The 57671-nt window shown below is 70.6% G+C and carries 51 protein-coding genes (1 of these 51 running past the window's edge); 20 read left to right on the forward strand and 31 right to left on the reverse strand.

Annotated elements, in window-relative coordinates; all coding sequences use genetic code 11:
• The first annotated feature begins 130 nt into the window (after positions 1 to 130).
• Positions 131 to 790, forward strand: coding sequence for a response regulator (locus E1286_RS12700; protein ID WP_132611982.1), 660 nt, complete (start codon positions 131 to 133; stop codon positions 788 to 790).
• 249 nt (positions 791 to 1039) lie between these two features.
• On the opposite strand, the gene E1286_RS12705 is transcribed toward E1286_RS12700, so the two are convergent.
• From E1286_RS12705 to E1286_RS12760, 12 genes are all read right to left on the reverse strand, one after another.
• Positions 1040 to 2626: a flavin monoamine oxidase family protein gene (locus E1286_RS12705; protein ID WP_342776202.1), complete on the reverse strand. Its 1587-nt coding sequence runs from the start codon at positions 2624 to 2626 to the stop codon at positions 1040 to 1042.
• Between the two features lie 118 nt (positions 2627 to 2744).
• Positions 2745 to 3404 carry a methylthioribulose 1-phosphate dehydratase gene (gene mtnB, locus E1286_RS12710; protein ID WP_223189866.1) on the reverse strand — a complete coding sequence of 220 codons (660 nt, stop codon included), beginning with the start codon at positions 3402 to 3404 and terminating at the stop codon, positions 2745 to 2747.
• 10 nt (positions 3405 to 3414) lie between these two features.
• The gene (mtnC, locus tag E1286_RS12715; RefSeq protein ID WP_132611984.1) at positions 3415 to 4155 is read right to left on the reverse strand and encodes an acireductone synthase; all 741 of its coding nucleotides are present in this window, start codon (positions 4153 to 4155) and stop codon (positions 3415 to 3417) included.
• Entirely contained in the window at positions 4152 to 4748 is a 597-nt protein-coding gene (locus E1286_RS12720) for a 1,2-dihydroxy-3-keto-5-methylthiopentene dioxygenase (protein WP_132611986.1), read from the reverse strand. The genes mtnC and E1286_RS12720 overlap by 4 nt, the downstream gene beginning before the upstream one ends.
• A gap of 106 nt (positions 4749 to 4854) precedes the next feature.
• The gene (locus E1286_RS12725; RefSeq protein ID WP_132611988.1) at positions 4855 to 5667 is read right to left on the reverse strand and encodes an S-methyl-5'-thioadenosine phosphorylase; all 813 of its coding nucleotides are present in this window, start codon (positions 5665 to 5667) and stop codon (positions 4855 to 4857) included.
• Positions 5664 to 7310: an S-methyl-5-thioribose-1-phosphate isomerase gene (mtnA, locus tag E1286_RS48825; protein ID WP_132611990.1), complete on the reverse strand. Its 1647-nt coding sequence runs from the start codon at positions 7308 to 7310 to the stop codon at positions 5664 to 5666. The genes E1286_RS12725 and mtnA overlap by 4 nt, the downstream gene beginning before the upstream one ends.
• Before the next feature lie 30 nt (positions 7311 to 7340).
• Positions 7341 to 8444: an acyl-CoA dehydrogenase family protein gene (locus E1286_RS12735; RefSeq protein ID WP_132611992.1), complete on the reverse strand. Its 1104-nt coding sequence runs from the start codon at positions 8442 to 8444 to the stop codon at positions 7341 to 7343.
• A gap of 25 nt (positions 8445 to 8469) precedes the next feature.
• Positions 8470 to 9330, reverse strand: a complete 861-nt coding sequence (locus tag E1286_RS12740) for an alpha/beta fold hydrolase (RefSeq protein WP_132611994.1) — start codon at positions 9328 to 9330, stop codon at positions 8470 to 8472.
• Positions 9331 to 9355: 25 nt separating this feature from the next.
• Positions 9356 to 10447: a DUF3419 family protein gene (locus E1286_RS12745; RefSeq protein ID WP_132611996.1), complete on the reverse strand. Its 1092-nt coding sequence runs from the start codon at positions 10445 to 10447 to the stop codon at positions 9356 to 9358.
• Positions 10448 to 10541: 94 nt separating this feature from the next.
• A complete protein-coding gene (locus E1286_RS12750; RefSeq protein ID WP_132611998.1) occupies positions 10542 to 13196 on the reverse strand; it encodes an aminotransferase class III-fold pyridoxal phosphate-dependent enzyme in 2655 nt (884 codons plus the stop codon).
• Positions 13197 to 13226: 30 nt separating this feature from the next.
• Positions 13227 to 14273, reverse strand: coding sequence for a 3-oxoacyl-[acyl-carrier-protein] synthase III C-terminal domain-containing protein (locus E1286_RS12755; protein ID WP_132612000.1), 1047 nt, complete (start codon positions 14271 to 14273; stop codon positions 13227 to 13229).
• Complete coding sequence (locus E1286_RS12760; RefSeq protein WP_165969706.1) at positions 14270 to 16336, reverse strand: AMP-binding protein; 2067 nt, start codon at positions 16334 to 16336, stop codon at positions 14270 to 14272. The genes E1286_RS12755 and E1286_RS12760 overlap by 4 nt, the downstream gene beginning before the upstream one ends.
• Positions 16337 to 17216: 880 nt before the next feature.
• Between E1286_RS12760 and E1286_RS49190 the strand changes: the two genes are divergently transcribed.
• Together E1286_RS49190 and E1286_RS12770 are read left to right on the forward strand one after the other, a co-directional pair.
• Positions 17217 to 18314, forward strand: coding sequence for a flavin reductase (locus tag E1286_RS49190; protein ID WP_223189868.1), 1098 nt, complete (start codon positions 17217 to 17219; stop codon positions 18312 to 18314).
• 227 nt (positions 18315 to 18541) lie between these two features.
• A complete protein-coding gene (locus E1286_RS12770) occupies positions 18542 to 19708 on the forward strand; it encodes an RsbRD N-terminal domain-containing protein (RefSeq protein ID WP_132612004.1) in 1167 nt (388 codons plus the stop codon).
• Positions 19709 to 19837: 129 nt separating this feature from the next.
• Here E1286_RS12770 and E1286_RS12775 read toward each other — a convergent pair whose 3' ends face one another.
• Genes E1286_RS12775 through E1286_RS12805 form a run of 7 tightly spaced genes read right to left on the reverse strand, consistent with a single transcriptional unit; the run spans position 19838 to position 27491 of the window.
• Positions 19838 to 20851 carry an Lrp/AsnC family transcriptional regulator gene (locus tag E1286_RS12775; protein WP_165969707.1) on the reverse strand — a complete coding sequence of 338 codons (1014 nt, stop codon included), beginning with the start codon at positions 20849 to 20851 and terminating at the stop codon, positions 19838 to 19840.
• Between the two features lie 19 nt (positions 20852 to 20870).
• Positions 20871 to 21725 (reverse strand): alpha/beta fold hydrolase, encoded by an 855-nt coding sequence (locus E1286_RS12780; protein WP_132612008.1) that lies wholly within the window; start codon positions 21723 to 21725, stop codon positions 20871 to 20873.
• Positions 21726 to 21736: 11 nt separating this feature from the next.
• Positions 21737 to 22903, reverse strand: a complete 1167-nt coding sequence (locus E1286_RS12785; RefSeq protein ID WP_223189870.1) for a M24 family metallopeptidase — start codon at positions 22901 to 22903, stop codon at positions 21737 to 21739.
• The gene (locus E1286_RS12790) at positions 22900 to 23754 is read right to left on the reverse strand and encodes an ABC transporter permease (RefSeq protein ID WP_132612010.1); all 855 of its coding nucleotides are present in this window, start codon (positions 23752 to 23754) and stop codon (positions 22900 to 22902) included. The genes E1286_RS12785 and E1286_RS12790 overlap by 4 nt, the downstream gene beginning before the upstream one ends.
• Positions 23751 to 24704, reverse strand: a complete 954-nt coding sequence (locus E1286_RS12795) for an ABC transporter permease (RefSeq protein ID WP_132612012.1) — start codon at positions 24702 to 24704, stop codon at positions 23751 to 23753. The genes E1286_RS12790 and E1286_RS12795 overlap by 4 nt, the downstream gene beginning before the upstream one ends.
• A 4-nt stretch (positions 24705 to 24708) precedes the next feature.
• A complete protein-coding gene (locus tag E1286_RS12800) occupies positions 24709 to 26283 on the reverse strand; it encodes an ABC transporter substrate-binding protein (protein ID WP_132612014.1) in 1575 nt (524 codons plus the stop codon).
• Positions 26283 to 27491 carry a dipeptidase gene (locus tag E1286_RS12805; RefSeq protein ID WP_132612016.1) on the reverse strand — a complete coding sequence of 403 codons (1209 nt, stop codon included), beginning with the start codon at positions 27489 to 27491 and terminating at the stop codon, positions 26283 to 26285. The genes E1286_RS12800 and E1286_RS12805 overlap by 1 nt, the downstream gene beginning before the upstream one ends.
• A 129-nt stretch (positions 27492 to 27620) precedes the next feature.
• On the opposite strand from E1286_RS12805, the gene E1286_RS12810 reads away from it, so the two are divergent.
• From E1286_RS12810 to E1286_RS12825, 4 genes are all read left to right on the forward strand, one after another.
• Positions 27621 to 28622, forward strand: coding sequence for an ABC transporter ATP-binding protein (locus E1286_RS12810; RefSeq protein WP_132612018.1), 1002 nt, complete (start codon positions 27621 to 27623; stop codon positions 28620 to 28622).
• Positions 28606 to 29628, forward strand: a complete 1023-nt coding sequence (locus E1286_RS12815) for an ABC transporter ATP-binding protein (protein ID WP_132612020.1) — start codon at positions 28606 to 28608, stop codon at positions 29626 to 29628. The genes E1286_RS12810 and E1286_RS12815 overlap by 17 nt, the downstream gene beginning before the upstream one ends.
• Before the next feature lie 128 nt (positions 29629 to 29756).
• Positions 29757 to 30407 (forward strand): biliverdin-producing heme oxygenase, encoded by a 651-nt coding sequence (locus E1286_RS12820; protein ID WP_132612022.1) that lies wholly within the window; start codon positions 29757 to 29759, stop codon positions 30405 to 30407.
• 79 nt (positions 30408 to 30486) lie between these two features.
• On the forward strand, positions 30487 to 31086 hold the full coding sequence (locus tag E1286_RS12825) for a TetR/AcrR family transcriptional regulator (RefSeq protein WP_132612024.1): 600 nt from the start codon (positions 30487 to 30489) through the stop codon (positions 31084 to 31086).
• On the opposite strand, the gene E1286_RS12830 is transcribed toward E1286_RS12825, so the two are convergent.
• Complete coding sequence (locus tag E1286_RS12830; protein WP_132612026.1) at positions 31076 to 31726, reverse strand: response regulator transcription factor; 651 nt, start codon at positions 31724 to 31726, stop codon at positions 31076 to 31078. The two genes, E1286_RS12825 and E1286_RS12830, sit on opposite strands and share 11 nt — an antisense overlap.
• 69 nt (positions 31727 to 31795) lie before the next feature.
• Here E1286_RS12830 and E1286_RS12835 point away from each other — a divergent pair, with 69 nt between their 5' ends.
• The 3 genes from E1286_RS12835 to E1286_RS12845 all read left to right on the forward strand — a co-directional run bounded on the left by E1286_RS12835 (position 31796) and on the right by E1286_RS12845 (position 35497).
• A complete protein-coding gene (locus E1286_RS12835) occupies positions 31796 to 32650 on the forward strand; it encodes an oxidoreductase (RefSeq protein WP_132612028.1) in 855 nt (284 codons plus the stop codon).
• A gap of 47 nt (positions 32651 to 32697) precedes the next feature.
• Positions 32698 to 34116: an MFS transporter gene (locus tag E1286_RS12840; RefSeq protein WP_132612030.1), complete on the forward strand. Its 1419-nt coding sequence runs from the start codon at positions 32698 to 32700 to the stop codon at positions 34114 to 34116.
• Between the two features lie 262 nt (positions 34117 to 34378).
• Positions 34379 to 35497: an L-dopachrome tautomerase-related protein gene (locus tag E1286_RS12845; RefSeq protein ID WP_132612032.1), complete on the forward strand. Its 1119-nt coding sequence runs from the start codon at positions 34379 to 34381 to the stop codon at positions 35495 to 35497.
• 164 nt (positions 35498 to 35661) lie between these two features.
• Here E1286_RS12845 and E1286_RS12850 read toward each other — a convergent pair whose 3' ends face one another.
• From E1286_RS12850 to E1286_RS12865, 4 genes are read right to left on the reverse strand one after another with little or no spacing between them, the layout of a single operon-like run.
• Entirely contained in the window at positions 35662 to 36891 is a 1230-nt protein-coding gene (locus tag E1286_RS12850; protein ID WP_132612034.1) for a cytochrome P450, read from the reverse strand.
• A 39-nt stretch (positions 36892 to 36930) separates the two neighbouring features.
• On the reverse strand, positions 36931 to 37527 hold the full coding sequence (locus E1286_RS12855) for a hypothetical protein (RefSeq protein WP_132612036.1): 597 nt from the start codon (positions 37525 to 37527) through the stop codon (positions 36931 to 36933).
• Positions 37524 to 37850 carry a hypothetical protein gene (locus E1286_RS12860; protein WP_132612038.1) on the reverse strand — a complete coding sequence of 109 codons (327 nt, stop codon included), beginning with the start codon at positions 37848 to 37850 and terminating at the stop codon, positions 37524 to 37526. Before E1286_RS12860 ends, E1286_RS12855 begins: the two co-directional genes overlap by 4 nt.
• A complete protein-coding gene (locus tag E1286_RS12865; RefSeq protein WP_132612040.1) occupies positions 37843 to 42561 on the reverse strand; it encodes a caspase family protein in 4719 nt (1572 codons plus the stop codon). The genes E1286_RS12860 and E1286_RS12865 overlap by 8 nt, the downstream gene beginning before the upstream one ends.
• 170 nt (positions 42562 to 42731) lie before the next feature.
• Here E1286_RS12865 and E1286_RS12870 point away from each other — a divergent pair, with 170 nt between their 5' ends.
• Positions 42732 to 44114 carry an FG-GAP and VCBS repeat-containing protein gene (locus E1286_RS12870; protein ID WP_132612042.1) on the forward strand — a complete coding sequence of 461 codons (1383 nt, stop codon included), beginning with the start codon at positions 42732 to 42734 and terminating at the stop codon, positions 44112 to 44114.
• An 87-nt stretch (positions 44115 to 44201) separates the two neighbouring features.
• Here the strand turns inward: E1286_RS12870 and E1286_RS12875 are convergent, their stop codons facing one another.
• Positions 44202 to 44459 (reverse strand): hypothetical protein, encoded by a 258-nt coding sequence (locus E1286_RS12875; protein WP_132612044.1) that lies wholly within the window; start codon positions 44457 to 44459, stop codon positions 44202 to 44204.
• Positions 44460 to 44491: 32 nt separating this feature from the next.
• Between E1286_RS12875 and E1286_RS12880 the strand changes: the two genes are divergently transcribed.
• The gene (locus E1286_RS12880; protein WP_132612046.1) at positions 44492 to 44764 is read left to right on the forward strand and encodes a cytochrome P450; all 273 of its coding nucleotides are present in this window, start codon (positions 44492 to 44494) and stop codon (positions 44762 to 44764) included.
• Between the two features lie 15 nt (positions 44765 to 44779).
• Here E1286_RS12880 and E1286_RS12885 read toward each other — a convergent pair whose 3' ends face one another.
• From E1286_RS12885 to E1286_RS12895, 3 genes are all read right to left on the reverse strand, one after another.
• Positions 44780 to 46324, reverse strand: a complete 1545-nt coding sequence (locus E1286_RS12885; protein ID WP_132612048.1) for an alkaline phosphatase D family protein — start codon at positions 46322 to 46324, stop codon at positions 44780 to 44782.
• Positions 46325 to 46468: 144 nt separating this feature from the next.
• Positions 46469 to 47047 carry an HAD family hydrolase gene (locus E1286_RS12890; protein ID WP_132612050.1) on the reverse strand — a complete coding sequence of 193 codons (579 nt, stop codon included), beginning with the start codon at positions 47045 to 47047 and terminating at the stop codon, positions 46469 to 46471.
• On the reverse strand, positions 47044 to 47859 hold the full coding sequence (locus E1286_RS12895; protein WP_132612052.1) for a lipase family protein: 816 nt from the start codon (positions 47857 to 47859) through the stop codon (positions 47044 to 47046). The genes E1286_RS12890 and E1286_RS12895 overlap by 4 nt, the downstream gene beginning before the upstream one ends.
• Positions 47860 to 48015: 156 nt before the next feature.
• Here E1286_RS12895 and arfB point away from each other — a divergent pair, with 156 nt between their 5' ends.
• Positions 48016 to 48423, forward strand: a complete 408-nt coding sequence (arfB, locus tag E1286_RS12900; RefSeq protein WP_132612054.1) for an alternative ribosome rescue aminoacyl-tRNA hydrolase ArfB — start codon at positions 48016 to 48018, stop codon at positions 48421 to 48423.
• Between the two features lie 40 nt (positions 48424 to 48463).
• Here the strand turns inward: arfB and E1286_RS12905 are convergent, their stop codons facing one another.
• The gene (locus tag E1286_RS12905; RefSeq protein ID WP_132612056.1) at positions 48464 to 48904 is read right to left on the reverse strand and encodes an NUDIX domain-containing protein; all 441 of its coding nucleotides are present in this window, start codon (positions 48902 to 48904) and stop codon (positions 48464 to 48466) included.
• Between the two features lie 77 nt (positions 48905 to 48981).
• Here E1286_RS12905 and E1286_RS12910 point away from each other — a divergent pair, with 77 nt between their 5' ends.
• Together E1286_RS12910 and E1286_RS12915 are read left to right on the forward strand one after the other, a co-directional pair.
• On the forward strand, positions 48982 to 49911 hold the full coding sequence (locus E1286_RS12910) for an acyl-ACP desaturase (protein WP_132612058.1): 930 nt from the start codon (positions 48982 to 48984) through the stop codon (positions 49909 to 49911).
• 195 nt (positions 49912 to 50106) lie between these two features.
• Positions 50107 to 50643: an NADPH-dependent FMN reductase gene (locus tag E1286_RS12915; protein WP_165969708.1), complete on the forward strand. Its 537-nt coding sequence runs from the start codon at positions 50107 to 50109 to the stop codon at positions 50641 to 50643.
• Positions 50644 to 50764: 121 nt separating this feature from the next.
• Here E1286_RS12915 and E1286_RS12920 read toward each other — a convergent pair whose 3' ends face one another.
• A complete protein-coding gene (locus E1286_RS12920) occupies positions 50765 to 51388 on the reverse strand; it encodes a hypothetical protein (protein WP_132612062.1) in 624 nt (207 codons plus the stop codon).
• Positions 51389 to 51430: 42 nt separating this feature from the next.
• Positions 51431 to 52210, reverse strand: coding sequence for an HAD-IIA family hydrolase (locus E1286_RS12925; RefSeq protein ID WP_132612064.1), 780 nt, complete (start codon positions 52208 to 52210; stop codon positions 51431 to 51433).
• An 81-nt stretch (positions 52211 to 52291) separates the two neighbouring features.
• Between E1286_RS12925 and E1286_RS12930 the strand changes: the two genes are divergently transcribed.
• The 5 genes from E1286_RS12930 to E1286_RS12950 all read left to right on the forward strand — a co-directional run.
• A complete protein-coding gene (locus E1286_RS12930; RefSeq protein ID WP_132612066.1) occupies positions 52292 to 53479 on the forward strand; it encodes a M20 metallopeptidase family protein in 1188 nt (395 codons plus the stop codon).
• A 1-nt stretch (position 53480) separates the two neighbouring features.
• Positions 53481 to 54446 (forward strand): zinc-dependent alcohol dehydrogenase family protein, encoded by a 966-nt coding sequence (locus E1286_RS12935; RefSeq protein WP_132612068.1) that lies wholly within the window; start codon positions 53481 to 53483, stop codon positions 54444 to 54446.
• A gap of 164 nt (positions 54447 to 54610) precedes the next feature.
• The gene (locus E1286_RS12940; RefSeq protein ID WP_132612070.1) at positions 54611 to 56431 is read left to right on the forward strand and encodes an ABC transporter substrate-binding protein; all 1821 of its coding nucleotides are present in this window, start codon (positions 54611 to 54613) and stop codon (positions 56429 to 56431) included.
• 10 nt (positions 56432 to 56441) lie between these two features.
• Complete coding sequence (locus tag E1286_RS12945) at positions 56442 to 57452, forward strand: ABC transporter permease (protein ID WP_132612072.1); 1011 nt, start codon at positions 56442 to 56444, stop codon at positions 57450 to 57452.
• A 58-nt stretch (positions 57453 to 57510) separates the two neighbouring features.
• Positions 57511 to 57671, forward strand: partial view of an ABC transporter permease gene (locus tag E1286_RS12950; protein WP_132612074.1) — the 5' portion only. Its footprint extends 739 nt past the window's final position; 161 of the gene's 900 nt are visible here — the first part of the coding sequence; it begins with the start codon at positions 57511 to 57513; its stop codon lies off the right edge, out of view.

Below are 57671 nucleotides of genomic sequence, written 5' to 3' on the forward strand. Positions count from 1 at the left end.
GGGGTGGGCAGGGGCTGGTCGGAATGCGGGAGCGAGCGGCGCTGCTCGGCGGCACGCTGGAGGCCGGGCCGCTGCCCGGTGGAGGGTTCGAAGTACGCGCTGCGCTGCCCGCCGGGCAGGGGGAGGTCACGTGATCCGGGTGCTGATCGCCGATGATCAGGGCATGGTCCGCACGGGTTTCACCGTGTTCCTGAGCACGCAGCCCGACATCGAGGTCGTGGGCGAGGCGGGCGACGGGCGCGAGGCGGTGGAGCGGGCCGCGGAGCTGCGTCCCGACGTGGTGCTCATGGACGTGCGGATGCCGGTGATGAACGGGCTCGAGGCCACCCGGGAGCTTTTTTCGCGTGCGACCCCGGTGCCCAAGGTGCTCATCCTGACGACGTTCGACCTCGACGACTACGTCTACGAGGCGCTGCGGGCGGGCGCCAGCGGGTTCCTGCTCAAGGACGCGTCGGCCGCGCAGCTCGCCGAGGCCGTACGCGTGGTCGCGGCCGGCGACGCGCTCATCGCGCCGGCGGTGACCAAACGGCTGATCACGGAGTTCGCCCGGATGGGCGCGACCCGGCCGGTGGCGGGCCGGCGGCCGGCCGAGCTGACCGACCGGGAGAGCGAGGTGCTCACGCTGGTGGCCCAGGCACTGTCCAACCAGGAGATCGCCGGCAAGCTGTTCGTGGCCGAGCAGACGGTCAAGACGCACGTCGGGCGGATTCTGACGAAACTCGGGCTGCGCGACCGCGCCCAGGCCATCGTGTACGCCTACGAGACCGGCCTCGTCCGCCCCGGCACCTGACCACGCGCGCACACCCGTGTGCTCCCCGGCGGTCGTCGGCCGGCGAGCACACGGGTTCGCCGGCCGACGACCGCCGGGGCGCGACCCGTGGCTCGGCTGGGCGGGCGCCGGGCGGATACGGTCCGGGCGGTTCCTCGGCCGCGCCGGTTCGATCTGAACGGCGGTCCGGGCGGTTCCTCTGCCGCGCCGATCTGACCGGCGGTAAGGGCGGAGTCGTCGGGCGTGCGATCGGTCTGCGGTGGGGTCCTCTCAGTTGGCGTTCATGACGCGCTGGTGCAGCCCCATGACGACCTTGCGGGCCGACTCCAGGGCTCCGGACTGCCAGGCGATCATGTGGCTCAGCCAGTCGCCGGCGAAGTACACGTGGCCGGCGGGCTTGTTGAGGAGCTGGTACGCGCCCTGGCGGGATGGCCAGCTCACCCATGCGCCCTCGATGTTCGGCTGGAGGTTCCACGCGACGGACACCGACGTCGCCAGCTCGTCGCGATACTTCGCACCGTGGATCTTGATGCCCTGCTCGATCGCGCGGCGCTCGCGCTCCGGGGACGTGAGCGCCGCGTACGCGTTGGCCTGGGCGTCGAAGTTGTAGTAGCCGACCACCAGTCCGCGGGCCGAGCCGTACCCGTAGGAGGGGTAGAGAATCTGGGTCAGGTCGAGGTCGGTGGCGGTGATGCCGCCGTAGATGTCCTCGTCGAGCTCCCACCAGCGGCGGTTGTACTCCAGCCCGATCTTGCCCGCGTTGACGACGGTCGGGGTGGCGAGGGCGGCCTGGACCTCCGCGCCGAGATTGTGCGCGGTCTTGGCGAGGATGTGCGGAGGCATCGCCGCAACGCACAGATCCGCGCTGATCTTCCGGGTAGTGCCGTAGTGGTCCCGGTACTCCACCTCCACGCCGTCCTGCAGATTGGTGATCTTCGTGACCTTGGAACGCAGCAGGATCCGCTCGGGCCCGATCCTCGCGGCGAAGGCCCGGGGGATCATGTCCATGCCGCCGACCGGGTGGAACATCAGCATCGCCTGCTCGTAGCCATGCTCGAACTCGAACCACTGCCCGACGCCGCTCGCCAGCACCTCCGACAGTGACGGCACCGGCCCGAGCACCGTGCCCGGCTGGTCGCCCGCGCCCGGGTTCACGCTGTAGCCGCGGCGGGGGGTTCCCGTGTACCTGAATCCGCTCGCCTTGTTGCCCACCGCCCCGAAGCTGGACAGAAACGCGATCAGCCGCTCTTTGTCCTGCGCGGTCAGCGCGGCGTCCAGCGCCCCCGCGTCGGTCGCCCGCGACAGCAGCTCCGCGACGTACCCGTACATGTCGGCCTTGGCCGTACGCCAGCGGACAGGGGCCCCCACGTGCTGGTGGTAGATGTACGCCTGGGCGTTGGAGTTGGTGAAGATCTCCAGGTCCACGCCCAGCTCGCGGCAGTAGTCCATGGTGACCATCCACTGCGCCAGCCGGGTCGGGCCCGCGTTGAAGTAGATGCCGTCGCTGAACTTCGCGACCTGGAAGGAGTGGTTGAGCTCAAGCACCCTGTCGCCGCCGCGGATGGTCCAGTTCCGGCCACCGACCCGGTCGAGCGCCTCCAGGATCGTGCAGTCGTAGCCCGCCTTGCCGAGCTCGTACGCCGTGGCGAGGCCGGCGATTCCCGCGCCGAGGATCACCACCCTGTTCGCGGACCGCCCGGTGAGTGAGAAGTCGGTCGGCTGCGGCGGCGCGAAGGCGCCCTTCGCTGACGCCTCGGCGGAGGGCGCGAGCCCAAGTGCGCCCATGGTCGCCAAGAGCGCGCCCGCCCCGCCGGACATGCCGACCGCGGACAGGAAATTGCGTCTGCTGTACGTCAACGCCGACCTCCAGGATTCAGGACTGTCCGGTCCTCGGGGTAACCGGTCTTCCGGGTGATGCCTGCGGGCAGGGCGGCCGCCGCACGGGCGAGGCCCCGCTCCACCCGCGGGGAACGGCTCATGGCTGTCCTTGGCCCGAGGGCCGGTGGCGCGGGGGCCCCGGCGGATGCTCGGCGAGTTCCAGCTCCAGCAGCCATTCCACGACTTCGGTGTGGTGGCGGGCCTGCCGGGGATCGGCGCCCCACGCGTACAGGCCGTGCCCGGCGACGACCACCGCGGGCATGAGGGGATTGCGGGCGGCTTCGAGCCGGTCGCCGAGCACCGCCATGTCCTGGCTGTTCTCGATGACCGGCAAGACGACGTCCTCGTGGTGCGCCGCTCGGCCGACGCCTTTGAGCATCTCCAGGTCGCGGAAGACGATCCCGTCGAGCCTGCGCCGCGCGACGGCGACGGCGGCGATGCTGTGGACGTGGACGACGGCGCCCGCGCCGGTGAGCCGGGCGATCCGGGCGTGCAGAGCGGCCTCGGCCGACGGTCTGCCGCCGTTGACGGCGGCGCCCGAGTCGTCGACCAGCACCGCGTCGGACGAGGTCAGTTCACCCTTGTCCAGGCCGCTGGCGGTGACCGCGAGACGCAGCGGATCACGGCTCGTCACCATGGAGAGGTTGCCGGATGTACCCCGCATCCAGCCGAACGAGGCGAAGCGGGCCGCCTCGGCGGCCAGCACCGCTCCCGCCTCCGTCAGGGCCAGGTCGCTGGAGCTGTCGATGTCGTTCACCAGGTGCCTCTCATGACGTGCTGCTCGCCTCGCTCTGCTCGGCCCGGCCGACCCGGAGGCCGGCGAAGGACTCGACTTCGGGGTGGCCGTCGGCGGCGTGCCGGTGGTAGGGCTCGCCGGGCCGTCGCACCGCCACGGTGAGCCAGCCGGAGGCCCGCGCGGCGTCGAGTTCGGCCGGCCGGTCGGACAGGAACAGGGTCCGGCCTGGCCGCGTGCCGATCGCCTCGGTGATGGCCCGGTACGAACCGGGTGACTGCTTGGGGCCGGCGTTCTCGGTGTCGAACAGCCCGTCGACGAGGGACAGGAGACCGCCCCCGGGGCCGTGGGAGAACCAGTCGCGCTGGGTGGCCACCGACCCGGACGAGTACACGTAAAGCCGCACGCCCGCCTCGTGCCAGTCGCGTAGGGCGGGTGCCACGTCGTCGAAGAAGTGCGGGACCAGATCGCCGCGCGCGAAGCCCTCGGCCCACACGATTCCCTGCAGCGTCTTCAGCGGCGTGGCCTTGCGGTCCTCCTCCAGCCAGTCGTCGAGTGCCCGCTCGACGCGTGCCGCGTCCGCGCCTGGATCGCCGAGCAGCCGGCGTGCCTGGTCCATCGCGCGGCGTACGTCGGGCTCGTGGCCCCGGTCGGCCAGCAGTGCGCCGAACCGGCTACGCGAGTACGGGTAGAGCACCTCGGTGACGTACGCGGAGGCACTGGTGGTGCCCTCGATGTCGAGCACCACCGCGTCGGCGTCGAACGTCAGGTTCACGCGTCCGGCTCCGCGGCGCGGGTCGCGTGGATGGTGTCGAAGTCGGGGAAGCGGGAGGAGATGTCGGAGCCGGTGAAGGTGCCGATCCAGCCGTCCTCCTCGTGGAAGAACCGGATCGCGGTGAAGGACGGTTCGGTGCCCATGTCGAACCAGTGCCTCGTGCCCTTCGGGACCCCCAGCAGGTCCCCCTTCTCGCAGTACACGGCGTGCACCTCGCCGCCCACGTGCAGATAGAAGATCCCGGCTCCGGCGACGAAGAAGCGCACCTCGTCATCGTCGTCGTGGGTGTGCTCGGTGAGGAACTTCTCGCGGGCGGCCCGGGCGCGCTGCGGCCAGTCGGGGTCGTCACTGGGGTGCAGGGCGACGACGTCGACGGTGACGAAGCCCCCTTCCTCGCTCAGCGCGTCGATCTCGTCGCGGTACGCGGCGAGGACGGTGTCGGCGTCGGCGTCGGCCGGGACCTCCTCCCGCACCGGCCACTGCTGGTGCCGCACCCCGAGCGGGGCGAGGGCGGCGGCGATCTCGGCCGGGTCGGACGTGCGGCGGATGACGGTGTGCGGGCCGGAATCCGGCCAGGTGGTCAGAAGCGTCATGGGGACTCCAGCGCGGCAGGGATCAGGAAGGAGGGCAGGGGTGAAGGGCGGGGACGTGGGACGGGTGCCGGAACAGCAGGATCGGGAGTCGCCGGGACGGCGCGCGTCATGGCAGCTCGAACGGCAGGGACAGGCCTTCGAGCGCGGTGGCGCAGGGACACGTGCGATCCTCGGGCAGCAGCCGCGCCGCCCCGACGATCACGTCCCGCAACCGATCGATGTTGGCCCGGAACACCCGGAACACGGTCTCCTGGTCGACGCTCTCCCCCTGCTGCACGCCCGCGTCATGGTCGGTCACCAGCGCCACGGCGGTGTAACAGAGGGCGAGTTCCCGGGCGAGGACCGCCTCGGGATGACCCGTCATGTTGATGAGCGACCATCCGGCCGCCGCGTACCACTGGGACTCGGCCCGGGAGGAGAAGCGCGGGCCCTCGACGACGACCATGGTTCCGCCGTCGTGGGCCTCGGCGCCGAGGGACGAGGCGGACTTGAGCACGGCCGTCCTGCCCTCCTGGCAGTACGGATCCGCGAACGGCACGTGGACGGCTCCCGTGTCGTAGTACGTCTGGATCCGGCCGCTGGTGCGGTCCACGATCTGGTCGGGCACGACGAGGCTGCCCGGTCCCAGCTCCGGGCGGAGCGACCCGACCGCGCAGGGAGCCAGGATCCGCCGTACGCCCAGGGAGCGCAGGGCCCACAGGTTCGCCCGGTAGTTGATCCTGTGGGGTGGAAAGCGGTGGTCGGCGCCGTGCCGGGGCAGGAACGCCACCCGCCTGCCGCCCACGTCGCCCACCGCGAGGGGATGCGAGGGTTCGCCGTACGGCGTGGTGACCTCGATGTGTTCCGCGCCGGTGAGCAGTTCGTAGAACCCGCTGCCGCCGATGACGCCGATCTCGGCCCGGTGCGTCCGCGTGCTCATGCCGTCGCCTTCCTGTCGATGCCGTCCGCATAGCCTGCTCCGCCGTGTCCGGCGGGTACGGCGGGGTCCGCCTCCGGCACGTCGTGCAGGACCAGCAGGGGGTGGCGGGACAACCGCTCGCTCCCGCCGAGCCCGGCCAACGCCACCAGCACGGCCATGCCCGCCGTACGGGCGCCGCAGGCCGCCACCAGAGCCGCCGCGGCCGCCAGCGTCCCTCCGGTGGCCAGCACGTCGTCCACGCACAGCACCCGTTCACCGGGGGCGATCGCGCCCTTCTGCACCTCCAGCTGATCGGTGCCGTACTCCAGGGCGTACTCGACCCGGTGCACGGGACCGGGCAGCTTCCCCGGCTTGCGGACGAGCGTCAGCGGCAGGCCCGTGCGGGCCGACACCGCGGCCCCGAGGAGGAATCCGCGCGCCTCCACGGCGAGGATCCGGTCGACGCCGCCGAAGTGTCCCGCCACCGCATCGGCGAGCTCGGCGAGCAGGCCGGGTTCGGCGTACACCCCGGCGAGATCGCGGAAGACGATCCCGGGCTCCGGATGGTCGGGGAACGCGGACAGCAGCCCGGCGATCCTGGCCGACAGGGAGCGTGCCGTCGTCCCCGCCGCCCCGGCGGCGGGACCCGTCGCGAAGTGGCCGGTCACCGTCCGCTGCTCCGAGACGGTCCCGGTGATGAGCCCGGCGGGCGTGACGTCGAACGCGGGGTTGAGGACGCCCGCGCCGGCGGGCGCCACGGCCACGCCCCCGACGTGAGTTATCTCGGCTGGATCGCGTTCTTCGAGGAGAATGCCCGACCCATCGGGAAGCGACCGGTCCCACGTGGACTCGGGGGCGACGACGACGAAGGGCACGCCGTGGTGGGCGGCCGCCACGGCGAGCCCGTAGGTACCGATCTTGTTCGCCACGTCGCCGTTCGCCGCGATGCGGTCGGCCCCCACCAGGACGCAGTCGACCAGCCCCTGGGCCATGGCGGCCGCCGCGGCGGAGTCGGCGCAGATCCGGTAGGGGACGCCCGCCTCGCCCAGCTCCCAGGCGGTCAAACGGCTGCCCTGGAGCAGCGGACGGGTCTCGTCCACGAGGACTTCGGCGACGTGGCCGCGTCCGGCCAGTTCCAGGATGGCCCCCAGCGCGGTACCCGTCGCGGCGGTGGCCAGCCGCCCCGTGTTGCAGTGGGTGAGCAGGCGCAGCGGGCGCCTGGCCGTGAGCGACAGCACCAGGTCGGCCGCTCGCCGGGCCGCGACGCGGTTGGACGCCGTGTCCTCATGAAGCATCGCCGTCGCCTCGGCCAGCACGGCCTCCGGACCGTCGGCGAGCCGGCCGAGCGCACGGCGGACCCCCCACTCGAGGTTCACGGCGGTCGGGCGCGCCGCCGCGAGGCGGTCGGCGTCGGCCGTCACCGCCGCCGCGGCCTCCTCTCCCGCGGACCCGTGCAGTCGTGCGGACAGAGCCACGCCCAGGGCGCCGGCCAGGCCGATGGCCGGCGCTCCGCGGATGGCCAACGACCGGATGGCGTCGATGAGTTCGTCCACCGTGGTCAGGCGCAGCAGGCGGTACTCTCGCGGCAGCGCCCGTTGGTCGACCGCTACGACGGCGTCGCGGTCCCAGCGCAGCGAGGGCGTTCCGGGCTCGTCTCTGTTCACATCGCCTCCGTGAGGCTGGTCAGGGGGTCGTCACGGGATGATGAGGGGCTCGCCGAGGACGAAGCGGTCCAGGGCGTCGGCCATGGCGCTTCTCGACGGGGGATGGAAGGCCAGCGCCCGGACCGCCGAGAACAGCGTCGCGCTGACCCCGCTGACCATGTACGGCGTCCCGCCGAGCAACTCGGTGGCGAGCGCGGCCACCCGCTCGATGGTCCGCTGGGCCGAGTACCGCACGTACAGCGCACGGGCCACGCCGGCCGGATCGTCCTGCCCGAGCTCGCACGCGCGCGCGACCGCTTCGAGCGAGGCCATGACGGTCTCCAGCTCGCCGACCAGTTCGACCCGTTCGGCGGCGGTGCCGCGGCGCCGCTCGAGCACCGTCTCGACCAGTCCGCTGGCCGCGCCCACGTAGCTCGCCGTGACGAGGAGCTCGAAGGTGTGGAAGGCCGTCGACAGCGCGGCGTTCAGCGACTGCGGGTCGCCCAGGAGGGACATGCACTCGTCCGGCACGTCGACGTCGGTCAGCACCACCTCGTGCGTCTCGGAGCCGACCAGCACGGGCGAGCTGCGGAACGGTCTGACCGAGACCCCTTCGGCGTCAGCCGGAATGATGGCGAGCGCCATCTCCGAGCCGTCCGTGTCGGCGGAGGACAGGGCGACGCTCGCGGTGAGGAAGTCCATCGACTCCGAGAGGCTGCACGGCTTCTTGGCGCCGTTGAGGCGCCACCCCTTCTCGAGGCGCTCCGCCCTCATGGTAGGTGCGAGCACGCTGGCGCCGGGCCTGCCCTCTCCGAAACCGGAGGCGATGTACAGGTGGTCACCGGCGACCGCGCGGAGCAGATCCTCGGTCGCGGCGCACGGCGGCATGGCGAGCACCGTGCAGACGTGCATGTTGACGGCGACGGCCAGCGACGGCGACCGGGCGCCGAGCACGCGCTGGATGTGCAGGGCGTCGACGAGCGACGCGCCCAGGCCGCCGAGCTCGCCCGGGACCACGAGGCCCGGACCGCCGGCCTGCCTGAAGATGCGCAGGCCCGGTGACGTGGCGGACTCCAGCTCGGCCGTTCCCGTCTCCCGGAGCTGCCGGTCGAGGCCGGGCAGCAGGCGTTCGGCCGTCGACAGTTCATCGGTCATGAAGTGCGGGGGCAATGCCTTTCCCTCATCTCGTGTCGGCTTGCGGCCTTCCGTCGCCGGCGGCGACGAATTCGGCGATGCGCGCGGCGAGCCATTCCGGCTCGTCGAGCGAGACGAACGCGCGGGAGTTCTCCGCGATCGCGACGGACGAGTGCGAGAAGCAGGACGCCAGCCGCTGTGCGTGGTGGAACGGGAAGAGCGGGTCACGCCTGGACCAGACGACGAGCACCGGCCGGCGGAACCGGTGCAGCTCCTTCGCGACGGCCTGGGTGACCTCGGGCCTCAGCCCGCGCAGGAGCTTGGCGAAGTCCCGTTGGACGCCGCGGCTGCCCGGCAGTTCCCCGAGGAGTACGTCCAGGAGCGCCGGGTCGGGCGATCGCCGCGACACGAGCAGCATCATCGCCCGACGGACCAGATCCAGCCGGAGCGACAGCGCCACGGCCCGGACCGCGCCCGGCACGTCGGCCAGCAGGCGCATCGGGGCCAGGAGCCGAGGCGGACAGTTGTCGAAGGCGTCCGACGGCAGGAGCACCAGCCGGTCGAACAGGTCCGGTTCGAGGGTGACGGCGATCTGGGCGATGGCTCCGCCGGTGTCGCTGCCGATCAGCACGACGGGGGGTGGAAGCCGCCGTGCGAGCTCCACGACCCGCTGCGCGTGGGCCTGGAGGCCGCAGTCCGCGTCCGGTTCGAGCGGTGTGCGGTGGCCGCCCAGTGGCAGGTCGGGCAGCACCATCCGGAACCGGTCGCGGAGCCCGGCGATGAGCGGGTCCCATACGTGTCCGTTGACCATCAGTCCGTGGACGAACAGTGCGGTCGTCCCCTGCCCGACCTCCCGTACGTCGATCTGTCCGCCGGTCGTCAGGACCCGGGTCTCCTCGTCTGTCATGCGGTGTCGTACTGCCTTTCTCCGCTCAGCCGCGGGAGGTGAAGACCTCGAGGTCGTAGACGAACGCCTTGTCGTCGTGGGTCAGTGACGAGCTCAGCGTGTCGTCCCGGCGCAGCGTCGCGCGCGCGTCGTCCGGCAGGCCGTGCTTGGCCAGGAAGTTCCGGTAGCAGACCCGGCCGCCGGGTCTGACGGTGCGCGCGACATGCTGCATGATCAGGTGGAAGTCCGCCTGGCCGACGCAACTGGTCACGTCGGACAGGGAGAACTTGTCGAACGAGGCGTCCGGAGCCCGCCGCAGGTACGTGGTCAGGTTCTCGGTGACGATCTCCACCTTCGTGTCCGCGGCGCGGATCGCGTCGTAGTTGTCCCGGAGCAGGAAGTGCGGCAGCGTGTCGCGGTCCGGGTACTTCCCGGTGAACATGAAGGCGATCCAGTGGTTGTCCCGGGCGAGGTGGTTCATGAAGGTGTGGTGGACCCGGTCCAGCACGTAGCCGCCCACCGAGTCGACGTCGACCGTGATCTGGTAGCCGGGGTCGTTCAGCACGGTCTTGAGCATGCGTTCCGAGAAGCCGTACCGGATGATCGACCGCCACAGGGGCCCGTCGATCCTCTGGCGGTAGACCGCCCGCTGTTCCTCGATCGTGGAGGCCGCGAACAGGTCCCGCACCGCACGGCCGAAGAAGAGCCGCATCGTCGGCGCGACGACGCGCGTGTAGAACTTCTCGTGCCTCCCCGCGAGCAGAACCCCCTGCCGCACCGCCCTGCCGTGCCGGGCGAAGTACCGGAACGCGTCATGGCTCATCCGGCTCTGCAACTCCTGGAACAGCTTCCACCGGTCCTGGCACGGGTCCACGCCGAGGAACTGGAGCAGCGAGTCGTAGTCGAAGTGCCGGATCGCCGCCAGCTTGAGTTCCAGCAGGTAGTTCTGTCCGGGCGAGGTGTCCACCGACACGACGGAGCGCGGGGCGTTGGCCACGAGGCTCAGGGTGCGGCAGCCGCTGCCCGTGACGCTGAGCACGTCGTCGCCCGGCGAGACGTCCAGAGCCCGCATCTCGGAGTCGGAGTCCTCATCGCAGGTGCTGTACAGAATCCATTTCTCGGCGGCCTGGGAGCTCATGATGTGGTTTCAGTCCCTCTTCTCGGGCGTTCTCGGGTCTGTGCATGGGTCACGGGTCGCTCGGATGGGGTGGTGGGTCCCCCCCAGGGGCCGGTCACGTCACGAAGAACCCGTCGCCCGCCATGTCCGTCAGGCTGAGGTCGAACGCCTTGCCGACGACGGCCAGGTCGTCATCGGTGTGGGCGGCGCTCAGCAGGAAGCTGTGCAGCTCGGGCAGGTAGACCCCGTGCTTGCGCATGTAGTAGGCGAGCGCGATGGTGGCCTTGAAGTTGCTCCCCGCCATCCGCTCCCGGTAGACGCCGGCCGAGCGGTGACTGAAGTTGAGCGAGAAGATCGAACCCCGGGCGTTGATCCGGCAGGCGATTCCCCGTTTACGCGTGCTCTCCTCGAACTCGGCGCGCAGCCACCGGGTTCTCGCCTCCAGGTCCTCGTAGAGGGTCGGATGGTCGCGCAGATGCGTCAGCACGGCGTTGCCCGCCCGGCAGGTCAGGGAGTTCCCGCTGAGCGTGCCGCCGGCGAACGCCTTCTTCTCGTAGTCGAGGAACGGGTCCTCGGAGCTGCGGGCCATGTCCGTCAGCTCGGCGCGGCCCACGACCGCGCCGCAGGGCAGGCCACCACCGATGATCTTGCCCAGGCAGGTGAGGTCCGGCTCTATCCCGGCGATGGTCTGGGCCCCGCCGTAGGCGACGCGGAACCCGGTGACGACCTCGTCGAAGACGAGGGGGATGCCCAGGTCGGCGGTGGTCCTGCGGAGAGCTGACAGGAACTCCTCGTCGATGGCCGCGGTCGAGCTCGGCATCGGCTCCACGATGACGCACGCGAGCCGGTCGGCGTGCTCGCGCAGCCGGTCGAGGCCGCCGATGTCGCCGTACTGGAACACCAGCGTGTTGCGCACCACGCCGGAGTCGGAGCCCAGGGTGCCCGCGATGGGCTCCGGTGCGTGCTTGTCGCCGGTGAACCGGAACCAGGAGCTGACCATGCCCTGATCCGAGAAACCGTGGTAGTGGCCCTCGAACTTCACCACGACGTCACGCCTGCGGTAGGCCCGGCAGAGCCGCACGGCCAGCAGCACCGACTCGGTGCCGGAGTTGCACAGGATGGCCTTCTCGGCCGCCGGGAACGCGTCGACGAGCAGCTCGGCCAGCTCCACCTCTGGCTCGTGCCCGATGCCGTTGACGTTGCCCGCGGTCACCCCCGAGATGATCGCCTCGTTCACGACCGGGTGGGAGTAGCCGAGGATGTGGGGGCCGTACCCGCCGGAGAGGTCCACGTACTCGTTGCCGTCGAGATCGCGGATCCGGCCGCCCGCCGCGTCCTTGACGAAGACGGGATACGTGCTGGGGAAGAAGTAGCGATTGATGTGGGTGGGTGCGACGAGGGAGTTGTTGGCCCGGTCCCGCATCTTCAGCGAGCTGGGGATCTGGGTGCCGAAATGGGCGTCGAACCGCTCGCGCACCTCCTTGCTCATGTAGGGCGAGTAGCGGTCGGTGAATCTGCGGGCGTTGTCCCAGATGTTGATCTCCGGGTCGAGCTGGGTGGCGAACCCCTCACAGGAGAGGAAGACGAGCTCGACCTTGGTGAAGCTGGAGGTGTAGCGGGCGCCGTACCTCTTCAGCAGGTCGCTGACGTCCCGGAAGTAGCCGATCGTCGACCAGCGGTTGGACACGACGTCGAAGTGGTGCTCGAGCACCGCGGCGAGCTCGGCGCGGTAGGCGTCCCACTTCCGGCGCAGGGTCCGGGTGCCGGTGACGAAGTGAGCGGTGAAGCGCTCGACGGCGACGTCCCACTCCTTGCGGGTGCACGCGTAGTAGAAGGAGGACAGCCCCCACTTCTCGTCCTCGGTCAGCTCGACCGTGATGCCGTAGTCGAGCAGCAGCAGCTCGCCGGACTCGGAGAAGAGGATGTTGCCGGGATGCGGGTCACCGTGCGACAGCCCGTGCATGTACAGCATGGTGTAGATCGTGTCCTGGAGCCGCCGGGCGAGCTGCGCCTGCGGCATCTGGACCTCGTGCGCGGCATTCCCCCGGATGCCCTCCATGAACTCCATGGTGAGCATGCGGGGCGTGACGAATTCCGGGATCACCCGGGGCACCCGGACGTAGGGATGCCCCTCGAAGTTGCGGTACACCGCCTTCTGCCGGGACGCCTCGTGCAGCATGTTGGCCTGGGATCGGAACAGCGTCGCGATCTCGCCGAAGCGTCGCACGGCATCCGCGTCGGCGACCGCGGAGGAGGCCCGCTGGGCCAGGCGGACGGCCGCGCCCATGGCACGCAGGTTCTGGTCGATCTGCCGAGGGACGCCGTCCTTCACCAGCTTCACGGCGACCTTCTGACCGTCCAGCAGCCGCGCCGAGTGGACCTGCGCCACCGATCCGCTGGCCACCGGCACGGGATCGAACTCCCGGAACACGCTGTTCATCGGTGCGCCGAGCTCGCGTTCGATGGCGGCGCGGCTCTGGGGGGCGTCCATGTGGGGCGCGTCGTCCTGCAGGGTGCGCAGCGTCTGGACCCACTCCGGGGGCACCAGGTCGGAACGTGTGGCGAGCAGCTGCCCCATCTTCATGTAGACGGGGCCGGCCTGGACGAGGCAGTCGAGCAGCCGTTCGGCCTCCTCCGTCCGCAGGTCCTCGCGGGGGCTCCGGATGCGCGCCGCGGTGTAGCCCACCAGATGGGCCAGCGCGTGGACCACGGGCTTGGCCGGGAAATTCGCCGGGAGATTCCGCGCGAACCTTCTCGGGGAAGCAGACATGTTCTTTCCCATCCTCATCGACGCTCCCGGTCAGTACACGAACGAGAAGGCGCTGAACGACATGCCGGCGCTGCCGACCCATCCGATCGCGCGGTCACCGCGGCGCAGCCGCCCTCCGCCCACCGCGGAGGCGATGGCGGCGGGCACCGACGCCGAGACGATGTTCCCGGTGTCCTGGAAGACGTGGTGGATCCGCTCGCCCAGGCCGACGTGGTCGGCCATGTCCTGCCACCACCGTTTCGACGAGGCGTGGGTGAACACGGCCACCGCCTCGTCCTTGGGGGCGTCGAGCCGCTTGAAAACCTCCAGGACCTCGTCCCGGCCGGCCTCGTGCAGGTCGAATCCGTACGAGGTGAACCGCTGGACGCCGTTCTTGGCGATCTTCTCCGAGGGCGTGACGCAGAAGTCCGCGTAGTCCGCCATGGGGACGTTGCACAGGTCCGCGAGGTCGGGCCGCGAGGCGAACGCGAACGTCCACGGCTCCGCTCCCTCCGCGGTGAGCACCGTGGCGGTGGCGGCCTCGCCGAGGGTGAAGGCGGGGAAGGTCCAGGTGAGGGCCTCGGGATTGCGCAGAGCGAACACGTGCGGGTAGACATGGCCGGTCGGACGCAGGCTGAACTCGGCGTTCACGACCAGAGCGGTGCGGCACGCGCCCGAGCGGAACAGGCCGTCGACGAGTTGCAGCGCGCGGGTCCAGCTCATGCAGGCGTCGAGGATGTCGAAGCACTGCGCACGCCTGAGGCCGAGCGCGACGGCTGCGTGGTAGGCCCCTCCCGGTTCGAGGAACCCCCTGCCCACTCCGGTGTAGATGACGATGTCCACGCTCTCCCGTGCCAGCCCTGCCTCGGCGAGGGCCTGTTCGCCCGCGCGCAACAGCAGATCGGCGGGACGCTCGTGGTCCTCGGACCACCGGCGGCACTCGGACCCCGAGTACGCCAGCCAGAACTCGATCTTCCGGAGGGTGTCCTCGAGGTCGCCTTCGAAGACGGGAGCGCTGTGCTCGCGGACGAGGCCGACGACGTCCTCGTTGGTGACGCGCCGCGAGGGGAGCGCGGCGGATACGGCGGCGATCCTCATCGGTCGCTCCCGGTGGTGGCCGCGGGGCTGGTCAGCCGGCCGGCGACACGGCCCGCCAGTTCGTCGACGGACGCCGAATCCCACAGCCACTCGTGCGGCAGGCGGGTCCCGGCCCACTTCTCGAGACTCTCGTGCAGCTCCATCAGGTGCAGGGAGCTCAGTCCGTGCGCCGCGAGCGACCGCCGCGCGTCGACCTCCGCCGTGCCCTTCAGCACCTTGCGGGTGATCCAGCCCACGATGTGGGCCCGGCCGGCGTGGTGGAGCGCCGCGGCGGCGGACCCGACGTCGGTGTTCTCCGGCTCCGGCGCCGCCGGGGCCGCGCCGGACGGGTCGCCCGCGGACGGGACGGTGTCCCCGCCCGTGCGGTACCGCAGGGAGAGCCGGCCTTGCAGGTACTCGGACCGGCATCGCCGGCGCTGGATCTTTCCGCTGGTGGTCATGGGGATGGCGCCGGTCTCGGCGATGGCGACCGTCACGGCGATCTCGTGCCGGCGTGAGATCGCCTCGCGGATCGCGCGGGCGACGTCCTCGGCGGGGGTCTCGTCGCCGCGGTGGCATTCGGCGACGACGACGACGCCCTCAGGGCCGTCCAGCTCCGTGTCGAACGCCGCGATGCGACCCCGGCGGATGGCTCCGTGGCTCTCCTCGGCGGTCTCTTCCATGTCGTGGGGGTAGTGGTTGACACCGTTGACGATGACGAGGTCCTTGATCCGTCCGCAGACGTACAGCTGGCCCTCGCGGTGGAAGCCGAGGTCGCCGGTCCGCAGGTAGGCGTCGGAGTCCTCGCCCTGGATGCGCGCTCCGAACGTGGCCGCGGTCTCTTCCGGGCGACCCCAGTAGCCGCGGGAGACGCTCGGGCCGGCCACCCAGATCTCCCCGACGTGGCCGTCGGGCAGGCGGCCTCCCGTGTCCGGGTCGACGATCGCGACGGCGGTGCCCGGCTCGGTCGTACCGCAGCCGACCAGGGCGCGTCCGGCGTCGGTGTGCTCCACGGCTGGCCCGCCGGGGGAGACGGCGTCGAAGGCGCCCCACGCCAGCGGCTCGCCGGGCCGCTTGGTCGTGACCTTGAGCGTGGCCTCCGCCAGGCCGTACCCGGGGCACAGCACGTCAGGCCCGAGCCCGTACGGGGCGAAGGTCCGCTGGAAGCGCTGCAGCGTCTCCAGCCGCACCGGCTCCGCCCCGTTGCAGGCCATCACCAGGGTGCCGAGGTCGAGACCGGCGCGTTCGTCTTCGGTGGTGCCGTCGACGCACAGGTCGTAGGCGAAGTTCGGAGCGGCCGTGTGAGTGCCGCGGTGGTGTGCGATCGCCTGCAGCCAGCGAATCGGCCGCTGGACGAACGTGGCGGGCGCCATCTGCACGGACGTGCAGCCGAGGTAGACCGGGAGCAGCACCGCGGAGACCTGGCCGAAGTCGTGGAAGTGCGGGAGCCAGGTCACCAGGCGGCTCTCGCTTCCCACTTGCCAGGTACGGGCGAGTTCCGCGCACTGTTGCAGGGCGTTGGCGTGGTCGATGATCACGCCCTTCGGCGAGGACGTGGACCCCGACGTGTACTGCAGGTAGACGATCCCGTCCGGGTCGGCCTCGACCGGCAGGCCGTCCCCCGCGGGCGGCGCGGAGAGGTCACCGTCCGGAGTGTCCGTCGCCAGCCAGGGCAACTTGCGCACCCGCGCGTCCTCGTCGAACAGCCGCTGCTTGTGCGCGCCCAGCTCGGTGGTGAGGACGGCGGCGGGGGCGCAGTCCTGCGCGATGGCCTCGATCGTCTGCACGGTACGCGGCTGCGGCGCGTAGAGCGGGACGCTGATGACGCCGGCGTACAGGCATCCGTAGAACCCGACGACGTAGTCGAGGCCCGGCGGGTACAGCAGCAGGACACGCTCGCCGGGCTCCGCCACCTCCAGCAGACGGGCGGCCAGCGCACGGGCGCGGTCGTGCAACTCCGCGAAGGTCAGTGTCGCCCTCTCGTCCAGGTCCCCCTGAAGAAACGTGAACGCGGGCCGGCCCGATCCTGATCGGGCGCGCTTCTCCAGAATGCGGGAGAAGTCGGTTTCTGGTACGGGAATCACGCGGATCCTACCCCCAGTGATGGCACGACGAGACGAGGCGCCTGTCGCTGTGCAGGCCCGGAAATGGGGACATCGCATGCCGGACGGGCTGCACGGACGGCGATCGAGCGCAAGAAATTTCCTGGACCGCGAAATGGCCCAGGATGATTTTCAGTCGTTTGACGCCCCCGTTGATCTTTGACACACAGCGTGCCATGGATCGACAAGCCTGAACAATGACGACAGTCGGAAAATCCCGTCGTCCGATCTTCGTAGTTCACGAAGACGTGCGCCGATCGCGCCCGTACACCACCGGCACTTTCCGTATCTATCCAGCTCACAGGCCTGCCACGGAGAGGTTGACGGCCATGACGGAGCATTACTCAGTTTGTCTCCACGGTTTCCGACGAGGCCATGCGGCATTTTCCAGGGGTCTTCGCCGAGTGCGAACATCGAGTCGCGACACTTCCGACTGTTGTCATTGTCCGGACCGCACGGCCAATGGCAGAATCCTCGTCCGGGGCGGCGGATTTGTCATTGACTTGTCCGCGGGCATGACTTTCTTCACGCATCATGGCTCGTTCCCGTGCGGGCCGGCATATACGATTCCACCGCGGTCGGAAACCGCTTCACCTACCGGCCTCCCATCAGGCCGCCCCGCCGAACCGCTCAAGGTGTATCCCGCCCGCCGACTGAAGGGAACTTCAGCCGTGGAACCGCTCAGAACCCAGGTGGCCGAGCCGATCACCTCCAGGACGACCCGCGAACGCCCCGCAGCGGGCCCGATCCGCGCACACGACACCACGCAGGGCCGGCGGTCCGCGACATCTGCCGCGGCCTTCCCTGCCTCCCCGGCCGTCCCGGCCTTCCGCTGTTCCGCGACGACACCACGGACGGGCACGTGAAGCTCTTCTGCCTCACCCGAGCCGACGGCCCGGCCGGGCTGCAACCGCTGCGGGTCGCGCTGCAGCCCGACATCGACGTCGTGCCGATCGAGCCGTCCGGCGGCGGGCGCGGCGACAGGCCGGGCGAGCCGTCCCCCGAGCGCGCCGCCGCCCTGATCGCGAACCAGGCGGGTGAGGGTTCCTACGCCGTCTTCGGGTGCCATCTCGGCGGCCCGCTCGTGTACGAGGCCGTTCGCCGGCTCGTGGAGGCGGGGCACCGGTCGCCGCACCACCTGTTCGTGTCCGCCGGGCCCCTTCGGCGCCGTCACGGCGACGGGGCGGCAGCCGGTGAACGCCCGTGGCTCAGCCCCACTCCCCCGGGGTCTTCTCCCGGCCTGAGCTGTCCGGTCACGGTGGTCACGGGCGGCGAGGAATCCGCCCTCACGGAGCAGGCCGTCGCGCAGTGGACCCGGCTCACCAGCGGCCCCGTCACCCGGTGGGAGCTCGCCGGCGTGGACCACTCCCGGCCTGAAGGCATGACCGGGACGTTCGCCGCCCGAATCCGCTCCGCCCTGCTCGGGGACGGCCCAGGCCGCGAGGGGCAGCCGCTGGACCAGGACCTGTTCCGGGACGCCATGGCGCACCTGGCCGCGCCCGTCACCGTGGTCACCACCGTGGGCGGCGACGGACGGCCGCATGCCTTCACCGCCAGCGCCGTGTGCAGCCTGTCCGCCGATCCGCCGCTGCTCCTCGTGTGCGTCAACCGGTCCGGCAGCGCTCACGACGTGTTCACCACCGCCGACCGCTTCCTCGTCAACGTCCTCGGTCACGAGCAGGCCCACGTCGCGCGCGCCTTCGCCCGGCACCTGCGCGCGGAGGACGAGGCACGGCTGGCGACCCTGGAGCTGGGCCTGCCCGGCCTGCCCGACGCCTCGGCCCGATTCGCCTGCACGCGGCAGGGAGTCCTGCCCGGGGGCGATCACAGCATCCTCGTCGGCCGGCCGGAGCAGGTCGCGTTGTCCGGCGCGCCACCGCTGATCCATTACCGACGGGGCTGGCACCAGCCGGCGGCGCTGCCCGCCCACCGTCCCTCGCAACCATTCCGGCTCTTCTGACCACGTCCGCCGTCGCAACACATCTCCTACGACGCCCCCGACCACGACCGCGAGGCCGTGATGTGACGTACGTGTTAAACGTTTTCGCGCTGCAGATTCACGTCAGGCATTTGCATCTCGCGCGACGCATAATCGTCGGTATGAACCTGACTGAATCGGTGCCCCAGAGATTTTCGGTCAACGGAAAAAGGCTATTTAGCGAAGGTTCTGTTCACGACTGCGGCGACATGACGCACGGTACGGCCACGCTCACACGTCAGGTCGCCGACGTCGCCGAATGTCTTTCCGGACACTTACCCATGGTGGTCGACGACGTCCTGTCGGCGATCTGGCGCGACGCCATGCCGGACAGCCTGCTCGGCAAGGATCCCGCGCTGTCGGCGGTGGTGCGGTCGGAGACCACCATGCTCCTGACTCGCTTCCTCCACAGCCTGGTGAGGGGCCAGGACGAGCCGATCCGGTCACTCGAATCGCGGCACATCGCCCGGCTCGCGGCCCGGCACGAAACGACGCTCTCCGACGTGATCTCCGGCTTCCGGATCGCCCACCGGATGCTGGAGGAGGCGTTGTTCGAGGCGGTGCACGAAGCGGGAATCCCGCCGGGCGACTCCCTGGAGGTGCTGCGGCACTGCTGCCGTCAGCTGTTCCGCCAGATCGAAACCCTCGTCGAGATCGTGACGGCCGAGTACGCGCACGAGACGGAGTCGCGGGACATCGACCAGAACGCCAGGCGACTGCACGCCGTCAAGTCCGTACTCAACGAGAGACGATCCCTCACCGTCCTGCCCTTCTACGACCTCGAGGCCGAGCATGTCGCGGCGGTGGCCAGGGGGGCGACGGCCGTGGCGCTGGCGGCCTTCGCCCACAGGCACGAGGGCGGCGCGGTATGCCTGCGCCTGGACCGCAGCGTCGTGTGGGCGTGGTTCAGCGCGGTGGACCCTGTGGACGTGCGGAAGGCGGCCCTCGAGCGATCGGGGCGCGGCTGGCTGGGCATCGGCGAACCCGGCGACGGGGTGGCGGGGTTCCGGCGGTCCCACACCGAGGCTCGGGCGGCCTACCGGGTGTCGCAGTGGACCGGGGCCGTCGCGGCGCGATTCGGCGAGGTCTCCGTCGAGTCGATCGGGCTGGCCGACGTCGATGTCGCGCGCGCCGTCGTCCACCGGCACCTGGGCCGGCTGGCGACGGAAGGCAACCGGGAGGACGCGCTCCGGCACACCCTGGAGGTCTACCTCGCCTCACAGCAGATCACCCGCCATGCCGCGGCCAAGCTCGGTCTGACCGAACGCGCGGTCGCCAACAGGCTCCAGGCCGTCCGGCGGCTGCTCCCGCCGGACGCCCAACTGTCGTCCCCGGAGTTGGCACTCGCGCTACGCCTGTGCCCGCTGGTGGGCTAGCGCTCCAGGCGCGAGAGCGTCGAAGGTTGTCGTGGCGGTCTTCGTCCCGAGGTAGGGCCCGGGCCCCTGTTCCAGGAAGCGGTCCGGGCGCGGATTCGGCTCCGGTTTCCCGCCGGGCGCCGGGCACCGTCACGCACGGGCTTGACCTTCGGGCTTGCTCAGGGCCGCCGCGATGCGGGCCTCCGCCCACGGCACCATGAGGAACCCGCGTTTGACCGTCAGGATCTGCACGCCCGCGGTCCACGACTGGATGCCCGGCACCGCGGCGAGCGTGCGGGAGGTGAAGTGGTGCAGGTCGGCCGTGGTGGGCATGATGACCTCGCACATGAGCGAGGCCTGCCCCAGCGTGGAGGCGATCATGCGCACGCCGCGCTCGCCGGACAGGCGCTCGGCCACGCTGTCCTGCATGCTCGGCTCGACCGACAGCCAGAACAGGACCTCGGCCTCGTAGCCGAGCGCGGCGGCCGGGATGAACGTGGTCACCGTGGCGCAGCCGCGCTCCAGCATGGCCTCCAGCCGCCGCCGCGCCGTGCTCTCGCTGATGCCGAGGCGGCTGCCGACCGACTGGAAGCTGGCCCGGCCGTCGTCGCGCAGCGCGGTGAGCACCTCGCGGTCGACGTCGTCGAGGTGGCCGCGTTCGCACGTGTGGGCGGGCCGCCGCAGCGCGAACGGCGCCGCCCGCTCCCCCAGCACCGGGACGCTCCAGTCGTAGCTGACCTTGTACGTGTGCAGCACCAGGTCGGCGTTGCTCTGCTGGGCCCCGGGGACGGCCTGGACGAAGTCGACCAGCATCGAGTACAGGTCGCGGTGCTTGGGCGCGACGAGCTCGAACACGATGTCGTACGCGCCCGTGACGACCGTGACGTAGCGGATGTCGGGGTTTCTGGCCAGCATCCCGGCGACTCTCAGCTGGCTGCCCGGCGCGCAGGTCAGGCGCACGATGAACACGTGCACCGGCCCTTCGTTCTCCAGGTGCGGCAGCACCGCCACCCGGGCCAGCCCCGCGCCGAACAGGTGCTGGGCCCGCCGCGCCACCGTGGTGGTGGACGTGCCGAGCAGCTGGGCGATGTCGGTCCAGCTGGCCCTGCCGTTCACGTGGAGCGCGGCGAGGATCTTGCGGTCCATGTCGTCGAGATCGTCCATCGGGGGCATCATCGCGCGTTCAGTGCCGTTCTCGCACCTTGCCGGGCAGCGCGCGGGCGAGGAAGTCGCGGACGGTGGCCTCCCACAGCTCGGCCTCCTCGACCTGCGGGGAGTGCCCGGAACGCTCGAACACGCGCAGCTCGGCGTTCGGGACGAGCTCGGCGATGGTCCGGCTGCACTCGACCGGGGTGATCCAGTCGTGCCGGCCGACGGTGACCAGCGTGGGCGCGGTGATGGACGGCAGGAGGTGCTTGATGTCGTAGTGCGGCTGGTTGACGGCGAAGGCGTAATTGTGCGTCCGGTAGTGGTACGGGGTGGCGGCCACGCGCTCCTCGACCTTGGCCGGGTCGTAGTCGTGGTCGTAGAGCGGCAGGATCTCCCGCCAGCAGTCGCGCAGGTCGTCGTCGTCGCGCACGGTGCCCGACATGATGCGGTCCAGCTTGTCCTGGTCGATCGTCACCCGGGAGGAGGCGGCGGCGTTGCGCATGGCCGGCTCCTGGTTGCCGTTGTCGGCCGAGGTGTCGCGGAGCACGACCGCGCTCACCCGGGAGGGGTGGCGGGCGGCGTACTCCATGGCGATGAAGCCGCCGTACGAGCCGCCGGCGATGACCACCCGCTCGGCCCCCAGCCAGGCGCGCAGCGCCTCGACGTCGGCCACCCACTGCTCGTGCGTGAACGGGCCGTCCTGGCCGCTGCCGCCGGAGCCTCTGGCGTCGAAGACGACCACGCGGTAGGCGTCGGCGAGCCGGCCGAAGCTCGCCTTGGGCTCGGCGAGGGAGCCGAGGCCGGGGGCGCCGTGGTGGGCGATGATCGTCTCCCCGCCGTCGCCGAGGATCTCGACGTTGAGCGAGGTGCCGTTGATGTCGATGAACACAGGTCTCCCTTTCAGATGGTCACGTCGGCGAGCTCGCGCGGGTACGCCGTGAGCCGGCGCGGGCCCGACTCGGTGACCAGGACGGTGTCGGAGATGCGGTATCCGGCGTGGCCGGGCACGTACACGCCGGGCTCGCTGGACAGGATCATGCCGGGGGCCAGCACGGTGGCGTCACCGTCGGACAACCAGGGCGGCTCGTGGAAGCCGAGGCCGATGCCGTGACCCTGCCGGTGCCGGATGTGTTCGCCGAGCCCGGCCTCCTCGATCACCGCCAGGCAGCGGCGGTTGGCCTCCGCGCAGGTGACGCCGGGCACGAGCGCCTCGGTGCCGGCCTGCTGCGCCTCGCGGACCGCCTCGTAGTAGCGCGCCTGGCGCGCGGTGGGCTCGCCGATGACGAACGTGCGCTCGCTCTCCACGAACCTGCCGCCGACCGCGCAGCCGAGCGAGAGCATGAACGTCTCCCCCGCCCGCAGCCGGTCGCCGCCGGGCAGGCGGTGCGGCTGGGCCGAGTTGGGGCCGCCGTAGACCAGGCCGCCGGTGAGCATGGGCACCACGACGACGTCCTCGTGGCGGGCGTACATGAGGCGCGAGCCGTGGGAGATGACGTGGGAGGCCAGCTCGGTCTCGGTGGGCAGCTCGCCGGACTCGGCGGCCGACCTGACCAGCTCGACGCCGGCCGCGAGCATCTCGTCGGCGATGCGGGCGGCCTCCTCGTGCAGCGCGATCTCCTCGGGCAGCTTGCGCAGCCGCACCCGGCCGACCGCGCCGCAGGCGCTCCATCGCGTGCCGGGAAACGCCTCGGCCAGGGCGGCGGCGCGGGCGACGCTGGTGGACGGCGCGTACGCGGCCGACTCCGGCGCGCGTACGTGCCCGGCGAGCACCGCGAACGGCGAGCGCACGCCCGGGAACTCCGGATAGGCCAGGATCTCGGCGCGGGACCGCTGGTCGGCGGCGTACTCGCGCTCCAGGTCGGGCACGAGCAGCACCGGGTCGCCGGACAGCGGCAGCCAGCAGGCGACCGGCCGCTCGTTCGGGAAGTGGTGGAAGCCGGTGAGGTAGGCGACGTCGAGCGGGTCGTCGAGCACGAGCGCCGCCACGCCGTCGGCGGACATCTCCGCGCGGACCCGCTCGATCGCGGCGTCGTAGCAGGCTGCGGGCAGTCTCTGGGTAAAGGTCACGAGGAGTTCCTGTGGTCGCGGGCGTCGTTGTAGGCCACCGAGAGCAGCGTCGTGGAGACGACCAGCAGCAGGATCGCCAGCGACGGGAACAACGTGGTCCACCACGCGGTGGCCAGCGCGCCCGACTGCTGCGCCTTGTGCAGGATCGTCCCCCACGACCAGCTGTTCGGGTCGCCGAGGCCGAGGAACGACAGCCCGGCCTCGGCGAGCACGGCGCGGGAGGTGGTGAGCACGACCGACACGCCGACGACGGGGATGACGCCGGGCAGGAGGTGCTTGCGGACGATCCACAGCGACGAGCCGCCGACGACCTTGGCCGCCGACACGAACGGCATGGGCACGATCGCGATGGCCTGCGAGCGCACCACCCGGGCCACCTCGGGCCAGCTGAACAGCGCGATGACCACGGCGAGCGTGCGCACGCTCGGCCCGGCCAGCGCCGCCACCAGGATCATCAGCGGCAGCACGGGCAGCGACAGCGACAGGTCCACCAGCACGCCGAGCGGTGTGTCCAGGCGGCGGAAGTACGCGGCGCTGACACCGATGAGCAGGCCGATGACGATGGCCAGCACGGACGCGCTGACGCCGACCGCCATGCTCACCCGGGTGCCCCAGACGACCTGGGCGAAGACGTCCTGGCCGATGTCGTCGGTGCCGAACCAGTGGGCGGCCGAGGGCGGTTGGGAGGTGTCGGCGCCGTACCCCTCGGGGAAGGGCGCGATGAGCGGCGCGCAGACGGCGACCAGCGCCAGCAGGACCAGCACGATCGCGCTGGCCACGCCGAGCGGGTTGCGGCGGAAGGCGGACCAGGTCCGCAGGCGCGGGGTCAGTTCGACGGCGGCGGCGGTCATGAGGTGCGCACCCTGGGGTCGAGGATTCCGTAGGCGACGTCCGTGATCAGGTTGGCGGCCACGACGGCCGCCGCGAGCAGCACGAACGCGCCCTGCAGGACGGGGAAGTCGAGCTGGCCGACCGCCTCGTAGATGGCGCGGCCGACGCCCGGGTAGGCGTAGATGGTCTCGGTCAGGACGGCGCCGCCCACCAGGGTGCCGAGCTGGAGCCCGGCGATCGTGGTGGTCGGCAGCAGCGCGTTGCGCAGGGCGTGCTTCCACACGACCGTCCCGGGGCGCACTCCCTTGGCCTTGGCCAGCGACACGTAGTCCTCGCCGAGCGCCTCGATGAGCGTGGTGCGCATCGTCAGCACGTAGCCGCCGAGCTGGATGAGCACCAGCGACAGGCAGGGCAGCACCAGGTGGTGCAGCATGCTGAGGGTGGCGGCGAACCCGGTGGCGTCGAGGTCGACCGCGCCGCCGATGGGGAACCAGCGCAGCCACACCCCGAGCAGGTACATGAGGAAGATGCCGACGCTCGGCACGAACAACGACTGGGCGGTGACGCCGGTGATCTGGATGACCCGGTCCACCCAGCCCCTGGCCCTGGTGGCGGCGAGCACGCCGAGCGGGATGCCCAGCACGATCGTCACCACCATGGCCGAGACGGTCAGGATCAGCGTCCACGGCAGCCGTTCCATGAGCACGGTCGTCACGGGGATCGACTGCCGGAACGACATGCCGAGGTTGCCGTGCAGGAGCTGCCCGAGGTAGTCGAGGTACTGCGCCGCGAGCGGCTTGTCCAGGCCGAAGTCGGCCAGCAGCTTCTGGCGCAGCGCCTCGGTCATGTTCGGGTCGGCCACGGCCGTCACCGGGTCGCCCGGCAGCAGGCGGACCAGGAAGAACGTCACCGTGACCGCGAACCACAGGGTGAGCAGGCCGCGGGCCAGCCGGAGGCCGATGAAGCGCATGGGATCAGCCCGCCGGCTTCGCCGCTGCCAGGGAGAGCGGGTTCACGATGGACAGCAGCTCGCTCGGCATCGGCTTGAACCCGGTCCACTTCGTGTTGTGCGCGACGTTGAACGTCTCGACGTACAGGACGTTGTCGTAGACCTGGTCGCGGATGAGCCGGGCGGCCTCCTGGATCGGCGGCTTGGCCTCCTCCACGCTCAGCGCCTTCTGCGCCTGGTCGATCAGCGCGTCCAGCTTGGGGTCGCTGACCTGGCCGTAGTTGATGTATCCGCCGGTCTTGAAGGCCAGGCCCAGGTTCGCGGGCGGGTTGTCCATGATGGCCCACGATCCGGCGTAGATGTCGAAGTCGTGCTTGAGGCTCTTGTCCACGTACGTGTTCCGCTCCAGCCCCTGGAGCTTGATCGTGATCCCGGCCTGCTTCGCCGAGTCGCGGACCATGGGGGCCCAGCGGGCGATGTTCGGGTCGGCCTGGTCGTAGATCATGCTCAGGCTGAGGTCGCTCACCCCGGCCTGCGCCAGCAACTGCTTGGACAGCGCCGGGTCGAAGGTGTACTCCTTCGAGGCCGGGTCGGCCCACTCCGGCAGCGAGGGCGTGAGGACGCTGGAGTTGCTGGACTTGGCGTAGCCCTTGAGCGCGATGTTCCTGATCGCCTCGTAGTCCACGGCGTGCGCGAGGGCCTGGCGGACGCGTACGTCGTCCAGCGGCTTGCGCTTGACGTTGTACTGCAGGTGCGCCCAGCCGAGCGACGGGATCTGCTCCTGCTTGACGCTGGGGTCGTTCTTGAGCTCGGCCGCGGTGGCGGGCGGCAGCACGTTCCCGATCACGTCGATCTCGCCGTTGCGCAGGGCGAGGACCTCGGTGTTGACGTCGGGGAAGACGCGGAAGACGACTTCCTTGACGGCCGGGGTGCCGGGGCCGAAGCCGTCGACGCGTTCCATGACGTAGCGCTGGCCGCGCTCGACCTTGGTCAGCTTGAACGGCCCCGCGCTCACCCAGTCGGAGTCGTTGGCGAACTTCTGCACGCTCGGCGCCTTCTCGAACACGTGCTTCGGCACGACCGGCAGCCAGAAGCCGACGTTGTCCAGGAACGTGCCGTCGGGGCGGGTGAGGTCGAAGCGCACCTCCGTGGGCGAGACCGCCACGGCCTCGTCCAGGGCGGTGATGAGGCCGGCGACCACGCCGAAGTTCTCCTTCTTCACCGTCATCACCGAGAAGACGACGTCGTCGGCGGTGACGGGCTTGCCGTCCGACCACTTCATGTCGTCGCGCAGCCTCACCGTGGCGCTCTTGCCGTCCTCGGCGTACGACCACTCCGTGGCCAGGTACGGCACCCGCTTGCCGGTCATGTCCATCTGCGTCAGGTGCGGGTACATGAGGTTGGTCACCCACGAGTCCGTGCGGCTGTTGCCGACCAGCGGGTTGTAGTTGAGCACGTCGGCGGTGGTGCCGATGGTGAGCCGGTCGGAGGGCGCCGGCTGCTGCCCGCCGGAGGAGCCGGACGATCCGGGCACGCTGGGGGCGCAGGCGGCGCTCAGGGTAAGGGCGGCCAGCGCGGCCAGCAGGACTCCACGTCGCATCAGATCCAGACCTCTTCCAGCACGCGCATGACGTTGCCGCCGACGACCTTGGTGATCTCGTCGTCGGAGTAGCCGTGGCCGACCAGCCAGGCGATGATGTTCCAGAAGCACTCGGCCGGGTTCTCCAGGCCGTCCACGTACGGCACCTTCTCGTAGGGGACGCCGCCGTGGGCCTCGTTGAGCGACAGGTGCTCGGCGAAGGTGTCGTGCAGCCCCACGTGGTCGCCGAAGAGCGTGTCGGGGCCGAAGGCCACGTGGTCGATGCCGACCAGGTCCACGCAGTACGTGAAGTGGTCCATCACCGACTCCAGGCTGTGGCGCGGGTGGTCGGGCGACAGGGTGGTGTGCGGGGCCGCCTCCAGGCCGATCACGCCGCCGCGCTCGGCGGCCGCCTGGATGACCGCGTCGGGCTTCATCCGGTTCGTCGGCCAGACCCCGCGGGCGCCGGCGTGCGTGATGAGGATCGGCTTGGTCGAGTGGCGGATCGTGTCGAGCGAGGTCTGGTCGCCGGAGTGGGAGACGTCGATGGCGATGCCGAGCTTGTTCATGCGGCGCACGGCGCGCTCGCCGAACAGTGTCAGGCCGCCGTCGCCGCGCTCCTTCAGGCCGCTGCCCAGGGCGTTGGCCTCGCTGTAGGCGATGCCCATCTGGCGTACGCCGAAGCCGTACAGCATGTCGATGCGGTCGACCTCGTTCTCGATCATGGTGGCCGCCTCCAGGGCGAGCACCAGGCCGACGCGGCTCTCGGCGTGCGCCCGGTGGACGTCGGCCAGGCGCTCGACCTTGACGACGAAGTCCTGGTGGGCGATGTCCGACAGGCGCATGCCGATGTCGGCGACCACGTCGTTCCACTTCCAGCCGGCCTGGCTGGTGATGCAGCAGGTGCCGTCCATGAGGTTGTCGAAGACGACGGTCATGCCGGAGCGGGCCAGGCCCTCGAAGCCGGTGTGGTGGCGGGCCGTGCGGTTGTACTCGACGGTCTGGCGGATGTCGTCGGGGAAGATCGACGGGTGGTCGTGCAGGGAGACGACCAGGCTGTCGGCGAGCAGGCGGCGCACCCGCTCGGTCTGCTCGGTGGAGAGCTCGGGCCCCTGGTACGCCGGGACGCGCCCGAGCTCGGGTGCCAGGTCGAATCGACGGTAGTCGACCCCCTCCTCCAGATACTCGTACGAACGGTAGCCCTTGTAGCTCTTCGCGGCTTCCAGCACTTGTCATCCCCTCTTGTCCGATTGCCGGAATCATGCCAGGATCGTGCATTAAAGGCAATACTAAAGTTGTTTTCCGGCAAGACCGACGTGATCGACGCACGGTTTCGTCACACTGGAGGAGGGGGTGCGGTGAGCGAACCACCGGTCCTGGAGATCCGTGACCTGCACGTCACGTTCACCGCCCACGGGCGCGAGATCCCCGCCGTACGCGGGGTGGACCTGACGATCGAACGCGGCCAGACGCTCGCGCTGCTCGGCGAGTCCGGCTCCGGCAAGTCGGTCACCGCGAAGGCGATCATGGGCCTGCTCGACCGGCCGGGCACGCGGGTGCGCTCGGCGGCGGCCCGGCTGGGCGGGCGCGACCTGCTCGCGATGTCGGAGGAGGAGCGGCGCGCCCTGCGCGGCAGCGCGATGACGCTCGTCTTCCAGGACGCGCTGTCGGCCCTGAACCCGGTGCTCAGCATCGGCGACCAGATCGGCGAGCTGTTCCGGGTGCATCTGGGCGTCTCCCGCAGGCAGGCGCGGGCGCGTTCGATCGAGATGCTGACCCTGGTGGGCATCCCGGCCGCGGCCAAGCGCGTCGACGACTACCCGCACCAGTTCTCGGGCGGCATGCGCCAGCGCATCCTGGTCGCCATGGCGGTCGCCCTGGAACCAGATCTGATCATCGCCGACGAGCCGACGACCGCACTCGACGTGACCGTCCAGGCGCAGATCCTGGAGCTCATCGACCGGCTGCGGCGCGATCTGGGCACCGCGGTCCTGCTCATCACCCACGACCTGGGGGTGGCGGCCGAGGTCAGCGACCGGGTGGCGGTGATGTACGCCGGGCGCATCGTGGAGAGCGGCGAGGCCGGCGAGCTGTACGACCTGCCCGCCCATCCGTACACGGCCGCCCTGCTCGCGGCCATCCCCGACCTGGACGCGCCCGCCTCCGAGCTGCGCGCCATCCCGGGCGCCCCGCCCAGCCCGGCGCAGGTGCCGCCGGGCTGCTCGTTCGCGCCGCGCTGCGACCGGGCGAGCGAGGTCTGCCGCACCACCCGCCCGCCGCTGATCCCTCTGGCGACCGGTTCCGGCCGGTACGCCGCCTGCCACCACTCGGAGGAGATGCTCGATGCCGCCCTCGCCTGATCCCGTCCAGAAGCGGGAGCCCGTGCTGCGCGCGTCGGGGCTGCACAAGAGCTACCGCGGCGGGATGCTCTCCCGGGGCGGGGCCGTGCGCGCGGTCGCGGGGGTCGACCTGGAGCTGCACGCCGGCGAGACGCTCGGCATCGTCGGCGAGTCCGGGTGCGGCAAGTCCACGCTCGCCCGCATGCTCGTCGGCCTGGAACGCCCCGACCAGGGGGAGGTGACCTTCCGGGGCCGGCCGTTCTTCGCCAGGGGCGGGGTGCCGCGCGACATCCGGCGCCGCGTCCAGATGGTCTTCCAGGACCCGCTCACCTCGCTGAACCCGCGCATGACCGTGCACGACATCGTGGCCGAGCCGCTGCGCGTGCACCGCCTGTCCCCGGACGCGCGGGCCATGCGGGAGCGGGTCGGCGAGCTGCTGACGCTGGTGGGCCTGTCGCCCGACCGGATGAACCGGTTCCCGCACGAGTTCTCCGGCGGGCAGCGCCAGCGCATCGGCATCGCCAGGGCTCTGGCCACCGAGCCCGACGTGATCGTGTGCGACGAGCCGGTGTCGGCGCTGGACATGTCGGTGCAGGCGCAGGTGGTCAACCTGTTCGCCGAGCTGCAGCGGACGCTCGGGGTGGCGCTGGTGTTCATCGCGCACGACCTGGCCGTGGTACGGCACGTCTCGCACCGGGTCGGGGTGATGTACCTGGGACGGCTGGCGGAGCTGGGGCCCGCGGGGCAGGTGTACGGGGCGCCGGCGCATCCGTACACGATGGCGCTGCTGTCGGCGGCCCCCGTGCCGAAGCCGCGGTTGCGGGGACGCTCGCGGATCATGCTGGCGGGCGACCCGCCGAGCCCGGTGGCGCCTCCCCCGGGGTGCCGCTTCCACACGCGCTGCTGGAAGGCGGCGCCGCGCTGCGCCGAGGAGGAGCCCGTCCTGGAGGCGGTCGGCGCCCACTACGCCGCCTGCCACTTCGCCGAACGCGCGGCATCCGCCGAAAAAGGGGCGGCAGCCCTTTGACGTCGCCTTTCCCGGGTAGACAGGAGGCAGGACGGCATTTTGATGACAACCTGTCGTCATCAACTTGACGCCGCGCGCCGGTGTTTGTGACACTGCGTCAGAAACATCAGCTCGACCTGAGGTGGGCCGTGACCACGTCGTTCTCCGAGACCCTGCGGAACGCCACCTGGGCGGACCACGAGTCGGCCGAGTCCGAGAGCTACCTCTCGGAGCTGATGAGCGGCCGCCTGAGCGAGCACGAATACGGCCAGATGGTCGCCCAGCACTACTTCGCCTACACCGCGCTCGACGGCGTCTCGCGGCGGCTGGCCGGCCACCCGGTGGCGGGCCGGTTCGTCTTCCCCGAGCTGTTCCGCGAGCGGGCGCTGGAGCGCGACCTGGCGACGGTCTACGGCCCCGGCTGGCGCGAGCGCATCGCCCCGTCGAAGTCCACCCGCACCCTGGTGGCCCGCATCCACCAGGTCGCCGACTGGCCGGGCGGCTTCATCGCCCACCACTACACCCGCTACCTGGGCGATCTGTCCGGCGGCCAGTTCATCCGGATGGAGCTGCAGAAGATCTACGGCTACGCCAAGGGCGGCGGAGTCGACTTCTACTTCTTCGACGACCTGGGCAGCCTGCCCCGGTTCAAGACCGAGTACCGCTCCCGGCTGGACACGCTGGAGCGGGAGTTCGACGAGCGCGAACGCCGGCGGATGATCGGCGAGGTCAAGCTGGCCTACCAGCTCAACACCGAGGTGTTGACCGAGCTGATGCACACCGTCAAGGCCGCCGCCTGACCCGTCACGGGCCGGTGCGGCTCTCGACGGCGTCGCCGCTGAGGGCTCCCGGCGGCGGCGACCGGCCTACGATGGGCCTATGCCCCGCATCTCGGCCGCCACCATCGGCGAGCACCGCGCCCAGACGCGTGACCGCATCCTGCAGGCGGTGTCGCGGCTGTCACGGGTGCAGGGCATCGACGCCATCTCGATGACCGACGTGGCCGGCGAGGCAGGCATCACCCGTACGGTCCTGTACAACTACTTCCCCGACAAGGCGGCCCTGCTGCTGGCGTTCACCGAGCGGGTGACCCAGTACTTCATCGACGGTTACGAGCGGGAGCTGCCGGAGGGGGCCTCGCCCGCCGACCGGCTGCGGGCCTTCGTCCGGCTCCAGCTGGCCGGGCTGGTCGCCCATCCCCATCCGGGGGCCGCCGATCTGAGCGCGACGCTCGGCCCCGACGCCTACCAGCGCCTCGCCGAGCACGTCGCGCCCATGCAGCGCATCCTCGTGGACATCCTGCGGAGCGGCATCGACTCAGGAGACTTCAGGGTGCTCGACGTGCCGGCCACGGCGCGCATGATCCTCGCGCTGATCGGCGCCGAGCGCGTGCCGCTGATCAGCGGCGAGGTGACGGTGGAGCGGGCCGGGGAGCTGGTGTCGGAGTTCGTGCTCCGCGCCCTCGCCTTCAGCTCGTGAGGCCGAGTTCGCCGGCGCGTTTCCCGGCCTGGAAGCGGGTCTCCGCCTCCAGCGCCGCCATCAGGGCGGCCACCCGCCGCCGGTAGGTGCGCAGGGAGACGCCGAGGCGACGGGCCGCCGCCTCGTCGGTGTGGCCGAGGCTCAGCATGCGCAGCACGGTGCGTTCGGCGTCGTCGAGGTGCGGCCGGTCCGTGCCGAGGTACGCCTCCAGCTCGGTGGCCGCCTCCCAGACCCCGTCGAAGAGCGAGCAGATGCCGCCGACGAGCGACGGCTCGTCGGTCACGGTGTACTCCCTGACCCCCGCCGTGGGGTCGCCCGCCGTGATGGCGTACGACCGGTCGATGACGATCGTCTCGTACGGGAGGGGGCGCGCGGCGATGCGCACCTGGACCCGGCCCGCCGCGAGCTGCCGCAGGTGGCGCCGCGCCTCCTCGCCGGCGAGCGCGGCCGGGCTGAGCAGCTTGCGCACGCCGACGCTGCCCGGCGCCCAGGCCATCCGCCGCCTGACCGCCTCACGGGCCTGCGGCTGCGCCCACGTGGACAGGTCGCGCGCGGCACAGACGAACTCGCGTGTGACGCCCTCGAACAGGTGACCCGCCCGCGCCACGAGCTCGATGTCTCCGCGTACGGTGATGACCATCGCCGGAGTATATGGCAGGAAGCTGCCATCGCCTTGGGCCGGGTCCGCCCGACCGGCGAGGCTGACGGCATGACGGACAACGTGTTCTCGATCGGCGGAGATCTGCCCGTGCACCGGCTCGGTTTCGGAGCCATGCGCCTGGCCCGCGACTCGCTCACCGGGCCCGCCCGCGACCCCGAGGTCGGGATCGCCGTGCTGCGCAGGGCCGTCGAGCTCGGCGCCGACCACATCGACACCGCCTGGTTCTACCGGCGCGATGACGTGGCCTCCAACGACCTGATCCGCAAGGCGCTGCATCCGTACCCCGACGGCCTGGTGATCGCCACGAAGGTGGGGCCGATGCTGGACGAGCGCGGCATCCCGAGCCTGCAGGCGAGGCCGGACCAGCTGCGCGCCCTCGTCGAGGACAACCTGACCAGCCTCGGGCTGGACCGTCTGGACCTGGTCTACCTGCGGGCCGGGGCGATGGCCGGGCCGGGCGGCGAGTCGATCGGCGAGCGCTTCGCCGCCCTCGCCGAGCTCCGCGACGAGGGGCTGATCCGCCATCTCGGCGTGAGCAACGTCGACGCCGCCCAGCTCGCCGAGGCCCGCGCGATCGCCCCGGTGGCGGCCGTGCAGAACGCCTTCCACGTGCAGGATCGCGGGTCGGCCTCGCTGGTGGAGGAGTGCGCCGCGGCCGGGATCGCGTTCGTGCCGTTCTTCCCGCTGGGCGGCGGCCTCAACCCGATCGACCACGCCCGCCTGGAGCGGGTCGCGGCACGGCGCCGGGCGACGACGACGCAGGTGGCGCTCGCCTGGCTGCTCGCCGTCTCCCCGGCGATCCTGGCGATCCCCGGAACGGGCTCGGTCGAGCACCTGGAGGAGAACATGGGAGCGGCCGGCCTGCACCTCACCGGCGAGGATCTGTCCGGCCTCGAGTACTGACCCGCCCCCCTGCAGGCGGTTCGGGAGGCGATGACAGGATGGCCTCCATGGCAGATCCCCCGGAAGAGGTCCGCGCCGACGGGCACGTCGTACTGAAGTCGGCGCGCGGCCGGTGGATCCTGGCGGCGACCGTGCTCGGCTCCGGGCTGGCGCTGCTCGACAGCACCGTGGTGAACGTGGCGTTGCCGTTCCTCGGGCGGGAGCTGGAGGCCGACATGGCCGGCCTGCAGTGGACGATCAACGCCTACACGCTGACCCTCGCCGGGCTGATCCTGCTGGGCGGCTCCCTCGGCGACCGCTACGGCCGGCGCAACGTCTTCCTCGTGGGCGTCGTCTGGTTCGCCATCGCCTCGGCCTTGTGCGGCCTGTCGCCGAACATCGAGTTCCTCGTCGCCGCCCGCGCCCTGCAGGGCGTCGGCGGGGCACTGCTCACGCCGGGCTCGCTCGCCCTCATCCAGGCGTCGTTCGTCCGGCACGACCGGCCGAGGGCCGTGGGTGTGTGGTCGGGGCTCGGCGGCGTGGCCAGCGCGGTCGGTCCGCTGCTGGGCGGCTGGCTGGTGCAGACGGCCGGGTGGCGGTGGGCGTTCCTGATCAACCTGCCGTTCGCGGTGGTCATCGTGGTGCTGACGCTGCGGCACGTACCGGAGAGCAGGGACGAGCAGGCGGCGGGACGTTTCGACGTGCTGGGCGCGGCCCTGGCGGCGCTGGCCCTGGCGGGCATCACGTACGGGCTCATCCAGCAGGGGGCGCCCGTGCCGCTGCTGGCCGGGCTGGCGCTCGCGGCGGCGTTCGTGGTGACGCAGGTGCGCAGGTCGCCGGACGCGCTGGTGCCGGTGGAGATCTTCCGCGACCGGGTCTTCACGGCGGTGAACGTGGTGACGCTGATCATGTACGCGGCCATGGGCGTGGTGTTCTTCCTGCTCGTCGTGCAGCTGCAGGTGGTCTCCGGCTTCTCCCCCATCGCGGCCGGGATGGCGATGCTGCCCACGACGGTCCTGATGCTGCTGCTGTCGGCCCGGGCCGGCGAGCTGGCCCGGCGCGTCGGCCCGCGCCTGCTCATGACGATCGGCATCCTCGTGGCGGGCGTGGGATTCCTGGCGATGAGCACGATCGGCGCCGGCTCGTCGTACGCGTTGCACGTGATCCCCGCGGTGTCCGTCTTCGGGCTGGGGCTGTCGGCGGCGGTCGCGCCGCTGACGGCGACCGTGCTGGCCACGGCCGACGAGCGGCACGCGGGCACGGCCAGCGGCGTCAACAACGCGGTCGCCCGCACCGGCAGTCTCCTGGCGGTGGCCGCCGTGCCGCCGCTGGTCGGGCTGGTGGGCGACGCCTTCCAGAACCCCGCGGTGTTCGGGGCGGGCTACCGGACGGCGATGCTGGTCAGCGCCGGGATGATGGCGGTCGCGGCGCTGATCACGTTCGTCACGATCAGGACGAACGTGCTGGCCGGCGGGGACGACGACTAGGGCGACGCCGGGGTGAAGTGGATCGCCATTTCGTCGCCTGGTGGGTGCAATGACCTGCCGCGAACCCGCGTGATCTCTGCTGGGGAGGGGAAGGCCCTCCGTGAATCTCTGGATCTCGGTTCACTGCACGGGCGCAGAACCGTCATCCACGTCTCACCTGATGGACGTGGGTCGCCTTTCGTGCCGCGTGTCGCCCCCCAAGACTCCGCGTGACGCTCCGCGGCGGAGGGCAACTCATCCCGAGCAAGGGGGGAACGGTGTCATGACGGCAAACGACCATGAAGACATCAGAGAGCAGACCGACCAGCCGTTCGGCATGCTGGAGCTGGTGCACGCCTTCAAGGAAGGCCCGATGCCGACCGGCGTCACTGTGTCGCACACTGGCCGGATCTTCGTCAACTACCCGCTGTGGGGTGACGACGTCGCCGCCACCGTGGCCGAGCTGCGTGACGGCAAGGCCGTGCCGTTCCCGGACCAGGCGTGGAACGCCAGGTCCGGCGACCTGTTCAAGCGGCTGGTGTCGGTGCAGAGCGTAGTGGTCGATCCAGCCGACCGTCTGTGGATCCTGGACACCGGCAGTCCGCTGTTCAAGCCGACCGAACCGGGCGGCCCCAAGCTGGTCTGCGTCGACCTGCGGAGCGACACCGTGGTTCGGGTGATCGCCTTCGAACCCGACGTGGCGCTCAGCACCTCCTACCTCAACGACGTCCGCTTCGACCTGCGCAACGCGACCGAGGGCGTCGCCTACATCACCGACTCCTCCGGCAACGGTCCCAACGCCATCGTCGTGGTGGACCTGGCGACCGAACAGGCATGGCGACGACTGAACGACCACCCCAGCACCAAGGCGGAAAGGCCGCCCGGCTACCTGCCGATCGTTGAGGGCCGCGTCTTCATGGAACGCCCGAAGGACGGCCCGCCCAAGCCGGTCCTGATGGGCGCCGACGGCATCGCCATCTCGGCCGACGGCGAACGGCTGTTCTACTGCCCGCTCATGTCACGGCACCTGTACAGCGTGTCGGCTGACGCCCTGGCCGACCGCTCGGTCAGCGAGGAGGAGGTGGCGGCCACAGTCACGGATGAAGGAGACAAGGGCGGCTCGGCCGATGGCCTGGAAACCGACGACGCCGGACGCGTCTACATCACGAACTGGGAGCACAACGCCATCATGCGCCGCCTCCCGGACGGAACCTTCGAGGCTCTCGTGCACGACCCGAGACTGCTGTGGCCCGACACGATGTCGGTCACCCAGAGCCATCTTTACGTCACCTCCAATCAGCTCCACCGGCAGGCGGCTTACCAGAACGGGCAAGACCTGCGCCGCTACCCCTACGCCCTGTTTCGCACACCCATCGACGCCGGCCCCGTTCGGCTGCTCTGAACGACGACCGTGCACACCGCCTCCTGGACCGACCTGCTGCGACGCTGACCGGCCGCGGACGAGAGCACCATGGGCAGATCCTGCGCGAGGTGGCTGCCTGACCGACGCGGGAGCGTTGCAGCCCCTGCTCGACGCCCGGTGTTCGGGGTCGGTGCAGGTGCCGATCAGAACGTGAAGGGCTGACTGCGCACGCTGTTGTCGAAGTTCGACAACAGCAGTTCGGGCTCGCCGACGGAGCGGATGCCCTGCAGCCGGGTCAGCAGCTCGCGGAACATCGTGCGCATCTCCTGCCTGGCCAGGTTGGCGCCCAGGCAGAAGTGGGGGCCCGGCCCGCCGAACCCGACATGCGGCTTGGTGTCGCGGGTGATGTCGAACGCGTCGGCGTCGGGGAAGACCGACTCGTCGCGGTTGGCCGAGCCGTAGAAGAGCACGACCTTGTCGCCCTTCTTCAGCTCCAGGCCGCGCAGCGAGTGGTCCTGCGTGACCGTGCGCCGGAACTGCATGATCGGCGAGACGTGGCGGACCATCTCCTCGATGGCGTTGTTGATGTGGGCGTCGAAGTCGCTCATCAGCAGCTCGCGCTGCGCCGGGTTGTCGGTGAGCAGCTTGATGCCGTGGGCCATCGTGTTGCGCGCCGTCTCGTTGCCCGCCACCAGCAGCAACGAGAAGAACGACCCGAGCTCCTTGTCGGTGAGCTTCTCGCCGTCGGGGTTGGCGGTGACCAGCAACGAGACCAGGTCGCCCTTGGGGTCGGCGGCGCGCTCGTGGCCGAGCTTGATCACCATGCGCTGCAGGGCGAGCAGGGCCAGCATGTTCTGGCCGGCCATCTGGACGCTGCGGGCCAGGCTCGGCCGGACGCCGGTGTAGGCGGTGGAGATGTCGACGTGCCGGTGGACCTGCTCGCGCAGCTCCTGCGGGATGTCGAGCATGTCGCAGATGACGTGGATGGGCAGGCGGGCGGCGACCTGGGCGACGAAGTCGCGCGGCCCGTCCTTGATCACGTCGTCGACGATGCGGGCGCAGGCGGCCTCGATGTCGCCCTGGAGATTGGCCAGCATCTTGGGGCTGAACGAGCGGGTGACGATGCGGCGCAGGCGGGCGTGGCGCGGGTCGTCCATGTTGACCATCGACTCGCCGAACACCTGCTTGACCCAGCCCGGCGGCTCCGGGTTGGTGACGGCCGGCTCGCTGGAGAACACCTTGGCGTTGCGGCTGGCCTCGACCACGTCGGCATGCCGGACGAGGGCGTAGAAACCCTTGCCGGAGCGGAGGAACGGCACTTTCTTCTCGGGGAAGAACACCGGATGCTCCAGCTCACGCAGCCGGGCGAACGCCTCGTTCCGCTCCTTGAGCGGCTTACGCCAGAAGTCGAGATCAGCGAGGTCGATGTCCACCCGTCTATCCTGGCACGCTCCCGCACCCGGGAAGTCCGGTCAGCGCGGGCATGCGGTGACCCCGCGGATGCGCGCCACGCCCGCCAGCGGGACGACCTGCTGGTCCTCGCGTACCTTCACCAGCAGGTTGCCGCCGCTGGTGTCCACCAGGGTGCCGCAGATCCGTCCGGACGCTGACTCGACGACCACCAGCGCGGCCGGCGGGGTGGCGACTGGGGCCAGCCAGGACACACCGACCGCCGCAGCCACCGCCGTCACCCCGGCCACGGTGAGCACCCGAGCCCGGACGACCGCCTTCTCGATCCGCCTGACCTCGCCAACGGTCCAGTCGCGCAGGTCTTCACCGGTGAGCAGGGTCTTGCGCGACGGGCTACCGGAGGCGGCGCTCACCGCAGTGAGCGTGGCCCACACCAGCGTGGCCAGTGCGAGAGCAAGCAACAGCGGCACCACCCACTTGTACGGCTGCGCCAGGTCGCTGACGCTGTCGCGGCCCTTGACGACGAGCACGGCGGCCAACAGGGCTGTGATCCCGGTCAGCCCGGTACGCCAGCTCTCGGCCTGCTTGCGGGCGATCTCCAACTGCTCGAACCGCAGTTGCTGGGCCTTCTGCAGCCATCGCCACGAGTCGACGCTCACGAGGGAAGCTCCACGGTCCAGTACGCGCCGCAGCCGACGTTCCATGCCGTTTCAGGCCGATTGGGGTGAGCGTATCCGCACTCGCAAGCGACGGTGCGGGGACCGGAGGGCTGGGCGTTCTCCCGCTTCTTCCTGAACACGCCCTTGCCTCCAGCGATGCCGTACGACCAGGGGGTGGTGGTCCTGCCGTGGCAGGCGGGGCAGACACCCGATACCTCCAGGCCGTCCTCGGTGGGGGACTTGTCGACGGTGAAGCCCTCCTTCTGCGGTCCGCGATCGACGACCTGGTACTCAATGGACCGATGGCTCTCGATCTCAGGCAACGATGATCTCCTCGGGGACGGTGAGGCCGAACAGCTGGGCATAGCGGAGGAGGCGCTCGCGTACCCGCTCGGGGGTCTCGTCGAGCTCCTCGGCCGCGCGGACGAGGTGCGCCGGGGTCACCGCGCCGGCGATGGCAGGGGCGTGGCCATCGAGGTGGACGGTGAGCGCGAGCAAGTCCTGCCAGTGGACGATGGTGTCGGGGCAGGCGTCGTGCGGGTAGTCGAGTGTCACACCGAGCGGCGTGAAGCGGAGCAGACGGCGGTGGGTGCCGGCCACGGTCCAGCCGTTCCGGCCCGCGACCTGGACGAGGGAGAGCGGATCCACCTCCGACATGTAGGGCTCGCCTGCTCCTGTTCGGGACAGCAGCTTGGCGTCCTCTTCGGTGGGATGGAACTCGTCCAAAGCCTCGTCGTGGACGTCGGGCACGGGCATGCCCAGTGCCCGGTAGGTCCGGAGTCTCCGGAGGAAGGCGCCGACCGACATGCCCGAAAAGTAGGCATTCTGGATGAGTTTTCCAGGATCGAGGTCCCAGCTGAGCGCCGCGGATGTCTCCGCCTCCCTGAGCATGCCAGCCACGTATCGCCCCAAAACAAGGGGCGCCTCTTCCGGGGAAACGGCCTCGGCGTCGGCTCCGGGGTAAAAGCTGAGCAGCTTCTCACGAGCCACCCCGATCGCACACCTCAACTCGACGGCGGCACGGATCAGGTCCACTTTGGTGAAGGGCTCGCCGGGGGTGGCGAGAACGGCCGCCTCTCTGATTCGGGTCTCCACAGGGTGGCGGAGGCTTTCCCGTTCCACAGTGGCGGCGATGCGCAGGGCGGTCATCCGATCGGCGACATCCGGCTTCTCGGCAGCGCCGGACATGGACAGGCACGTGAGGACAAAGTGCACCTCATCACGTCCAGGACGCAGATCCGGCGATCCAGCGATCTCGGGCCGCTCAAGGAGGCCGCGGACTTCCAGCCGGGCCAGCGCGGCGTGTGCTTCGTGGACCGAGAGGCCGGCCCGGCCGGCGACGACCACGAGGTGCATGCGGGTGATCCGCTGTCCCACGTGATCGACCAGCCGCAGCGCTTCGAGTTCCAGAGGGTTGAGGTCGTCCGGATACCGCTCGCTGCCCTGAACTCGCACACCGAGGGGAGCGAACCGCCCGTACATGTCCAGCACGTCCTTGACGGACAGGCCACGCTCCACGCTGGTGTCGGCCACCCGGCTCGGCGCGATATCGCCCGTGAGCCACGGTCTCATCCCGTCCCAGTCTCTCGACATCAGACGCGCGTCCATCTCCGTGCAGACGTGATCGGCGAGCGGCCCCAGGTCCAGTTCCGGAATGCTCCACCCGGGCGGCGCCAGCTCCGCCGCCCGCCTGAGCACCTCTCCCAGGGGAAGATCCAGCCTTCTCGACGCCAGGATCAGGTGGCCGAACGAGTCCTCGTCTCTCGCCGCGCCCACGCACAACCAGGCTGTGAGCACGGCGAACAACGGTCGTTCCTCGTCCGTCAGCGCGCGAGTGACGGGAGGAATAGCGCGCGCGACCGACACGTCCAGCCCCGTAATCGCGTAGCGTCGCAGCCTGCGCAGAACGGAGACGACGCTCTCCTCCGAATCGGCGAGTCCTTCCAGCAGATGTTCCCGGGACGCCCGCGTTCCGTGGGCCAGGCCTTCCAGCAGCTTGGCATCCACCGGCCCGACGAGCGGACAGCCCTCGCCGCTTCCGCCGCCGGCTGCCTGGATCATGCGGCTGCGCGGGATGTGACCGAGGAGCGCGTGCCACTGCAGGGCCCGCCAGGTTCGCAACCAGACGGCGTACCTCCCTTCCTGGCTACGAAGGCTGAGCAGAGCGGCGTCTTCCGGCAGGCACCCGACGGCCCTGATCGGGACCAGCAGGTCCCGCGCCCAGAACTCGCCGATCGGCACCTGGGCGTCGATCTTCACCAGGTGGTCGAAGACCCGCTGGGCCCGCTGAGGCGTGTCCTCGGTCATCTCCCACAACCACGACATGGTGAGACCCGGCCAGGTTTCGAGCGCAGGCAACGACCGTTCCGTCTCCTCGTGCACCCATGTCCTGTCCCATTCGCGCAGCTTCTTGCGGTCGACGGTGAACCGTGGCCGGTGGACGCCGCGCAGGTTGACGACCACGCCGAACATCTGCTCGGTCGTCAGGATGCCGTCCGCCAGCAGCCCGCCGTTGCCGGATACCCACCACAGATCCGCACCGACCTTGAGAGGGCTGTCGTCCTGGTATCGCAGCTTCCCTGCCGTCCACCGCTCCGATCCCCTGTCTTCCTCGGTGACCTCCACGTCATAGTCGGAGACCCAGAGCAGCCGCCGCATCGTCCGCAGCACCGACACCTTCTCGTCGCCGCTCAGGTAGAGGCGCACACGTGTGCCTCCTTCGGGCATGCCCGCCTCGGATGGGGTGATCTGCAGGAGACTCCCGCTGCTGGCGATGTGGACGCTGTGGGCCTGCTGGGCCGGAACACCATGCCTGTTGACGGGACGGGTCAGCACCTCGATCTCGTCGGCCAGCATGAAATAGCTGAACACGCCGACCCCGAACTGGCTGTTGGACACCATCCGCAGCGGCGGGTCCGCGGACTCCCACTCGGCCTGCTCGGCGCGGTACTGCTGCCGGTAGACGAACCGCTCACCCGCGTTCGCGAACACGTGCAGGAGCGTGTCGGCGTCCATGCCGACGCCGTTATCCTGGCACTCGATGTACGGGCGGCCGTCCTTCACGCCCTGCCGGAAGGTAATCTCGCCGTGCCAGCCCTCGCGCCTGATGTAACGGAGCCGGGTGTCGCGGTAGCGGCAGGCGTCGAGGGCGTTCTGGTAGAGCTCGCGGATGGCCAGCGAGGGGTCGTCGTAGAGCTGGCGCCCCATGAGCAGCTCGCGCACCTTCTCCTCGGCCAGCCGGAACCTCATGACCGGCGTGGCGTACGCGGGGGTCCGCTCGCGCTGCTCGGGACGGAGCTCATCGGCCGTGACGCGTTCGGGAAGCCGTTTGACGAGCACTGGCGCCAGGTGCTTGTCGGCCTGGGCAGCCGCGAGTGCGGCATCCGCCCGGCGCACGACGTCCTCCAGCGCCAGGTGCAGCGCGGGATGTTCGCAGCTGAGGCAGAGGTTGAGCGCCTCCTCCGAATGCCGCCACTCGAGCCGCTCCACCGCCGAGGTGACCGTGCTCAGCGGCAGTTCGAGGTGGGTGCCCAGATGGTCGGCGATCACGGACGGCAGGCGCCGGACGTCCACGGCCAGCGTGCCAGCCACACCGAGCACCCTCGTCAGCACGCGCCACCGCCCGTCGAGGTAGGCCCGCTCGGCCAGGTCGTGGTCGGCCAGGTCGGAGCCCACCGCCAGGACAAGGGCTTCCACCAATCCGGCCCGCTCACCACGCGGGGCCTTCGGGGTCACGTCAAGGGCGGAGGCCGTCGCGGCGTACAGTTGCTTGGCGTCCTCTCCGCGCCACAGCGCCGAGCCGACAGCGAGCCACTGGTGCACCAGCCACATCGCCAGCGCGTCGCGCGCCGCGTACGCTTCCCTGGCGGCCAGCCCCTCGGCCCGCTGCAGCAAGTGCTGATGCATCTCGTGCGTGAGCTCAAGGTCGTTGCGCGGTCCCGGCTCGTACGTGCGCGCGAACGAGATCGGCTTGATGCGGGCGGCCTGGCGGATGCCCGCCCCGATCAGGCATTCGCGCAGGAACGGTGCCGCGACCAGCAGCGCTGTCTCAGCCGGCGTGAGCTCGGCGCCGTCGAGCAGTTCCACCAGCCGGTCGAGAATGCGGATCGGGTAGTTCTGATCGCTCCAGGGGTCGTCGATCCTGACGTGCCTCCTCAGCTCGGCGGCGGCCTCGTTGCGGCGCACGGCACACCGCTCGACGACCTCACGGACCTTCTCTCTCGTGGCGGTCGGCACGGCCTCGGCGCTGAGGTCCCACAGTGGCGTCGTCTCGACTGCGCGACGCCAGGCCACGGTCAAGTCGTCGCCGTCGCAGATGGCGAGGTCGGCGCCGGGCATCCGCTCGCTGAGCACGTGGTGGGCGTGCGGCTGTTGCGGCTGCTCGTCCGTCGGGCGTGCCACGCGGGCCATCTGGCGGCGGACGTCGTCGAAGACCTGTTGCAGGGTGCGGGCGGGGTTTCGCCGATCGAGCGTCTGGGCGAGCGCCTGGGTGAAGTAGCTGCCGGTCTCGCCGTAGTGACACTTCTGGCCGGGACCGCAGCCGGTGATCATGACAAAGTCGCCGCCCTTCCAGTACGGCAGCCGCCCGCCGTGCACGACGGGATTGTGCTCGCCGGCAGGCGCGTTCCTGCACGCGTCGACGAAGAACACGACCAGCCTGGCCCGGCAGCCTTCGAGCCCGTCGGGGACGAACGACACCAGCTCATCGACGGCGAGGGCGCCGGTGCCACGGTCGGCGTCGCAGGGCACCAGGTAGTCGGAGCCGTCCAGGGAGACGCCGTGCCCAGAGAAGTACAGCAGCAGCACGCCGCCCTCGGGCACCTCCTCGCAGGCGCGCCTGATGCGCCTCCTGATCCGGGTGCCTGTCGGCTCCTCCGACTCTTCAACGCCGAAGCTCTCGACGACCGCGTAGCCGGACTGGTCCAGCGACTGCCGCATGGCCCGCACGTCGGTCCTGACGACGTCGCCGAGATCGTCCAGTTCCCGGTCGTCACACCGGGGGACGCCGATCAGCAGCGCATGGCGTACGGTCACTCGTCCACCTCACCTCGACCTCGCGGGGGCCGCCTCCCACGCCCGCGAGCCTCCTGGGGCGGAGAGACGAGGTGATCATCTCATCGCACGGAGTGATGTGCATCCGGTTCTCTTGGACCGTTCTCGTGCCGTTCAGTCACGGTTCGACCTGACTGGTCATTACTGCGGGTATGAAAGTGCTGCTCACCGCCTGCCTGCTGCTCCCCCTGGCCTGCGGTACGACGCCCGCGGCGGCCTCCTCGTGCGCTGGGCGGCCGCTCGACTTCGACGGCGACGGCCGGGCCGACCTCGCGATCGCCGCCCCGTACGACCGCTCTCGCGCCGGCTCCGTGACCGTGCTGTACGGCTCCGGCGAGAAGACCGTGCTCGCGCAGGAGGGCGGCGCGGAGCCCGGCGACTCGTTCGGCTCGGCGCTGGCCGCGGGTGACTTCGACGGCGACCGGTGCGCGGACCTGGCCGTGGGGGTGTCGGAGGAGTTCACCGGGGAGCGGACCCCGGGCGCCGACGGGAACGGGGTCGTGCAGATCTACGACGGCTCGCCGGACGGGCTCGTCGCCGGACGGGAGCTGCGGCTGCCGAAGCCGTCCAGCGATCGTTTCGGTGCCTCGCTGGCGGCGGGCGACTTCGACGATGACGGCCGGGACGAGCTGGCCGTGGGGGCGCCCAGCCGGGGAGCCGGCGGGTCCGTGACCGTGTACGGGATGAAGGGCCGCAAGCCGTACGAGATCACACAGAAGACGTCGTGGGTGCGGCAGGCGGCGAGCGTCACCGACCAGTGGGGGGCGACGCTGGCCACCGGGGACTTCGACGGTGACGGCCGCGCCGAGCTCGCCGTCGGGGCGCCCTCCGACACCGTGGCGAAGGACGGGCAGGGCTCGGTCACCGTGATCGACGTGCGGCGGAAGCGGGCGCGGCAGTTCACGCAGAGCTCGCCGGGGATCGCGGGGGCCGCGGAGAAGTGGGACGGGTTCGGCTCCGCCCTGGCCACCGGCGACTTCAACGGCGACCGCCGGGCCGACCTGGCCGTCGGCGTGCCGGGCGAGGGCATCACCGCGAACCAGCGGGCCATGGACTACGGCGACGGGATGGTGCATGTGCTGTACGGCTCCCGGAGCGGGGTCGGCGGCGGTGGCGCGGAGGCGTGGTCGCAGAACACCCTGGACGGGCGGCCGCGCTACTTCGACCGGCTCGGGGCGTCGCTGGCGGCCGGCGACCTCAACGGCGACGGGCTCGACGAGCTCGCGGTCGGCGTCCCCGGCGAGAACAGCGTCCAGGTGCTGACCGGCCGCCCCTCCGGCGGCCTGACACGGCAGGGCAACCTGCTGGTCAAGGGCCGCGGCCGCGACTTCGGCGCCTCCGTGGCGGTCGTACCGGACTGGGGCTCCCGCCACCGCCCCCTCGCGAAGCAACGCCCCCTGTACGGCCTGGTGGCCGCCTCCCCCGAGCAGGGCGTCGTCATGTACACCCCGGGCCGCCGCAAGTCAGCCCTCACCCTCGGCGGGTTCCGCCCCCTGACCACCGGCACCGGCCTGTTCGGCTACACCATCAGCTGATCCGCCGACAACCTCGCGACAACAGCGCCTCCGCCCTCCAGCGCGCTCATACCGCTCCGCGAACAGGCCGGGGCAGGCGGGCGCCGGCTACTCCGCCGTCTTGAGGTAGCGGTCCAGCTCGTCCAGGGTCAGCGACCGCCGGCGCAGCGGCTCGGAGGCGTCCAGCGCGGTGGCGTGGAGGCCGCCGAGGAACAGCTCCAGCCGGAGCGTCAGCAGCTCGTTCAGTTCGGCGCTGATGACGGGCAGCGGGCGGGACAGCTTGATGATGCCGGCAAGGAGGTCGATGGGGCCGATCCCCTGACGGAGCCGGCCCTCCTGCTGGGCCAGCTGGATGAGGTGCTCCACCCGCTCGAAGATCCGGTTGCGGCTCGCCTTGCATCGCCCTGCTGGCCGCGGCCAACTGGGACCCCGGAGTGTTCCCCGAGCCCGGGCGGCTCGACGTCCACCGCGGCGACCGGCACCACGTCGGCTTCGGCTACGGCGTGCACCAGTGCCTCGGGCAGAACCTCGCCCGGCTGGAGCTGGAGATCGCGTTCTCCACCCTGTTCGCGCGCATCCCGACCCTGCGGGTCGCCGTGCCGGTGGACGAACTGCCCTACACATACGAGGGGTTGCTCTTCGGCCTGCACGAACTGCCCGTCACCTGGTAGGCGGATCACGCGGACTCAGCCCGGCCGGTGGGGGGCGCTCAGGGCGTTGGCCGAGGTGGTGGCGGGGATGGTGAGGCGGTGGGAGGTCGTGGCCAGGGCGCCACGGCGGGAGATGTAGTCGAGGGTGCGGTAGTCCACCGTGAGGTCGTCGCGGGTCACGCGGGCGATCAAGTAGCCGCGGCGCTGGTCGATGTAGGAGATGTGCGGGTTCTCCTGGAGCGCTTCGGCGATGAAGGTCTTGTCGCGGTAGCCGTCGCCGTCGCTGCTGATGGACGTGGCCACGACCTCGTTGGCCACCACCGGCGAGTCGGGGTCGTCGAAGTCGGTCTTGAGTTCGGCGGCGTGGTGCATGTGCACGTCGCCCGTCAGCACCACGGGGTTCGCCGTGCGGGCCAACGCCCCGAGTACGCGCGTGCGCTCGCCGGCGTAGCCGTCCCAGGAGTCGAGGTTGACCTCGCGGCCGGGCCCGACCTTGAAGTCGCGCTGCGCCATGAGGATCTGCTGTCCGAGCAGGTTCCAGCGGGTGTCGGAGGCACTCAGGCCGCTCTCCAGCCAGCGCCACTGGTCCTCCCCGAGCAGCGTGCGGCGCTCGTCGAGCCGGTCGTCGCAGCCGGCCCGCACACCGTCGCTGCACGCCTGGTCGTCGCGGAACTGCCGGGTGTCCAGCAGGTGGAAGCGGGCCAGCTTACCCCAGGAGACGCGCCGGTTCACCCGTAGTGACGCCCCGTGGAGGCCGGCGCGGCGCAGCGGCATGTTCTCGTAGTACGCGCGGAACGCCTCCGCGCGGCGGCGGGCGAAGGCGGGCGCGTCCGTGCTGGAGTGGGAGCCGGCCCAGTTGTTCTCCACCTCGTGGTCGTCGAAGAGCGCGAGCCAGGGCGCCGCCCGGTGGGCGGCCTGCAGGTCGCGGTCGCTCTTGTACTGGGCGTGCCGCAGCCGGTAGTCGGCCAGCGTCTGGCACTTGCCTGGCGTGTGGGTGCGTACGCGCCGCCCGAGCGCCGTGTAGCCGCTGGGGGCGTACTCGTACAGGTAGTCCCCGAGGAAGACCACCAGGTCGGGCTCCTGCTCGGCCAGGCGGCGGTAGGCGGTGTAGTAGCCGTGCTCGAAGTGCGCGCACGCCGCCACCGCGAACGTCAGCGGCGTCTCCCCCGTCGGCGTCGTCCGGGTGCGGCCGCTCGGCGAAAGCCGCCCTTCGCCGCGGAACCGGTAGAAGTACTCGCGCCCCGGTTGCAGCCCTTCGAGCTCGACGTGGACGCTGTGCGCGGCGGACGCCCGCGCGGTGGCCGTACCGGACCTGACGATCTTGGAGAAGCGCTCGTCGGCGGAGACCTGCCAGTCCACCTCCACGTCGCGGGACGGCATGCCGCCGCGGCCGTCGCCGCTGAGCGGGTCGACGGCCAGTCGGGTCCACAGGACGAAGCCGTCGGCGGAGGGGTCTCCGGAGGCGACGCCGAGCGTGAACGGATCGGATCTGAGGGTTCTGTAGGAGGCGGACGCCGGTGCGGCCGAGTGGGGAACGAGGAGGCCGGCTGTCGCCGCTGTCAGGAAGGCTCTGCGGTCCACGCTCCCAGGTATCGCCCGCCGGATTGACTCCGCCGTGACAGCGGCGTCAAGGGCGGATGAACAGCGTCGGTCGTCCTGTCCGCGCAGTTCATCCGGGAGATCACCCGTTCGTACGTTTCCATGAACCCGTTCATGAACGCGCGGTCAGGACAGGGCGGCGCGCAGGTCGGCGGCGCCGGTGAAGAGCACGCCGGTCATGCCCGCGCGTTCGGCGCCCTCGACGTTCTCCAGGCGGTCGTCGATGAAGACGATGTCAGCGGGGTCGGCGCCGAGCGCCCTGGCCGTCTCGTCGTAGATCTCCCTGCCGGGTTTGACCAGGCCCAGGCGCCCGCTGTAGAAGCGGTGGCCGATCGCGGCGATCCAGGGCAGCTGGTCGAGGCCCTCGCCGACGCAGACGGGCGCGTTGGACAGCAGCGCCACCTCGCGCCCGGCCGCGATCAGCTCGCCGAGCAGCTCGACCGTGCCCTCGTCGGGGTGCGCCCAGCTGGCGACGTCCATGGCGACCAGGCGGGCGACCTCGGCGTGGGTGACGGGCCGGTCGAGCACCGCCGCCCAGTAGGCGTGCGGGGTCAGGGCACCCGCGTCGAACTCCAGCCGGTGCTCCCAGTACCGGCTCATGAACGCCTCCGGCTCGGCGCCCACGGCGCGCGCCATGGCCTCGGCGTCAGAGCCGGGCTGGGGAAGGGAGAGAACACCGCCGTAGTCGAAAACAGTCCACGTCATGGCACGAATGGTCGCAGATGCGGGCCGAGGGCGGGACAGCCGAGGTACTTCTCCGCGGTGTGGAAGTCGATCCAGTCGAGGTTGACCAGTTCCTCGGCGTCGACGCCGGTGAAGCTGCCGGCCAGTGCGGGCGGGATGGCGGCGATGTCGTCCTTGTCGGCGATGTTGACCCAGCGCCCGACGCCCGGGGGTCGCTCGCCGCGGCCGTTGACCGGGGCGGGCAGGAGGCGCTCGAAGACGACGTCTCGCATGCCGAGCGGGCTGCCGAGCGTGACCAGGAGGTCGACGCGCAGGTCGGGGTCGGCCCACAGCGCCTCGTACGCGACGACGCTGCCGAGCGAGTGGGCGATCACGACCTTGGCGCCGTTCCGCCTGATGGTCTCGGCCACGGCGCGGCGGCACTTCTCGCGCCTGCCCTGGTCGGTGAGGTAGGACGCCACCTCAGGGGCGAACAGCGCGGCGAACGCCGCCGACCTCTCGTCGAGCTTGTCGAGCAGCCAGCCGGTGAACGTCCTGAGCGCGCCCGTGACGTGCTCGCCGAGGCCGAGGTTCCCGGCCCAGCCGACCAGCACGGCCTCGGCCTGCACGTCCATGGCGGCCGGGGTGGCGGTGGCGTCCTCGCCGCCGTCGTTCAGGTGGTGGGAGAAGTAGGCGATCTCGGCGAAGTACGGCCGCGTCTCTCCGCCGAGGCAGCCGTGCAGGTAGCGGTCCCATTTGCGCCGCATGGCCTCAGCCGCCCCCGTCGCCGAGCGCCCGGCCCTCAGGTAGTAGTCGTACTTGCCGATCCCGTGCACGCCGACGATGACGGCCACCGAGCCTCCCCACCCCCGCGATCTCTTCCGCGCGATACTGGCATACGCCGCGCGCGATCGGCCGTCAAGCGGTGGGAAATGCCGTTGCGGGAGGCATACCGCCCCCATATACGGTGACATGTCGTAAGTAGAGGCACGTTTCGAGGAGCTGCACCCATGCCCGGCCCGCTGGTCGTCAACGACTCGGTCGTCATTCCCGACGCCGAGCTCGTCTGGCGTTTCTCCCGTTCGTCGGGGCCGGGAGGGCAGGGCGTCAACACCACCGACAGCCGCGTGGAGCTCTCCTTCGACGTGGCCGCGAGCACGGCCCTGCCGCCGGCGCTCAAGGCGCGCGCCCTCGACCGCCTCGGCTCCGGCACGATCACGATCGCCGCCTCGGAGTACCGCTCCCAGCTGCGCAACCGCGAGGCGGCCGAGCACCGCCTGGCGCAACGGCTGCGCGAGGCCATCGCCCCGCCGCCCAAGCGCCGCCGCCCCACCAAGCCCAGCCGGGGCGCGGTCGAGCGCCGCATCGCCGCCAAGAAGCACCGCTCCGACGTCAAGCGCCTCCGCCGCGAGCCCTGAGACGCGAACCCCTGAGACGCTGAGCGCCAGCCGATGAACGCTAGAGGATGAGCCGGGGCAGCGACGCGACGCTGCCGGACAGGTAGCCCGCCACCGCCCTCGGCACCAGATTCCTGGACGTGATCTCGGTCTGCTCCAGCCGTACGCGCTCGACCTCGTACAGCCCGCGCGACGGGTCGTCGAACTCCGGGCCGTTCCGCAGCGCCGGGTCCATCGACACCAGCCGGCACCCGAACAGGTGCTGCGTTTTCACCTCGCCCAGGCACGGGTACGACACACTCACCAGCGGCGTCACCGCGCGGACCGTCGCGCCGAGCTCTTCGAGCAGTTCCCGGTGCAGGGTGTCCTCCAGTGAGCCGTCCGCCGGTTCGACGTGCCCGCCGGGCACCGTCCAGTAGAGGTCGCGTCCCGGCACCGTACGGCGGAAGAGGATGAGACGCTCGTGGTGATCGAGCAGGACACCCCGGACACTGGGTCGCATACATCCACCCTATTTGACCGGTATGTCCTTCGGGTAGCCTAACCTACGGTACCGTAACCTGAAGGAGAAGATCTTTTATGGCGATGACTCAGACGGAGCTGCTGCACGAGCTGGAGCCCGTGGTCGCCGGGGAGCTGAACCGCCACGAGAAGATGGCCAAGGAGTGGTTCCCGCACGAGTACATCCCGTGGAGCCAGGGCCGCGACTTCGACGGCATCTACGGGGGCGAGGCGTGGCAGGAGAGCGACTCCACGATCCCCGAGGCCGCGCGCGTGTCGCTCATCGTCAACCTCCTCACCGAGGACAACCTGCCCAGCTACCACCACGAGATCGCGACCACGTTCGGGCGCGACGGCGCCTGGGGGACGTGGGTCCACCGGTGGACCGCCGAGGAGGACCGCCACGGCACCGCCCTGCGCGACTACCTCACCGTCACCCGCGCCGTGGACCCGGTCGCGCTGGAGCGCGCCCGCATGCACCACATGGAGCAGGGCTTCGTCACCGCGTACGGCACCATGCTGCAGCAGCTCGCCTACGTCTCCTTCCAGGAGCTGGCCACCCGCATCTCACACCGCAACACCGGCATGGCCTCCGGCGACGAGGGCTGCGAGCGGCTGCTCGCCCGCATCGCCGCCGACGAGAACCTGCACATGCTCTTCTACCGCAACCTGCTCAAGGCGGCCTTCGAGCTCGACCCCAACCAGACCATGCGGGCGGTGACCGACGTCGTCACCACCTTCCAGATGCCCGGCACGGGCATGGAGGGCTTCGCCCGCAAGGCCATGATCATCGCGCACGAGGGCATCTACGACCTGCGTCTCCACCTCGACGACGTGCTCATGCCGGTGCTGCGGCAGTGGGCGGTCTTCGACAAGACAGGGCTGGACGCCGAGGGCGAGAAGGCACGCGATGAGCTGTCGGCGTTCCTGGAGAAGACCGACGCCACGGCCGCGAGGTTCGTCGAACGCCGCGAGGAGCGCCGCGCCCGCATCGCCGCCCGCGGCTAGCCACCCGCACGCCTGTCGGCCCGCCCCCGGGGCCGGCAGGCGGCGGACGACGCGCTAGCGCTATTCGCGGGCCGCGCGCGACAGGGAATCGCCCCGTGCGGCGAAGCCTGGTGTCCCTCTTGACCAGCCGATGGTCTTGCGCATCCGACCATCGGGCAGGTTCCCGCTAACACCGGAACCTCTTGGGAGCAGTGGGTGAAAATCATCGGGATCGCCGCAAGCCTCCACGCGGGGTCATTTATCACGAGATTGTTGGATGCCGCGGGCGGCGAACTGCCGGAAGGCGTCGGTTTCGAGGTCTGGCAGGGGCTGGGGACGATCCCGCCGTACCGCCCGGGTCCGGTGCCGCCGGAGGCCCGAGATCTCGTCTCGATGACGGCCGGCAGCGACGCGATCCTGCTGACCGCTCCTGAGCACAGCCTGCTCCCGGTGGAGCTGGCGCACGCGCTGGACTGGATGTCGGCGCGCGAGGGCCTGTCGGGCAAGCACGTGGCCGTGATGAGCGCGAGCGTGCGGGCGTGCGGCGCGATGTGGGCGCAGGCGGAGCTGTACAAGCACCTGCTGGGCGCGGGCGCGGTCGTCATGGGCGAGGAGCTGGTGATCTCGCCGGCCTGCCCGCACTTCGACGAGGACGGCCGCCTGACGGCGCCCGAACTGCGCGCCCAGGTGCGCGCGGTGATCCGCCAGCTCTGCCCCGCCGGGGTCATGGAGCCGGTGCTCTCCCTGCGCTGACGAGGAGAGCACGGGAGTGATTCTCTCCACTCAGGACGAGGCCTACACGGAAGCGAGCGTTCTACCAGGGAGAACGGCCACGCGGTCGGGAGAAAAGTACGGGATGAGAATCCTGCACCGGCTAGCGCCGGTCTTCGATCTCCCAGATGTGGTCGATGACGTGCCAGGCGATACGCCGCAGCGCGTAGCGCGGCGGCCACGCGGTGGTCGCCGGCGGCTCCCACGGCCGCGACAGCACCTCGATCAGCTCCGCCCGCATCGCGTCGCGGTCGGCCACCGATCTGAACGGCTTGTGCCGCACCCCGATGTTGCGCGCGTAGGAACGCTCCGCCTCGGTCACGTGAGCGACGATCTTACTGCGGTCGCGGCCGCCGCCGCGCGGGCCCTTGCGCAGCTCCTCCGGGGAGAGCGCGGCGGTCTCCCCGAACGACTCCCAGGCCGCCCGCACCACCGCGGCCTGACGCTCGGCCTCGGGCCCCGGCAGCGGCTCCAGGTCGAGGCCGGGCACCTGGTACGGCACCCCGAAGTCGGTCGTCCCGGCTCCCTGCACCCGGGCCACGACCTCGGGCTCCCCGGGGTCGAAGGCGAGCCCGGCCCGCTCGGCGATCACCCGGTAGCGGGGCACATAATCCATGAGCCGGTCGAGCGCCGCCTCCTCGCCCTTGTCGATCCGGCACCAGCCGGGCCAGTCGAGCGAGCAGGCGAACACCTTCTTGGGGCCGATCTCGAGATAGACGCGGGTCATACGGCCGAGCCTGTCACGCGTACCTGTCAAGGGACGTCAGGTTCAGATGAGGTCGATGAGGTCGGCCACCGAGTCGACGACCAGCGACGGCCGGTAGGGGTAGCGGTCGATCTCGTGACGCTGGGTGACGCCGGTCAGGACGAGGATGGTGAACAGGCCCGCCTCCATGCCGGAGACGATGTCGGTGTCCATGCGGTCGCCGATCATCGCGGTCGTCTCGCTGTGGGCGTCGATCTCGTTGAGCGCGCTGCGCATCATGCGGGGGTTGGGCTTGCCGACGAAGTAGGGGTCGACGCCGGTGGCCTTGGTGATCATCGCGGCGACGGCGCCGCAGGCCGGCAGCGAGCCCTCGGTGGAGGGGCCGATGGGGTCGGGGTTGGTCGCGATGAAGCGCGCGCCGCCCTCGATGAGGCGGATGGCGCGGGTGATCTGGGTGAAGCTGTACGTGCGCGTCTCGCCGAGCACCACGTAGTCGGGGTCGAGGTCGGTCAGGATGTAGCCGACCTCGTGCAACGCCGTGGTCAGGCCCGCCTCGCCGATGACGTACGCCGAGCCACCGGGGCGCTGGTCGTCGAGGAACTGGGCGGTGGCCAGCGCGGAGGTGAAGATGGACTCGACCGGCACGTCGAGGCCGGCGCCCGCGAGCCGCACCGACAGGTCGCGGCGGGTGTAGATCGAGTTGTTGGTCAGAACCTTGAACCGTTTGCCCGACTCGCTGAGCCGCTTGATGAACTCGTCGGCCCCGGGGACGGGCCGCCCCTCGTGCACGAGAACACCGTCCATGTCGGACAACCAGGAATCGATCCGCTTACGCTGAGTCACCCGCTTATCGTACCGACCGGGCGTTTCGTGATGCGGAACTACACCCCTGGACGAAGGGCGCCATCTGTGAACAATGTCCTCATGTCGTTCATTGAATCCGCGCAGGACATGCGGGACGAACTCGTACAGCTCCGCCACTCCCTTCACACCACGCCCGAGATCGGTCTCTACCTGCCGCGAACCCAGGAGAAGGTGCTGGCCGCGCTCGAGGGGCTCCCGCTGGAGATCTCCACCGGCACCCGGCTCAGCTCGGTGACCGCCGTGCTGCGCGGCGGCCGGCCGGGGCCCGCGGTGCTCCTGCGGGGTGACATGGACGCCCTCCCCGTGACCGAGAAGAACGATCTGCCGTACGTCTCACAGATCGCCGGGCAGATGCACGCCTGCGGCCACGACCTGCACACCACGATGCTGGCGGGCGCGGCGCACCTGCTGAGCGCGCGCAGGGAGGAGCTGGCCGGCGATGTGATCTTCATGTTCCAGCCCGGGGAGGAGGGGCACGACGGTGCCAAGTACATGATCGAGGAGGGCGTGCTCGACGCGGCGGGCGAGCGCCCGGTGGCCGCGTACGGGCTGCACGTCGTCTCCTCGATGATGCCGCCGTCGACGTTCATGTCGCGGCCGGGGCCGTTGATGGCGGCGGCGGACGTGTTCCAGGTGACGGTGAAGGGGCGCGGCGGTCACGGGTCGACCCCGTGGCGGTCGCTCGACCCGATCCAGGCGGGCTGCGAGATGGTGGCCGCACTGCAGACGATGGTGACCAGGACGTTCGACGTGTTCGACCCCGTGGTGGTGACCGTGGGCAGCTTCCACGGCGGCACGAAGGACAACATCATCCCGGACGAGGCGTCGTTCGAGGCCACGGTGCGGACCTTCAGCAAGGAGAACCGGACGCTGATGAAGCGGCGGCTGGTCGAGCTCGTCGAGGGCATCGCGGCGGCGCACGGGCTGCGGGTCGAGGCCTCGTTCGGGATGGGCTACCCGGTGACGGTGAACGACGAGAGCGAGTCGGAGTTCGTCGGGCGGACGGCCGACGAACTGTTCGGGCCGGGCCGCTTCTACGTCGCGCCGCAGCCGATCATGGGCTCGGAGGACTTCTCGTACGTGCTGGAGTCGGTGCCGGGGGCGTTCACCTTCCTGGGCGCCTGCCCGCCCGACCGCGACCCCGCGACCGCGCCCTACAACCACTCCCCCGAGGCCATGTTCGACGACGCGGTGCTGCCCGACGGGGCCGCGCTCTACGCGTCGCTGGCGTTCTCGCGGCTGTCCTGACATGCGCGCCTGGGTGGTGGAGCGGCCGGGGCCGATGGCGTCCGGGCCGCTGGCGCTCGTCGAGCGGGAGGTGCCCGAGCCCGGACCGGGCGAGGTGCTCGTCCGCGTGGAGGCGTGCGGCGTGTGCCGTACGGACCTGCACCTCGCCGAGGGCGATCTGCCACCCAGGCGGCCTCGCACCACCCCCGGGCACCAGGTGGTAGGCCGGGTGGCCGGCACGGGCGAGCGCGTCGGCGTGGCGTGGCTGCGCTCGACCTGCGGCCGGTGCCGCTACTGCCGGCGCGGGACGGAGAACCTCTGCCCCGGTTCCGCCTACACGGGGTGGGACGCGGACGGCGGGTTCGCCGAATACCTGGCCGCGCCCGCCGAGTACGTCTACCCGCTGCCCGGCGACGTGCCCGCCGAGCGGCTGGCGCCGCTGCTGTGCGCGGGGATCATCGGCTACCGGGCGCTGGCCCGCTGCGACCTGCCGGAGGGCGGGCGGCTGGGCATCTACGGGTTCGGCGCCTCGGCCCACCTGACCGCGCAGGCCGCGATCGCGCGCGGCGCCACCGTGCACGTGGTGACCCGCTCCCCCGCCGCCCGCGCGCTGGCGCTGGAGCTCGGGGCCGCCTCGGCGGGCGACCGGCCGCCCGAGCCGCTGGACGCGGCCATCCTCTTCGCGCCGGTGGGCGACCTCGTGCCGCCCGCGCTGGAGGCGCTCGACCGGGGCGGGACGCTGGCGATCGCCGGCATCCACCTGACCGGCGTGCCGCCGCTCGACTACGACCGGCACCTGTTCCAGGAGCGCACGCTGCGCAGCGTGACGGCCAACACCAGGGCCGACGGGCGGGCCTATCTGGAGCTCGCGCTGGCGCACCCGCCGCGCGTGACGATCGCCCCGTATTCCGTGGAAAACGCCGCCCTGGCGCTCGCGGATCTGGCGAATGGCCAGGTCAACGGTGCCGCGGTTTTGGTAATGGATTAACCGAACCCTTGATGGCGCTTAGCACCACTCCGTACACTCATGAAGGAAAGTTACATTAGCCTCACATCTCCTGGAGATTATTGACGCTGATGTGGCGTGATCGTAGTGTCCCGTCAATCCTTCTTAGATCCTGTCATCAGGTCCGACATCCCCCGGAGCGGCAAATGAAGCGACTGGCAGCGGTAGTGGCGTTGCTGGGTCTTGCCACCGCGACTGCGGCGTGCAGTGGTGGCACCACCAACAATTCCGGCGGCTCGGGCGGTGGCGGCGGGCTCTTCACCACGATCGACGTAGCCCGGCCGGGCCTCGACGCGTCGGCGCCGGCCAATCCCTGGAACCCGAAGGGCAACGCCTTCCTGGGGTACAACGGGATGAAGCTGGCCTGGGTCAAGAACCACCTCACCGACCCCAACCAGTTCTACCCCGGCGTCGCCGCCAACTGGGACATCGCGGCCGACAATTCCTCCATCACCATTCACGTCCAGCCGAACGCCAAGTGGTCCGACGGCAAGCCGGTGACCGCCGAGGACGTCCGGCTCTCCATCGGCCTGGCCTACACCACCGGCAGCACCGCGTTCGCGATCACGCCCGGCGCCGCCGGCGCGGCGGCCGAGGTGCAGGTCGTCGACGACAAGACCGTCAAGGTCACCCAGGACATGACGAACCCGAGCGCCAAGTTCGCCCGCGGTGTTCTGGACAACTGGGTCGTCCCCGCGCACGTCTGGGGCAGCGTGCTGCCGGCCGACTTCTGGGACAAGCTCAAGACCTCCAGGGGCGAGGGCGAGGCGGCCGACAAGGCGCGCGAGGAGATCCTCGCGCTCGGCCAGAAGGTGCTGGCCTTCGCGCCGCCCAAGGACGTCTCCGCCGGCCCGTTCACCCTGGAGCGGGTGAACCCGGGCGAGGCGCTGCTGGTGAAGAACCCGAACTTCTACAACGCCGCCAACGTGGCGCCCGCGCAGGTGAAGTTCCTCAACTACAGCGGCAACGAGCAGATCTGGAACTACCTGAGCGCCGGCAAGCTCGACCACTCCGGCTTCATCGCCGCCCCGCCGGACGTGATGAACCGGATCAAGCAGGCGCCCGGCTCCCACATCATCACCGGCTTCTCCCCGGTGGCCGTCGGCATGGCGTTCAACCAGAGCAAGAAGCCGTACGACAACGTGCACGTGCGCCGGGGCCTGGCCTACCTCATCGACCGCGCCCAGGTGACCAAGGTCGCCTCGCCCGACGGCGGCACGCCGGCCCTCACGACCTCCGGCATCCACCAGAAGCCCGCGCAGGAGTGGATCGGCTCGGAGCTGAGCAGCCTGGAGCCGTACAACCACGACGTGGCCAAGGCCGAGGCCGAGTTCACCGAGGCCGGCCTGAAGAAGCAGGACGGTAAGTGGACGCTGGCCGACGGCTCGCCGTGGAAGGTCACGATGCACGCGCCGGCCGGCTTCTCCGACTGGATCTCCGCGCAGGAGAACATCAAGAGCCAGCTCATCGACAACGGCGTCGACGCCGAGGTGGTGACCGTCGCCGACTACCCCGTCTACCTGGAGGAGATCGCGGCGGGCAAGTACGACGTCGGCTTCTGGCTGATGGCGCTCGGCCCCGCGCCGTACGACATCTACCAGCGCCTCTACGGCACCTCGAACGGCTGGACCAACGTGGCCGGCAAGGTCTCCCACAACGCGCCCGGCAAGGGCGGCAACTGGATGGGCGGCGCCGAGGAGATCGACGTCGAGGGCGTCGGCAAGGTCAACCCCGGTGAGCTGACGGCGGAGCTGAACGCCGCCTCCGCCGAGGAGGCCAAGCCCATCATGGCCAAGCTCGCCAAGGCCGCCAACCAGGACCTCCCGGTCATCCAGCTGTGGGACTACGTCAACACGCAGTTCACCAACACCTCCCGGTTCACCGGGTGGCCGCAGAACGACAGCGACCTGCTGCGCCTGCCCGCCGGTGTCTGGATCCAGCTGGGCATGATCAAGGCCAAGCAATAGAGAAGAGCGTATGACGGTCATCGCACGGCGACTCGCGGGCCACCTGGCCCGCGGAGTCGTCATGATCCTCGTGGTCGCCACGATCAGTTTCTTCATCGTCAGGAGCATCCCCGGCGATCCGGTGGCGGCGAACGTGCAGAAGCTGATCGAGCAGGGCATGGCCCCTGAGGCGGCCGAGCAGGCGACCCGCGTGCTGTACGGCTTCCAGCCGAAGGGCACCCTGTGGCAGCAGTACGTCGACTACATGGGCGGGCTGCTCACCTTCGACCTGGGCCAGTCGGTCACGCACGCCGGCGCGCCCGTGACGGACGTGCTGGCCGACGCGGCCAAGTGGACCGTCCTGCCGGTGCTGGCGGGGACGCTGCTGAGCTTCCTGGTGGGCATCGTGATGGGCGTCTACGCGGCCATCCGGCGCAGCGGCAAGCTCGGCGACGTCCTGGCGATCTCGGGTTCGCTGCTGCACGGCGTGCCGCAGTACGTGCTGGGCCTGCTGCTCAGCGCGATCTTCGCCACGCTGATCCCGATCCTGCCGGCCGACGGGCCGGTGGACATCCTGTTCGAGCCCGGGTTCAACGCCGGCTACATCGGCTCGCTGGTCGAGCACGCGGTGCTGCCGGTGGCGACGTACGCGCTGGCCGCGTACGGCGGGTGGATCCTGGCGATGAAGTCGAGCGTCGTCACCGTGCTGGGCGACGACTTCATCCTGGCCGCCGAGCTGCGCGGGATGAAGCGCTCGATCATCTTCCGGTACATCGCGCGCAACGCGATCCTGCCGCTGTTCACGATCCTCGCGCTCTCGCTCGGCCTGCTGCTGGGCGGCGCGGTGTTCATCGAGCGGATCTTCAACTATCCCGGGCTCGGGCTGCTGCTCATCGAGAGCATCACGATGCGCGACTACGCCCTGATGGGCGGCGCGTTCCTGCTGATCACGATGGCCATCATCGTGGCGAACATCGTCGCGGACCTGTTCTACAGCGTCATCGACCCGCGGGTCCGCAGCGGGGAGGAGGTGTCCGCATGAGCGAGCGAGCAACGGGACACAGCGTCTTGACGCTCATGGGACCGGCGGAGGAGAGCGCATGAGCGTCCTTCTGGAGAGCTCGTCCACGAGCGCGGCCATGCGCCGCAACTTCTGGGCGGGCGTGTGGCGGGTGATGCGCCGCAAGCCCAGCCGCCTGGTGGGCGCGGTGCTCATGGCCGGGTTCGTGTTCATGGGCGCCTTCGGGCCGCTGTTCTATCC

This window comes from Nonomuraea terrae (genome assembly GCF_004348995.1).
Taxonomy (GTDB): Bacteria; Actinomycetota; Actinomycetes; order Streptosporangiales; family Streptosporangiaceae; genus Nonomuraea; species Nonomuraea terrae.

Excerpts from the sequence above, each read along its gene's own strand:
- E1286_RS12720 (WP_132611986.1), bottom strand. The coding sequence starts at position 4,748 with ATGACGCTTCTGACCACCTGGCCGGATTCCGGCCCGCACACCGTCATC.
- E1286_RS12725 (WP_132611988.1), bottom strand. The coding sequence starts at position 5,667 with ATGAGCACGCGGACGCACCGGGCCGAGATCGGCGTCATCGGCGGCAGC.
- E1286_RS12735 (WP_132611992.1), bottom strand. The coding sequence starts at position 8,444 with ATGACCGATGAACTGTCGACGGCCGAACGCCTGCTGCCCGGCCTCGAC.
- E1286_RS12740 (WP_132611994.1), bottom strand. The coding sequence starts at position 9,330 with ATGACAGACGAGGAGACCCGGGTCCTGACGACCGGCGGACAGATCGAC.
- E1286_RS12745 (WP_132611996.1), bottom strand. The coding sequence starts at position 10,447 with ATGAGCTCCCAGGCCGCCGAGAAATGGATTCTGTACAGCACCTGCGAT.
- E1286_RS12750 (WP_132611998.1), bottom strand. The coding sequence starts at position 13,196 with ATGTCTGCTTCCCCGAGAAGGTTCGCGCGGAATCTCCCGGCGAATTTC.
- E1286_RS12755 (WP_132612000.1), bottom strand. The coding sequence starts at position 14,273 with ATGAGGATCGCCGCCGTATCCGCCGCGCTCCCCTCGCGGCGCGTCACC.
- E1286_RS12770 (WP_132612004.1), top strand. The coding sequence starts at position 18,542 with ATGACGCACGGTACGGCCACGCTCACACGTCAGGTCGCCGACGTCGCC.
- E1286_RS12775 (WP_165969707.1), bottom strand. The coding sequence starts at position 20,851 with ATGGACGATCTCGACGACATGGACCGCAAGATCCTCGCCGCGCTCCAC.
- E1286_RS12790 (WP_132612010.1), bottom strand. The coding sequence starts at position 23,754 with ATGACCGCCGCCGCCGTCGAACTGACCCCGCGCCTGCGGACCTGGTCC.
- E1286_RS12795 (WP_132612012.1), bottom strand. The coding sequence starts at position 24,704 with ATGCGCTTCATCGGCCTCCGGCTGGCCCGCGGCCTGCTCACCCTGTGG.
- E1286_RS12800 (WP_132612014.1), bottom strand. The coding sequence starts at position 26,283 with ATGCGACGTGGAGTCCTGCTGGCCGCGCTGGCCGCCCTTACCCTGAGC.
- E1286_RS12815 (WP_132612020.1), top strand. The coding sequence starts at position 28,606 with ATGCCGCCCTCGCCTGATCCCGTCCAGAAGCGGGAGCCCGTGCTGCGC.
- E1286_RS12825 (WP_132612024.1), top strand. The coding sequence starts at position 30,487 with ATGCCCCGCATCTCGGCCGCCACCATCGGCGAGCACCGCGCCCAGACG.
- E1286_RS12830 (WP_132612026.1), bottom strand. The coding sequence starts at position 31,726 with ATGGTCATCACCGTACGCGGAGACATCGAGCTCGTGGCGCGGGCGGGT.
- E1286_RS12835 (WP_132612028.1), top strand. The coding sequence starts at position 31,796 with ATGACGGACAACGTGTTCTCGATCGGCGGAGATCTGCCCGTGCACCGG.
- E1286_RS12840 (WP_132612030.1), top strand. The coding sequence starts at position 32,698 with ATGGCAGATCCCCCGGAAGAGGTCCGCGCCGACGGGCACGTCGTACTG.
- E1286_RS12845 (WP_132612032.1), top strand. The coding sequence starts at position 34,379 with ATGACGGCAAACGACCATGAAGACATCAGAGAGCAGACCGACCAGCCG.
- E1286_RS12870 (WP_132612042.1), top strand. The coding sequence starts at position 42,732 with ATGAAAGTGCTGCTCACCGCCTGCCTGCTGCTCCCCCTGGCCTGCGGT.
- E1286_RS12890 (WP_132612050.1), bottom strand. The coding sequence starts at position 47,047 with ATGACGTGGACTGTTTTCGACTACGGCGGTGTTCTCTCCCTTCCCCAG.
- arfB (WP_132612054.1), top strand. The coding sequence starts at position 48,016 with ATGCCCGGCCCGCTGGTCGTCAACGACTCGGTCGTCATTCCCGACGCC.
- E1286_RS12905 (WP_132612056.1), bottom strand. The coding sequence starts at position 48,904 with ATGCGACCCAGTGTCCGGGGTGTCCTGCTCGATCACCACGAGCGTCTC.
- E1286_RS12910 (WP_132612058.1), top strand. The coding sequence starts at position 48,982 with ATGGCGATGACTCAGACGGAGCTGCTGCACGAGCTGGAGCCCGTGGTC.
- E1286_RS12920 (WP_132612062.1), bottom strand. The coding sequence starts at position 51,388 with ATGACCCGCGTCTATCTCGAGATCGGCCCCAAGAAGGTGTTCGCCTGC.
- E1286_RS12930 (WP_132612066.1), top strand. The coding sequence starts at position 52,292 with ATGTCGTTCATTGAATCCGCGCAGGACATGCGGGACGAACTCGTACAG.
- E1286_RS12935 (WP_132612068.1), top strand. The coding sequence starts at position 53,481 with ATGCGCGCCTGGGTGGTGGAGCGGCCGGGGCCGATGGCGTCCGGGCCG.
- E1286_RS12940 (WP_132612070.1), top strand. The coding sequence starts at position 54,611 with ATGAAGCGACTGGCAGCGGTAGTGGCGTTGCTGGGTCTTGCCACCGCG.
- E1286_RS12945 (WP_132612072.1), top strand. The coding sequence starts at position 56,442 with ATGACGGTCATCGCACGGCGACTCGCGGGCCACCTGGCCCGCGGAGTC.